This is a genomic window from Anabaena sp. CCY 9613 (assembly GCF_963920895.1).
GTDB lineage: Bacteria > Cyanobacteriota > Cyanobacteriia > Cyanobacteriales > Nostocaceae > Cyanocohniella.
This window is the reverse complement of sequence record NZ_CAWUDE010000017.1, coordinates 1-57671: the sequence shown is the minus strand read 5'-3', so window position 1 is coordinate 57671 and position 57671 is coordinate 1. Positions and strand designations below refer to the sequence as shown.

51 protein-coding genes are annotated in these 57671 nt (G+C 41.8%); 29 read left to right on the top strand and 22 right to left on the bottom strand.

The features are described 5' to 3' along the window. Positions 1-211 precede the first annotated feature (211 nt). From ACM0OT_RS18715 to ACM0OT_RS18705, 3 genes are all read left to right on the top strand, one after another. Positions 212-2059 carry an SUMF1/EgtB/PvdO family nonheme iron enzyme gene (locus ACM0OT_RS18715; protein WP_414565915.1) on the top strand — a complete coding sequence of 616 codons (1848 nt, stop codon included), beginning with the start codon at positions 212-214 and terminating at the stop codon, positions 2057-2059. Between the two features lie 264 nt (positions 2060-2323). After that, positions 2324-2941 (top strand): class I SAM-dependent methyltransferase, encoded by a 618-nt coding sequence (locus ACM0OT_RS18710; protein ID WP_414565914.1) that lies wholly within the window; start codon positions 2324-2326, stop codon positions 2939-2941. Between the two features lie 646 nt (positions 2942-3587). Then, a complete protein-coding gene (locus tag ACM0OT_RS18705) occupies positions 3588-4193 on the top strand; it encodes a GerMN domain-containing protein (protein WP_414565913.1) in 606 nt (201 codons plus the stop codon). Positions 4194-4260: 67 nt separating this feature from the next. Here the strand turns inward: ACM0OT_RS18705 and ACM0OT_RS18700 are convergent, their stop codons facing one another. From ACM0OT_RS18700 to efp, 3 genes are all read right to left on the bottom strand, one after another. Then, positions 4261-4608, bottom strand: coding sequence for an ArsR/SmtB family transcription factor (locus tag ACM0OT_RS18700; RefSeq protein WP_414541135.1), 348 nt, complete (start codon positions 4606-4608; stop codon positions 4261-4263). An 81-nt stretch (positions 4609-4689) separates the two neighbouring features. Further along, entirely contained in the window at positions 4690-5244 is a 555-nt protein-coding gene (accB, locus tag ACM0OT_RS18695) for an acetyl-CoA carboxylase biotin carboxyl carrier protein (protein WP_414565912.1), read from the bottom strand. 106 nt (positions 5245-5350) lie between these two features. Beyond that, a complete protein-coding gene (gene efp / locus ACM0OT_RS18690) occupies positions 5351-5908 on the bottom strand; it encodes an elongation factor P (RefSeq protein WP_414541137.1) in 558 nt (185 codons plus the stop codon). Between the two features lie 241 nt (positions 5909-6149). Between efp and ACM0OT_RS18685 the strand changes: the two genes are divergently transcribed. Together ACM0OT_RS18685 and thiL are read left to right on the top strand one after the other, a co-directional pair. Then, positions 6150-7256, top strand: coding sequence for a peptidylprolyl isomerase (locus tag ACM0OT_RS18685; protein WP_414565911.1), 1107 nt, complete (start codon positions 6150-6152; stop codon positions 7254-7256). Between the two features lie 73 nt (positions 7257-7329). Continuing rightward, positions 7330-8340: a thiamine-phosphate kinase gene (gene thiL / locus ACM0OT_RS18680; protein WP_414565910.1), complete on the top strand. Its 1011-nt coding sequence runs from the start codon at positions 7330-7332 to the stop codon at positions 8338-8340. Positions 8341-8507: 167 nt separating this feature from the next. On the opposite strand, the gene ACM0OT_RS18675 is transcribed toward thiL, so the two are convergent. Next, positions 8508-9521, bottom strand: coding sequence for a type I glyceraldehyde-3-phosphate dehydrogenase (locus ACM0OT_RS18675; protein ID WP_414565909.1), 1014 nt, complete (start codon positions 9519-9521; stop codon positions 8508-8510). A gap of 117 nt (positions 9522-9638) precedes the next feature. Then, positions 9639-10265, bottom strand: coding sequence for a nicotinate (nicotinamide) nucleotide adenylyltransferase (nadD, locus tag ACM0OT_RS18670; protein WP_414565908.1), 627 nt, complete (start codon positions 10263-10265; stop codon positions 9639-9641). A gap of 398 nt (positions 10266-10663) precedes the next feature. On the opposite strand from nadD, the gene murC reads away from it, so the two are divergent. The 4 genes from murC to ACM0OT_RS18650 all read left to right on the top strand — a co-directional run bounded on the left by murC (position 10664) and on the right by ACM0OT_RS18650 (position 14358). Further along, a complete protein-coding gene (gene murC, locus ACM0OT_RS18665; protein ID WP_414565907.1) occupies positions 10664-12151 on the top strand; it encodes a UDP-N-acetylmuramate--L-alanine ligase in 1488 nt (495 codons plus the stop codon). A 108-nt stretch (positions 12152-12259) separates the two neighbouring features. Next, positions 12260-13258 (top strand): UDP-N-acetylmuramate dehydrogenase, encoded by a 999-nt coding sequence (gene murB / locus ACM0OT_RS18660; protein WP_414565906.1) that lies wholly within the window; start codon positions 12260-12262, stop codon positions 13256-13258. Positions 13259-13432: 174 nt separating this feature from the next. Next, positions 13433-13780, top strand: coding sequence for a YbaB/EbfC family nucleoid-associated protein (locus ACM0OT_RS18655; RefSeq protein ID WP_414541144.1), 348 nt, complete (start codon positions 13433-13435; stop codon positions 13778-13780). A 92-nt stretch (positions 13781-13872) separates the two neighbouring features. Further along, a complete protein-coding gene (locus ACM0OT_RS18650) occupies positions 13873-14358 on the top strand; it encodes a low molecular weight protein-tyrosine-phosphatase (RefSeq protein WP_414565905.1) in 486 nt (161 codons plus the stop codon). Between the two features lie 117 nt (positions 14359-14475). Here ACM0OT_RS18650 and ACM0OT_RS18645 read toward each other — a convergent pair whose 3' ends face one another. Next, positions 14476-15159, bottom strand: a complete 684-nt coding sequence (locus tag ACM0OT_RS18645) for a response regulator transcription factor (protein ID WP_414565904.1) — start codon at positions 15157-15159, stop codon at positions 14476-14478. Between the two features lie 594 nt (positions 15160-15753). On the opposite strand from ACM0OT_RS18645, the gene ACM0OT_RS18640 reads away from it, so the two are divergent. After that, positions 15754-16956 (top strand): argininosuccinate synthase, encoded by a 1203-nt coding sequence (locus ACM0OT_RS18640; RefSeq protein ID WP_414565977.1) that lies wholly within the window; start codon positions 15754-15756, stop codon positions 16954-16956. A gap of 118 nt (positions 16957-17074) precedes the next feature. Here ACM0OT_RS18640 and ACM0OT_RS18635 read toward each other — a convergent pair whose 3' ends face one another. Beyond that, positions 17075-17704, bottom strand: a complete 630-nt coding sequence (locus tag ACM0OT_RS18635) for a DedA family protein (RefSeq protein ID WP_414541147.1) — start codon at positions 17702-17704, stop codon at positions 17075-17077. A gap of 451 nt (positions 17705-18155) precedes the next feature. Here ACM0OT_RS18635 and ACM0OT_RS18630 point away from each other — a divergent pair, with 451 nt between their 5' ends. Next, complete coding sequence (locus tag ACM0OT_RS18630) at positions 18156-18509, top strand: STAS domain-containing protein (RefSeq protein ID WP_414541148.1); 354 nt, start codon at positions 18156-18158, stop codon at positions 18507-18509. A gap of 303 nt (positions 18510-18812) precedes the next feature. Here ACM0OT_RS18630 and ACM0OT_RS18625 read toward each other — a convergent pair whose 3' ends face one another. After that, complete coding sequence (locus ACM0OT_RS18625; RefSeq protein WP_414565903.1) at positions 18813-19373, bottom strand: Npun_F5560 family protein; 561 nt, start codon at positions 19371-19373, stop codon at positions 18813-18815. A gap of 209 nt (positions 19374-19582) precedes the next feature. Beyond that, on the bottom strand, positions 19583-19930 hold the full coding sequence (gene rpsF, locus ACM0OT_RS18620) for a 30S ribosomal protein S6 (RefSeq protein ID WP_414565902.1): 348 nt from the start codon (positions 19928-19930) through the stop codon (positions 19583-19585). 394 nt (positions 19931-20324) lie between these two features. On the opposite strand from rpsF, the gene ACM0OT_RS18615 reads away from it, so the two are divergent. Next, positions 20325-21098 carry a fumarylacetoacetate hydrolase family protein gene (locus ACM0OT_RS18615; RefSeq protein ID WP_414565901.1) on the top strand — a complete coding sequence of 258 codons (774 nt, stop codon included), beginning with the start codon at positions 20325-20327 and terminating at the stop codon, positions 21096-21098. Here ACM0OT_RS18615 and ACM0OT_RS18610 read toward each other — a convergent pair. Then, entirely contained in the window at positions 21095-21571 is a 477-nt protein-coding gene (locus tag ACM0OT_RS18610; protein ID WP_414565900.1) for a Tic20 family protein, read from the bottom strand. The two genes, ACM0OT_RS18615 and ACM0OT_RS18610, sit on opposite strands and share 4 nt — an antisense overlap. Positions 21572-21651: 80 nt before the next feature. Beyond that, complete coding sequence (locus ACM0OT_RS18605) at positions 21652-21849, bottom strand: hypothetical protein (protein WP_414541153.1); 198 nt, start codon at positions 21847-21849, stop codon at positions 21652-21654. Positions 21850-22384: 535 nt separating this feature from the next. Between ACM0OT_RS18605 and glyA the strand changes: the two genes are divergently transcribed. The 3 genes from glyA (at position 22385) to ACM0OT_RS18590 (ending at position 26327) form a co-directional block, all read left to right on the top strand. Continuing rightward, the gene (gene glyA, locus ACM0OT_RS18600; RefSeq protein WP_414565899.1) at positions 22385-23668 is read left to right on the top strand and encodes a serine hydroxymethyltransferase; all 1284 of its coding nucleotides are present in this window, start codon (positions 22385-22387) and stop codon (positions 23666-23668) included. Positions 23669-23986: 318 nt separating this feature from the next. Further along, positions 23987-25036 (top strand): glycosyltransferase family 4 protein, encoded by a 1050-nt coding sequence (locus ACM0OT_RS18595; RefSeq protein ID WP_414565898.1) that lies wholly within the window; start codon positions 23987-23989, stop codon positions 25034-25036. A gap of 43 nt (positions 25037-25079) precedes the next feature. Continuing rightward, complete coding sequence (locus ACM0OT_RS18590; protein WP_414565976.1) at positions 25080-26327, top strand: competence/damage-inducible protein A; 1248 nt, start codon at positions 25080-25082, stop codon at positions 26325-26327. Between the two features lie 73 nt (positions 26328-26400). On the opposite strand, the gene ACM0OT_RS18585 is transcribed toward ACM0OT_RS18590, so the two are convergent. Continuing rightward, positions 26401-27447, bottom strand: coding sequence for a hypothetical protein (locus ACM0OT_RS18585; RefSeq protein WP_414565897.1), 1047 nt, complete (start codon positions 27445-27447; stop codon positions 26401-26403). Between the two features lie 623 nt (positions 27448-28070). Here ACM0OT_RS18585 and ACM0OT_RS18580 point away from each other — a divergent pair. The 5 genes from ACM0OT_RS18580 (at position 28071) to ACM0OT_RS18560 (ending at position 35688) form a co-directional block, all read left to right on the top strand. Next, positions 28071-29999, top strand: a complete 1929-nt coding sequence (locus ACM0OT_RS18580) for an alpha-amylase family glycosyl hydrolase (protein ID WP_414565896.1) — start codon at positions 28071-28073, stop codon at positions 29997-29999. Positions 30000-30686: 687 nt separating this feature from the next. After that, positions 30687-32216 carry a YifB family Mg chelatase-like AAA ATPase gene (locus ACM0OT_RS18575; protein ID WP_414565895.1) on the top strand — a complete coding sequence of 510 codons (1530 nt, stop codon included), beginning with the start codon at positions 30687-30689 and terminating at the stop codon, positions 32214-32216. Positions 32217-32447: 231 nt separating this feature from the next. Beyond that, complete coding sequence (locus tag ACM0OT_RS18570) at positions 32448-33470, top strand: YihY/virulence factor BrkB family protein (protein WP_414565894.1); 1023 nt, start codon at positions 32448-32450, stop codon at positions 33468-33470. A gap of 149 nt (positions 33471-33619) precedes the next feature. Next, positions 33620-34915 (top strand): adenylosuccinate lyase, encoded by a 1296-nt coding sequence (purB, locus tag ACM0OT_RS18565; RefSeq protein WP_414565975.1) that lies wholly within the window; start codon positions 33620-33622, stop codon positions 34913-34915. A 218-nt stretch (positions 34916-35133) separates the two neighbouring features. Then, on the top strand, positions 35134-35688 hold the full coding sequence (locus ACM0OT_RS18560) for a DUF4126 domain-containing protein (RefSeq protein ID WP_414565893.1): 555 nt from the start codon (positions 35134-35136) through the stop codon (positions 35686-35688). 7 nt (positions 35689-35695) lie between these two features. On the opposite strand, the gene ACM0OT_RS18555 is transcribed toward ACM0OT_RS18560, so the two are convergent. Beyond that, positions 35696-37012, bottom strand: a complete 1317-nt coding sequence (locus tag ACM0OT_RS18555; protein WP_414565892.1) for an acetyl ornithine aminotransferase family protein — start codon at positions 37010-37012, stop codon at positions 35696-35698. A gap of 285 nt (positions 37013-37297) precedes the next feature. On the opposite strand from ACM0OT_RS18555, the gene ACM0OT_RS18550 reads away from it, so the two are divergent. From ACM0OT_RS18550 to ACM0OT_RS18530, 5 genes are all read left to right on the top strand, one after another. Beyond that, positions 37298-38647: a hypothetical protein gene (locus tag ACM0OT_RS18550; protein WP_414565891.1), complete on the top strand. Its 1350-nt coding sequence runs from the start codon at positions 37298-37300 to the stop codon at positions 38645-38647. 557 nt (positions 38648-39204) lie between these two features. After that, the gene (locus tag ACM0OT_RS18545) at positions 39205-40287 is read left to right on the top strand and encodes a class I fructose-bisphosphate aldolase (RefSeq protein ID WP_414565890.1); all 1083 of its coding nucleotides are present in this window, start codon (positions 39205-39207) and stop codon (positions 40285-40287) included. 395 nt (positions 40288-40682) lie between these two features. Further along, entirely contained in the window at positions 40683-41849 is a 1167-nt protein-coding gene (locus ACM0OT_RS18540; RefSeq protein ID WP_414565889.1) for a pyridoxal phosphate-dependent aminotransferase, read from the top strand. A gap of 705 nt (positions 41850-42554) precedes the next feature. Further along, the gene (locus tag ACM0OT_RS18535; RefSeq protein WP_414565888.1) at positions 42555-44030 is read left to right on the top strand and encodes a SulP family inorganic anion transporter; all 1476 of its coding nucleotides are present in this window, start codon (positions 42555-42557) and stop codon (positions 44028-44030) included. A gap of 23 nt (positions 44031-44053) precedes the next feature. Beyond that, positions 44054-44914 carry a universal stress protein gene (locus ACM0OT_RS18530; RefSeq protein ID WP_414565887.1) on the top strand — a complete coding sequence of 287 codons (861 nt, stop codon included), beginning with the start codon at positions 44054-44056 and terminating at the stop codon, positions 44912-44914. Positions 44915-45006: 92 nt separating this feature from the next. On the opposite strand, the gene ACM0OT_RS18525 is transcribed toward ACM0OT_RS18530, so the two are convergent. Beyond that, a complete protein-coding gene (locus ACM0OT_RS18525) occupies positions 45007-46209 on the bottom strand; it encodes a glycosyltransferase (RefSeq protein ID WP_414565886.1) in 1203 nt (400 codons plus the stop codon). Between the two features lie 482 nt (positions 46210-46691). Next, complete coding sequence (gene trxA / locus ACM0OT_RS18520) at positions 46692-47018, bottom strand: thioredoxin (RefSeq protein WP_414565885.1); 327 nt, start codon at positions 47016-47018, stop codon at positions 46692-46694. A 115-nt stretch (positions 47019-47133) separates the two neighbouring features. Between trxA and ACM0OT_RS18515 the strand changes: the two genes are divergently transcribed. The 3 genes from ACM0OT_RS18515 to ACM0OT_RS18505 all read left to right on the top strand — a co-directional run bounded on the left by ACM0OT_RS18515 (position 47134) and on the right by ACM0OT_RS18505 (position 50165). Continuing rightward, the gene (locus tag ACM0OT_RS18515) at positions 47134-47850 is read left to right on the top strand and encodes a cyclase family protein (RefSeq protein ID WP_414565884.1); all 717 of its coding nucleotides are present in this window, start codon (positions 47134-47136) and stop codon (positions 47848-47850) included. 151 nt (positions 47851-48001) lie between these two features. After that, positions 48002-49498, top strand: coding sequence for an aldehyde dehydrogenase family protein (locus ACM0OT_RS18510; protein ID WP_414565883.1), 1497 nt, complete (start codon positions 48002-48004; stop codon positions 49496-49498). Between the two features lie 301 nt (positions 49499-49799). Beyond that, positions 49800-50165, top strand: a complete 366-nt coding sequence (locus ACM0OT_RS18505; RefSeq protein WP_414565882.1) for a VOC family protein — start codon at positions 49800-49802, stop codon at positions 50163-50165. A 257-nt stretch (positions 50166-50422) separates the two neighbouring features. Here the strand turns inward: ACM0OT_RS18505 and ACM0OT_RS18500 are convergent, their stop codons facing one another. From ACM0OT_RS18500 to carA, 5 genes are all read right to left on the bottom strand, one after another. Next, positions 50423-50725 (bottom strand): DUF1816 domain-containing protein, encoded by a 303-nt coding sequence (locus ACM0OT_RS18500; RefSeq protein WP_414565881.1) that lies wholly within the window; start codon positions 50723-50725, stop codon positions 50423-50425. Positions 50726-50824: 99 nt separating this feature from the next. Then, positions 50825-51802 carry a 23S rRNA (guanosine(2251)-2'-O)-methyltransferase RlmB gene (rlmB, locus tag ACM0OT_RS18495; RefSeq protein WP_414565880.1) on the bottom strand — a complete coding sequence of 326 codons (978 nt, stop codon included), beginning with the start codon at positions 51800-51802 and terminating at the stop codon, positions 50825-50827. Positions 51803-51896: 94 nt separating this feature from the next. Then, the gene (locus tag ACM0OT_RS18490; RefSeq protein ID WP_414565879.1) at positions 51897-52379 is read right to left on the bottom strand and encodes a Mini-ribonuclease 3; all 483 of its coding nucleotides are present in this window, start codon (positions 52377-52379) and stop codon (positions 51897-51899) included. Between the two features lie 306 nt (positions 52380-52685). Beyond that, on the bottom strand, positions 52686-53051 hold the full coding sequence (locus tag ACM0OT_RS18485; RefSeq protein ID WP_414543030.1) for an STAS domain-containing protein: 366 nt from the start codon (positions 53049-53051) through the stop codon (positions 52686-52688). A gap of 130 nt (positions 53052-53181) precedes the next feature. Next, positions 53182-54339, bottom strand: a complete 1158-nt coding sequence (gene carA, locus ACM0OT_RS18480; protein ID WP_414565878.1) for a glutamine-hydrolyzing carbamoyl-phosphate synthase small subunit — start codon at positions 54337-54339, stop codon at positions 53182-53184. A gap of 441 nt (positions 54340-54780) precedes the next feature. On the opposite strand from carA, the gene ACM0OT_RS18475 reads away from it, so the two are divergent. Beyond that, positions 54781-55821, top strand: a complete 1041-nt coding sequence (locus ACM0OT_RS18475; RefSeq protein WP_414565877.1) for a TIGR02281 family clan AA aspartic protease — start codon at positions 54781-54783, stop codon at positions 55819-55821. Here the strand turns inward: ACM0OT_RS18475 and trpD are convergent. Both trpD and ACM0OT_RS18465 read right to left on the bottom strand, forming a co-directional pair. Beyond that, on the bottom strand, positions 55751-56827 hold the full coding sequence (gene trpD, locus ACM0OT_RS18470; protein WP_414565876.1) for an anthranilate phosphoribosyltransferase: 1077 nt from the start codon (positions 56825-56827) through the stop codon (positions 55751-55753). The genes ACM0OT_RS18475 and trpD overlap by 71 nt on opposite strands. Before the next feature lie 210 nt (positions 56828-57037). Then, complete coding sequence (locus ACM0OT_RS18465; protein ID WP_414565875.1) at positions 57038-57610, bottom strand: class I SAM-dependent methyltransferase; 573 nt, start codon at positions 57608-57610, stop codon at positions 57038-57040. Positions 57611-57671 lie beyond the last annotated feature (61 nt).

Sequence of the window (57671 nt, the reverse complement as noted above, 5' to 3'; positions counted from 1 at the left end):
ATATAGATTCGTATATAATTCTTATATATACTTATATTTAAAAGTACCCAACAGCAAGACATCAATAAATCAAATGACTGCATTTATATTATCTATTATAAGTATATATGCAGGTGTATCTTTGTGCATATTTACTGGTCTAGATATATATTTTCAATTTGATAGATAGTATTGGGGCTGACTTTGGAAAAGATGCTATTTCCCCCTCATTATGCAAATCTGCCAAAATCCCAATTGCTCAAATCCATTCAACCCTGAAGGCAACAAATTTTGCATGAGTTGCGGACAAAGTAACTTTGGCAAATTTTTGAGAAATCGCTATCGCGTATTGAGCCTATTAGGAGAAGGTGGATTTAGCAGAACTTACGCCACAGAAGATGCGGATAGGCTTAACGCTCCTTGCGTTATCAAACAATTTTTTCCGCAAGTCCAAGGAACAGCACAACGCAACAAAGCAGCAGAATTCTTCAAAGAAGAAGCATTTCGACTGTATGAACTAGGAGAAAACCATACCCAAATTCCCCGATTATTAGCTTACTTTGAACAAGCTTCTAGCTTATATCTTGTCCAAGAATTTATTGAAGGACAAACATTATTAACAGAAGTTCAACAAAAACCCTTTAATGAACAGCAAATTAGTCAACTGTTAACTGATTTATTACCTGTTCTTGAATTTATTCATGCTTCTAATGTAATTCATCGAGATATTAAACCAGAAAATATCATCCGGCGACAAAGTGATGGTAAACCAGTATTAATTGACTTTGGTGGTGCTAAACAAGTAACACAAACTAGTTTAGCTAGACAAGCTACGGTCATTTATACCATTGGTTATGCTCCATCTGAACAAATGGCTGGCTTTCCTTGTCATGCTAGTGATTTATATGCCTTGGGCGTAACTTGCGTGCGGCTGTTAACTCAATGTTTGCCTTTACAAGATACTTATGGACAGATTAATGATCCTCTTTATGATGCCATGAATGCTCATTGGTTATGGCGAGAATATTTACAAAAAAAAGGAATTGTTATCAGTGAAGATTTAAGTAAAATATTAAATAAATTAGTCAAACATCTACCTAGTGAAAGATATCAATCAGCTACAGAAGTTATCAATGACTTAAAAGCTACAAAACAGTCTGTTATTGAACCAAAAATTGAGGTAAGTTCTCATCCCACATTAATCCGATTACCGCTATTAACCAAAAAAATTACACCTCCCTTACCTGCTTTAGAAACCTATGAATTTGAAGTAGTCACAGTAGATACAGCCGGAAGAGAAGTTAACCGCGATCGCCTCAAGTCCAAATTCTTTGCAGAAGCTCTCAATAAGTCAATTACATTAGAGATGGTATCGATTCCCGGTGATACTTTTATGATGGGTTCGCCAGAGTTTGAAGGAGATGCTGACGAACGTCCTCAACACAAAGTCACCCTCAATCCATTTTTTATGGGTAAATTTCCTATAACTCAAGCACAATGGAAAGCCGTAGCAGCTTTACCCAAAGTCAAACAAGCTTTAAATCCCTACCCTTCTAAATTCAAAGGTCTAAATCGACCAGTAGAAAATGTATCTTGGTATGAAGCTGTAGAATTTTGTGCCAGACTATCAGAAAAAACTGGACGCGAATATCGTTTACCCAGCGAAGCCGAATGGGAATATGCATGTCGTGCGGGAACTACGACATCGTTTCACTTTGGTGAAACGGTTACCTCTGATTTAGTCAACTGTAGTAGCGATACTAATAGTGGGGAAGCAAAAAGCAAATTCCGTAAAGAAACAACCGATGTCGGCAGTTTTCAGGTAGCCAACGCTTTCGGATTATATGATATGCATGGGTTAGTGTGGGAATGGTGTGCTGATGCTTGGCACAATAATTATCATGACGCACCCGCAGATGGAACCGCTTGGGAAGTCGAAGGTGATATTTATCGCCGGGTATTACGTGGCGGTTCTTGGAATTTTAGTGCAGAACTTTGTCGTAGTGCTAGCCGGAGTTGGAATGAATCAGATGGTGGACTGAGGATATGCGGTTTTCGGGTTGTCTTTTCCGCAATTTGATCAGGCTAATTTTTTAACGCCCTGGGGTACGGCTACGCTCCATACATGATTTAATTTGCCGTGTTTACTTGGCTATCCGCAAGTTCGTCATCACAATGACTCATGAAATGAGCGGTTCTGCCGAATAGTGAAAAAATTGGAGATATGTGTATAAAATCATAAATACCGCAGGTAACACAATAGACATATAATAAACACTGAAATAAGTCCATGAGTAAGATAAATATTTACAAGTTTGCCAATAAAGTTACATGGAAATAGCATATGGGATTTTATTCACAAAAAATATTGCCATATCTGCTTGATTGGTCTCTATCTGACCCAAATATTGCCAAATATAGAAAAGAAATTTTGGCACAAGTCAAAGGGGAAGTCTTAGAAATTGGTTTTGGTACAGGTTTAAATCTTTCTTACTACCCTCAAGGACTGGAAAAGCTGGTCACCATTGATTCTAATCCAGGAGCTAATAAATTAGCAGAAAAGCGGATTCAATCATCCTCTATTACAGTCGATAATCAAGTTTTAAATGGCGAAAACTTACCAATGTTAGATAATACATTTGATAGTGTAGTAAGTACATTTACTTTATGTAGCATTGCCAAAATTGAACAGGCTTTAAAAGAAGTATATCGAGTATTGAAACCAGGTGGACAGTTCTTTTTTTTAGAACATGGACTGAGTAATGAACCAAAAATTCAAGTTTGGCAAAACCGATTAACACCAATACAAAAAATCATTGGAGATGGTTGTCATTTTAATCGTAATATTAGACACTTCGTGGAGCAACAGTTTGATAATGTCCAACTAGAAGAATTTGTAGGTGAAAATTTACCAAAAATTGCGGGTTATTTATATAAAGGAGTAGCAATAAAGGCAAATTAGTACCGTTAACTTTAAGTCAAAACTACATTGTAAAATTTTAAACTGTTATACTTATTGTAAGTTCAAAAAGTTCCATAGGCAAAACGAAAAATTCATGATGCTGCCATAGTAGCGCTCAAACTTGCATTTGAAACATAAAAAGAGTGTAGTAGCTAAGTTGCTATCTGCCCCTTGCTAGAAATTGGTATTGAAAATTTGATTAATATATTAAAAGAGTAGATTACAACATAAAAATTTAGATACTTCACACCTAGCGGCATTGAATTTCACCAATAGTGAGGATGCCAAGTTATAAATATCTTACCCTAGGCCTTCTAGGAAACTCAGTATTTCAATAAACGATTATATTTACATTAAGATTCGGGTGACGGAGTAGAATTGTCAACCTAAAATTAAAGAAGAGATAAAGTGACGATGGGTGCATAATTACAAATTGTTTGAAATGGTCTAACCCAGAGGATGACGAATGTCGCAACCAAAATTGAAAATTGGTATGAAAACAGGCAAAAGATCAACTCAGTACAATTTTCACAAATCAAGGCATTTCTAGATTTTTAAGAAACTCCCCACGCATTTATATCGTCGTTAAGCAGGCTGCTCCTCTGAACAACACTATCTCAGTCCTCAGACAGAAAGGTTTTAAAGTATGAACGACCAACAAGGATCAAACCGTATTTCTTCAGGTGTAATTGCAGCAGTTTCCGCAGCAGTCGTGGCGGTGGGTGGTGGAGTAGCTTGGCTGACCACTCAACAACAGACGCCGACACCAACCAGCCCATCTCAAACCATTAGACAGCCTCAGCCATCAACGACCCAGCCGGGTAATGAACAAACAGCAAATATTTATTGGCTCAGACCAAGAGCGACAACTGTTGATTTAGTTCCCCAGCCAATTCAAATAGCTGCTACACAGCCCAACCAAGTGTTAGAAAGAGCTTTTCAAACTTTATTAGCAGGGCCAACCGAAGGAACAGATTCGACCACTATCCCCCAAGGAACCAAGTTATTGGGTTTGAAAACAGAAAATGATGAAGTTCACGTAAATTTATCTGAAGAATTTACCAGTGGTGGTGGTAGTACTTCAATGGTTGCACGTGTCGGGCAAGTCGTTTACACAGCTACCACCTTAAATGCCAATGCCAAAGTCTACATAGACATCAATGGTCAACAGTTGAATGTTTTAGGCGGTGAAGGGGTGGAATTACAACAGCCACTAACTCGTAAAAGTTTCGAGGAAAATTATCCACTTTAGTTCAGATAACAGTTATCAGCTATCAGTTATCAGTCTAGGCACTGTTTACTGATAACTGACAACTGACTTAGCTTTTGCCATTCAGCACGCGAAAACTGCGGGCTTGATTTTCTAGCCTTGTGGCAAGGCGATCGCACACCCGATTACATAATTCAAAAATCATTTCATCTTCCACCCGATAGTAAGCGCAAGTCCCTTCACTGCGGCGGCTAAGGATTCCTGCTTGCCACATTACTTTCAGGTGTTTGGACACATTAGCCTGAGAAGTCTGTGTTGCCTCTACCAATTCTTGCACGCATTTTTCTTCATCCCGTAGTAAGTGCAGCAGCCGGAGGCGCATCGGTTCACTTAAAAGGCTGAAGTATTCGGCTACTTGTTGCACCACTTCCGGTGGTACAGGCAACGCTTGTTTCATCAGGATTGACCCGCAAGAACAGACAATTTTACAAATGACTCATTGTGATATCAATGACTCACTTGATATATACATTAATACCTAATCGGGGTTAATTCGCATCAAAGGCTGACCATATTCCACTGGTTCGCCATTTTGGACAAGAATTTCCATTACTTGTCCAGATACTTCAGCCTCGATTTCATTCATCAGCTTCATAGCTTCAATGATACAGACTGTTTGACCACTACGGACGCGATCGCCCACTTCGACAAAAGCAGCCTCACCCGGTGCTGGAGCGCGATAAAACGTTCCTACCATGGGGGAATCCACTTCTACTAGTCTCTTGTCAATTGTAGAGGAGGAATTGGCTGAAATCTGCACGCTAGAACCAGTTGTGGCATTATCTACGCGACTCGTTCCCGCCTCCATATTTTGATTTGGTGTTGCTGGGTTTCCAGTTGGGGAAACCGATGTCAATCCCGAACCAACTACACCGCTTACAGCTGCTTGACTAACTGACAAAAATTGATTGCTAAAACTAACCGACTTACGTACCGTTAGTTCAAAGTCATCGCTTTTGAGCGTTACTTCGGCAATATCTGTTTGCGCGATCGTTGCCAGCAGTTGGCGGATTTCATTAAAGTCCAATGGCACAGTTTTTATTACCTCGACCTATCCGTAAATAAGAATCTTAAGTGTGGCAGGGATTTAATCCCTGATGCAGGGACTGTAATCGGAATTTGCCCTGATGAAATTAAATTTATTCCCTGCCTAAATATTTATCCTCACGGGTATCAATTTTGATACGTTCCCCCTGAGCAACAAACAATGGAACCATGACAGTAGCTCCGGTTTCTAGGGTGGCTGGTTTAGTACCACCTGTAGCCGTATCACCTTTGACGCCTGGATCTGTTTGCACAATTTCCAAAACCACCGAGTTGGGCAGTTCTACTTCTAGCACTTGCTCTCCCCAACGAATAACGTTGACTTCCATACCTTCTTTGAGGTACTTCACGCGATCGCCAATTTGCTCCACGCTCAATCTATTTTCTTCGTAGGTTTCCATATCCATAAAGACGAACTCTTCGCCCTCTTTATAGGTATGCTGCATCGTGATTTTTTCTAGAGTAGCTTGCGGTACTGTTTCCCCAGCCCGGAAAGTTTTTTCTAGAACCTTTCCAGTTTGAACACTTTTGAGAGTTGTCCGGACAAAAGCAGAGCCTTTACCTGGCTTAACATGGAGGAAATCTACCACTCGCCATACAGACCCATCTAACACAATTGAGACACCGGGTCGAAAGTCGTTACTAGAGATCATGAAACTTGCAAATTTGGGAAGACAATCGGCATTTATTGTACCCTTCCAGCGTTGTAATTAGTCATTAATCGTTGAGTAACTTAGTTAAAGGGGACTGGGTACTAGGGAATAATTTGGGCTTTTACTGTAATCATCTACCTCATCCCCCTCCATGTCCTTACTCAGCACTCCTAACTGTGGGAAGATGGTTGATGGGTTACGCCTAGTGAACAATTTGATGCTGCATTTGAGCCATCCCATCATGTTTAACATATTAAAATCTTGGCTGAAGAACAGCCTAATGGCAATATTGTTAGTAACAATATTTTTAGGCATAAATACAGCTGGCTGGACTCACTCCAGTAATGCCGCCCTGCCATCTGGAAATGCAATTACTGACGGCAAGGCTTTATTAAGGTATGCACTCCCGATAGACAATAAACCAGTCCGGAAACTGCAAGCCAGTTTAGAAGACATTTCCACCCAGTTGCGAGCCAATAGACGCTGGGGTGCTATTTCCAAAGACCTCAGTCAAGCATCCCGGGTTCTCGATAAACCTTCCCAAATCCTAGCAAGCGTTCCCGCAGAACGCCAACCCCAAGCCGAAGCTTGGATTACTGAATTAAAATCTGGTGTAGATTCACTCCAAGAATCTGTCAAAGCCAAAAATAAAGAACAAATCCTCGAAGGCAGAAACAAACTGCTGAATATTGTTACTCAGTTGGAAGAGTCAATGGTGACGGAATTTCCCTTTGAAGTGCCTGCTGAGTACAGTAATCTCCCTCAACTCAAAGGTCGGGCCACCGTGGCTATGAAAACCAACAAAGGTGAGCTAACCCTTGTGGTAGATGGTTATAGTGCCCCCGTCACAGCTGGCAATTTTGTGGATTTAGTACAGCGAGGTTTTTATAACGGCTTAGAATTTACCCGTTCAGAAGAATCTTACGTCCTACAAACCGGAGATCCACCAGGAAAAGAAGTAGGTTTTATTGACCCCAAAACTGGCAAATACCGTGCTATTCCCTTAGAAGTTTTGGTGGAAGGTGACAAAGAACCTACTTATGGCATTACTTTAGAACAGGCCGGTCGTTATCTTGATATGCCAGTTCTGCCTTTTTCTTCCTTTGGTGCATTAGCAATGGCTCGCCCCGAAACTGAAGTAAATGGTGGTTCCTCACAATTTTTCTTCTTTTTGTTTGAACCAGAACTCACCCCCGCCGGACGCAACCTGTTAGACGGACGCTATGCCGTTTTTGGTTATCTTATTGAAGGCAAGGAAATTTTGGACACACTCAAAGCAGGAGACAAAATTGAATCGGCAACTGTAGTTCAAGGCATCGAAAATTTAGTTGAACCACAAGCAGCGTAAAATTTAGTTCGTAGTCAGCACTTTAGTGCTTAATTAGGCGCTCAAGCGCCTACTACGAGCGGGGACAATGACAATGACTAAAGTTCAAGATATCGGCGAACAAGGTCTTTTAGCCAAATTACAAAGCTTTTGTCCCCCAGAAGTGATTGGGGATGACGCAGCAGTACTTTTAACCGCACCAGGACAATCTTTAGTAGTGACAACGGATGTGCTGGTTGATGGCGTGCATTTTAGCCATGACACCACATCCCCAGAAGATGCTGGTTGGCGGGCTGCGGCTGCTAATTTATCAGATTTAGCGGCAATGGGGGCTTCTCCTTTAGGCATCACTGTCGGGTTGGGGCTTCCTGGAGAAGTAAGCGTAAGTTGGGTAGAACGTTTATACCAGGGAATGACAGAATGCTTGCAACAATACAATACACCGATTGTGGGTGGTGATGTCGTGCGATCGCCTGTGACGACCTTATCCATCACTGCATTTGGTCAAGTTCATCCCCATCAAATTATCCGTCGTGCTGCTGCTCAAGTAGGGGATGCAATCCTGGTTACGGGCATTCATGGAGCCTCCCATGCTGGCTTACAACTACTTTTGCACCCCGAACTCAAACAAAACTTGACTGATGCAGAATATATAAGCTTAATCAAAGCCCATCAGCGTCCACAACCACGCTTAGATGTCCTACCCACACTCTGGCCAATTCTTGAATCTTACTCCCCATCCCCTCATCTTCCCATCGCCGGCATGGATAGTAGCGATGGTTTAGCAGATGCGATTTTGCAAATTTGCCGTGCCAGTGGTGTTGGTGCTATCCTCGAAAGTCAAAAAATCTCCTTACCATTGGCTTTTAGCCACTGGGTGACACCAGCACAAGGGCTAGAATATGCTCTTTACGGTGGCGAAGACTTTGAATTAGTTCTGTGCTTACCAGAAAAACCAGCAAATACTTTAGTCCAAAAACTAGGTAACGGTGCAGCTATAGTCGGCACGATTACAGCCAGTTCACAAGTACTTCTACAAGATAAACATAAAAAAATCCCCGACCAAGTTTTAAATCTCAATCGGGGATTTCAGCATTTTTGTTAATAGCCTACAGTCAAAGGTGAACAATTGAAGTTCTTCACTAATGACCAATAACTAATGATTTACCCTGCTTGTCCTGAGCGTAAACCGAAGGAAGCGCAGCCGTAAAGCCTACGGCATAGCTGAGTTTACCGCGGTAGCGTCTCGTAGAGAAGGGCTAATGAAAATAATTAAGCCCACTTCTCGGCTACTAGTTCTGCCAAGTCTAAAACTCGTTGGCTGTAACCCCACTCGTTGTCGTACCATGCCATAACTTTTACTAGGTCATTGCCCATAACCAAAGTCAAACTGGAATCCACAATTGAGGAAGCGTCGGTACCTTGATAATCAGACGAGACTAGTTGTAGTTCGCTGTAATCCAAAATTCCTTTGAGTGGGCCTTCAGACGCATCTTTGAGAGCTTGGTTCACTTCTTCAGTAATAGTACGCTTCTCAACCTGAACTACGAAATCTACCATTGAGACGTTCGGGGTAGGTACCCGTAAAGCAACACCATTCAGCTTGCCTTTAAGATCTGGAATTACCAGCGCTACTGCTTTTGCCGCACCGGTGGAGGTGGGAACAATGTTGATGGCTGCTGCCCTTGCCCGTCGCAAATCCCGGTGAGAAGCGTCTAATAACCGCTGGTCACCAGTATAGCTATGGGTGGTGGTCATTGTGCCTTTAATGATCCCGAATTTATCATTCAAGACTTTGGCGATGGGAGCCAAGCAGTTGGTAGTGCAGCTAGCGTTACTGATGATGTTGTGCTTGTTGTGGTCATAATCGTGATGGTTAACGCCCATTACAAACGTGCCATCCTCGTTTTTACCAGGGGCAGTGATTAAAACCTTTTTGGCACCTGCATTCACATGCTTAAGTGCCCCGTCCTTGCTAGTAAATACGCCTGTTGCTTCGATCACCAGATCAATTTCCCACTCTTTCCAGGGCAAGTTTTCTGGGTTGCGATCGGATACGCATTTAATGGTTTTACCGTTAACGATGATTGAATTATCATCGGCCGTAATGTCAGCATTCTGTAACTTCCCAAGCATTGAATCATACTTTAGGAGGTGAGCATTGGTTCTAGGATCTGATGTGTCATTAATAGCAATAAGGTCGAGATTGCTATTTTCTCTGCCCACCCAACAACGTGCAAAGTTACGCCCGATGCGCCCGAAACCGTTTATTGCGACTCTAATCACAGTGTCTTACCCTCTGTATTTATGCCTATAAATTGATATCTTTGACCCCAATCATATCGCAAAGGGGGGGGGTATTAATAACTGGAAAGTGTTAGATCAATAAAAAAAAAACATATTTTATTCAGGTTTATCTGAGTAGAGCTTGTGAATCATGATGTAGGATCTAACCCCTTCGGGGACTAAATAGTGAATTGACTGGCCTTCGCGGCAAAGGTTACGAATAAGACTTGACGAAAGTTCCACTAAGGGTATATTCAAGAGTTGCCAGTGAATGTTTTGTGACTGCTGCTTTAGTTGTTGCTCCACTTGCTTGCAGATTAACTCGCTTTGAGCTATAGTCTCACCACCTAGCAGTCGGGGTGCGATTAACCAATCACACATTAGTGCTAGTTCGTGTCCACGGTACCAACGGGGTAAGGTTTGGAAGGTATCTAAACCCACAATCCAGTACCAGTGAGTATTTGGGTAAAAAGTAGATAAATCAATCAAGGTGTTGATGGCGTAAGAACTTCCAGAGCGATTTGTCTCTACTAGGGAGACAGTAAACGCTGGGTTATCTCTGGTAGCCAATTGCAGCATTGCTACTCGATGCTCAAACAAAGTCGTTTGTTTGTGAGGAGGATTGAGTGATGGCACCCAAATTACTTTTTTTAGAGGTATTTGATACAAAGCTGTCTGAGCTATGAGCAAGTGTCCCCAATGAATTGGATCAAATGTGCCACCAAAGATTGCTATTTGCTGCATTCATCTCATGCCTGAACTTGATGCAATTAAAAACGCTTTTAATACCAATGTACTATTTTATTCAATTTGCGTTTGAGCTTGACGGAATTTAAAAGCTTGTTTCATTACCAATGTATTACAGTAGGCAATACCAGTAAGGAATTAAGAAATATGTATTTGAAACTACAAGAATTTCTGTCCCGATACAGCAGAAATTTTCCGAATAATCTTAACAAGAGTTCAGAAATAGCAAAAACCTCCAACAAAGGTAAAATCATTCTCAATCAGCAAAACAACAGAGGAAAATAATCCAAACATCGGGTATAAACAAGATGCAGGGACAGTTACGGTAAAAATCAAATTCCTGTTATGATACGCGTGTCATTTGTGATTATGGTGTGGTGTAAGAGGAGCAATCAATGAGTAATTTTGTAGATTTTGGCGGCAGACCATTTCATTTCATTGGAATTGGTGGCATAGGCATGTCTGCCCTGGCATACGTTCTAGCCAAGCGTCAACTGCCAGTGTCAGGTTCTGACCTTCGTCCAAATCATATTACGCGCAAGTTAGAATCTATCGGAACACATATTTTTGGGACACAAGAGGCCAGTAATCTGGGATTCTTTGTTTCTAGTGAATCAGCTAATAGAGTATTATTAAACTCACAAGAAATATTACCTACTGTTACCAAGTCAACACTGCCTCAAGTTATTTGTTCAACAGCAATTAACGCTAATAATTTGGAATACAAAGCAGCAGTGGAATTAGGCTGTCCAATTTTTCATCGTTCAGATGTCCTAGCTGCCTTGATTTGTGATTATCGTAGTATCGCGGTGGCAGGAACCCACGGTAAAACTACAACCAGTAGCATGATCGGCTATATGCTGTTGCAAGCGGGTTTAGACCCAACAATTCTTGTAGGTGGTGAAGTTAATGCTTGGGAAGGAAATGCTCGATTGGGACAAAGTGAATATCTGGTAGCTGAGGCAGATGAATCTGATGGTTCTCTGGTGAAACACGCCCCAGAAATAGGCATTATTACTAATATTGAACTTGATCATCCTGATCACTATGACACCTTAGAAGAAGTAATTGATATCTTTCAAACATTTGCATCTAGTTGTAAAACCGTCATAGGTAGTATTGATTGTGAGACAGTACGCGAGTTGCTACGCAACGCCTCCGGCGATCGCCTCAAACCGACAATCACCTACAGCCTCAACCCAGAGACAGAGGCAGACTATACCGTTAGTAATATTGAATATCGTCCTGATGGCACTACAGCTTTAGTTTTGGAGAAAGGTAAAGCTTTAGGAGTATTGAAATTAAGACTGCTGAGTCGGCATAATCTAAGTAATGCTCTGGCTGCGGTAGCTGTTGGTCGAGTTGTAGGCTTAGAATTTGGGGCGATTGCCAAGGGTATTGCCACCTTTGAAGGTGCAAGACGTCGCTTTGAGTTTCGGGGAGAAGTTGACGGCATTACCTTCATTGATGACTATGCTCATCACCCTAGCGAAATTCGCGCTACTTTGGCTGCTGCACGCCTACAAGCAAGGCCAGGGCAAAGAGTGGTTGCCATTTTCCAACCCCATCGCTATAGTCGCACACTGACCTTTTTAGAAGAATTTGCCGAGTCATTTACTTACGCTGATTTAGTTGTGCTGACAGATATTTACAGCGCCGGAGAACCCAATTTAGGGCAAATTAGCGGTGAGCAACTGGCAGCAGAAATTGCTAAACAGCACCCACAAGTGCTGTATCAACCTAATTTATCCCTAATGAGCGAGTTCTTGCTGCAAACGCTGCGTCCCGGAGATTTAGCATTATTTCTGGGTGCTGGGAATTTAAATCAGGTGATTCCTGAAATAATTACTACACTTTGCGAACCTGCGACAGCTACATCCTAGATGAAGAGAAAGGCATGAAGTCTAACTCTGGTAAGGATTTTATCGATTAACCCTGTTGCTGTATTTTTACGGCAAATAAATGTAAAAATTTCACAAATTGATCTAAAGATGAAAATATCCCAGGCAGCTGCAAATGTCTGCACAATTTTTGCTACAAATGCACAGAAGCAGAAAACAGAAGATTCTAATGACAGTAAAATAATTTACCTGAAAGGTACTGATTGTGCGATTAAGTCACAAGCATCCTTATCTGCATTTACTTCATATAGAGTTGGGGGAGCAGCGGAATGGTACGTTGCCCCCCATAATTTAGAAGCTCTTCAAGCCAGTTTAGAGTATGCAAAAGAACAAGAATTGTCAGTGACAACATTGGGAGCAGGCTCTAACATGTTGGTAAGCGATCGCGGTTTACCAGGCTTAGTCATTTCTACTCGTCATCTCCGCCATAGCTACTTTGATCCCCAGACAGGCCAATTAACCGTCGCTGCGGGGGAATCAATTCCTAGCTTGGCATGGGAAGCAGCCAAATTAGGTTGGCAAGGATTAGAGTGGGCTGTGGGCATTCCCGGAACTGTTGGGGGTGCTGTAGTCATGAATGCCGGGGCACATAATAGCTGTATCGCAGATATGTTAGTTAGCGCCCAAGTACTTTCGTCAGACGGTACTTTAGCAACTTTGACCCCCGACGAAATCGGTTACAGCTACCGGACTTCATCATTGCAAGGTAGCGATCGCATTGTTACCCAAGCCACCTTCCAATTGCAACCAGGTGTTGATCCAGCGTTGGTTTTGGCAGTAACCAAACAACACAAAAAACATCGTCTAACTACCCAACCTTACAATTTCCCCAGTTGCGGAAGCGTCTTCCGTAACCCTACACCTTATGCAGCTGGGTGGTTAATCGAACAAACAGGTTTGAAAGGCTACCAAATTGGCGGAGCGCAAGTGGCATTATTACATGCTAATTTTATCGTCAATCGTGGTGGAGCCAAGGCTAGTGATATTTTTTATCTCATCCGTCATATCCAACAACAAGTACAAGACCGATGGTCAATTTGCTTAGAGCCAGAAGTCAAAATGATCGGTGAGTTTCAAGCAGTTGCTTAAGGGACTAGGGGCTAGAGGCTAGAGACTAGGGGAAGAAGTTGGGCTTGTACCACCATCATCCCCATTATCGCCCCAAATCCAGGATTAATTATTGGTAAGAAAATAGGCAAATTGCCGACCGCATCTATAATTGAATTTGATTTTGTTATTTAACGTACACTTGGAAAATCGATTATGACAGGTAAAGGACAGGGATTTGGTTTTGGCTTAGGAAAAATGAAAGAACTAGCTGATGCTTTTAAAAAAGCGCAGCAGGTTCAAGAAGGAGCAAAGCGTCTCCAAGAAGAATTGGAGCAAATGGAAATTCAGGGTGAGTCTGGTGGTGGACTCGTTAAAGTTATAGTCAGTGGGAACCAAGAACCCAAGCGCGTAGAAATTGCCCCAGATGCTCTAGGGCAAGGTGCAGAACTACTTTCTGATCTGGTAACAGTAGCCATGAAAGATGCCTACAACAAGTCTACAGCCACAATGCGGGAACGGATGGAAGACTTGACCAGTGGACTAGAACTACCTGGATTTTAATCATTGGTCATTAGTCATTAGTCATTAGTCATCTACCATTAGACTGATGACTGTAGACTTTTGACCTTTGATGGGTACTAAGTAAAATATTTATGCCTTACAAGCTGTTGTTTGTCTGCCTGGGGAATATTTGTCGCTCGCCATCGGCAGAAAATATTATGAATCATCTCATCGCACAGGCTGACTTGGGCGATGGCATTTTCTGTGACTCTGCGGGTACATCGAGTTACCACATTGGTAGCGCCCCCGACCGACGCATGAGTTCTGCTGCTGCTGCCAAATTGGGAATTAAACTGCGTGGTCAAGCTCGCCAATTTCAAAAATTAGACTTTCATGACTTTGATATGATCTTGGCAATGGATCAAGAGAATTATGAAAATATCCTTGCTCTTGATCCAACTAGGCAGCATCACCATAAAGTTTATTTAATGTGTCAATTTTGTTCAAGGCACACCCTCAAGGAAGTTCCCGACCCTTATTACGGCGGAGTAGATGGCTTTAATCAGGTAATCGATTTGCTTGTGGATGCTTGTGAAGGTTTACTTCAACACATTACCAACAATCAATTGCAAGCATAAATGTGAGCAAATACCTTGAGAGACACAGAATTTCTGGCTTGTGCAGAATCTGTAAAACTCTATGGTACTTGTACTAAAAGAATCTCCCGCCACAGCGTCAGCCTGGCGGTGAGAGGATCAATCCACTAAGCCATGCTTCATGGCAAAACGTACTAGTTCTGCTCGGTTGCTGGTGGCAGTTTTTCTTAATAAGCTGCTCACATATTTTTCCACTGTTCTGGGACTTAGGTGTAGTTGATTGCCCATGTCGGCATTAGAAAAACCGTGAGTCAATAGTTCTAGGACTTCTTGTTCTCTGGCGGTCAACGATGACAGCAAATGTGATTGCTGAATATGAGTAGATAAAGATTGGTGAGTGTCCATTTCTTTTGTCGCAAAGGAACCTCCCAGATTCTCTTTATGGGAAAAGCGGTACTCCGATTGAATAATTTGCGATCGCGCCAGGAGATTCCGAATTGCTGCTGCTAGCTCTTCTAGTTCAAAAGGCTTAGGCAAGTACAAATCGCACCCTGATTGGTAACCCAGAATTCTTTCTTGAGTCTTTGTGCGTGCTGTTAATAAAATTACGGGTAATAACCGAAATACTGGCTGTTGACGTACTCGACGTACTAGTTCATAGCCATTCATCTGTGGCATGACAATATCAGTGACTATCAAATCAGGATGGTAATCATCTACCATTGCCAAAGCCTCTTGACCGTCATTAGCTGTGATCACTGAGTAGCCAGACAGTTCAAGATAGTCACTAATAGACAGACGAGTGCCCAGGTCGTCATCCACAACAAGGATTGTCAAGGGCATGGACAGTACACCCCTAGCATTTTTTTACTCAGAATTTGACTTCTACAAGCTACAACAGTGAACACAGGCAGAAATAGTGTTCTTATGTTTCATACTATGACAGGATTAACAGCTTATGACTGCCTGAAGGTTGATTTATAAAGAAAATCTTAAATCCTTAGAAAGAGTTAACGAATTGTAACGCAATTAGACTCATAATGCTTAAAATTTACAGCTAGTTTTATCTTTCTTAATAAAGAAACCATATTGTATGACTATTTATGACTCAGATGTAAATAATTTTTACTTTAAAATTATTTTTTAGTACTAAAATCGACTCACCCAAAACTAGCCTGGCTGGTCTTAAGTGTAAATCAAATACAAAAAAACAAACATAATAAAAACTGGTTGATATTTGCCACAAGTATTAATACTCAACAAGAAGCAATCTTTCAGGAAAATGTCCAGAGGATAACGCTGACATAATACCAAATTGCCAAAGATAGTGTTGTGTAAAAGAAATCCAGCTTGGCAGTGAGATTGTCAAGGCTGTTAGCCAGCATGACTTATAATAATGACTCATTCTTTGTTTTCCTAACTGGAGAAATCAAACTCATGGGTCGCGCCAAAAAGGTTGTCCTGGCATATTCTGGTGGAGTGGATACCTCCGTTTGCATTCCTTACCTGAAAAAAGAGTGGGGTGTAGAAGAAGTAATTACTCTGGCAGCAGACTTAGGTCAGGGAGATGAATTAGAGCCAATCCGAGAAAAAGCTCTGAAATCGGGTGCAAGTGAATCTCTTGTGGCGGATGTGAAAGATAGTTTTGTTAAAGATTACGCTTTTCCCGCAATTCAAGCCAATGCCCTCTACGAAAATCGCTATCCCTTAGGGACTGCCCTTGCTCGTCCGTTGATTGCCAAGATACTAGTAGAAGCTGCCCATAAATATGGTGCTGATGCGATCGCTCATGGTTGCACTGGTAAAGGTAATGATCAAGTGCGCTTTGACGTAGCTTGTGCGGCCCTTGATCCCAATTTGAAGATCCTCGCACCAGCCAGGGAATGGGGCATGAGTCGTGAGGAAACCATCGCTTACGGTGAGCAGTTTGGTATCCCCACACCAGTAAAAAAATCTTCTCCCTATAGTATTGATAAAAATTTACTCGGTCGCAGCATAGAAGCTGGGGTATTGGAAGATCCAGCTGCTGAACCACCAGAAGAAATTTATGAAATGACCAAGGCGATCGCGGATACTCCCAATGAGCCAGAATACATGGAAATTGGGTTTCAGGGGGGTATTCCTACCAGCCTCAACGGCACACCTAAAAACCCAGTTGAGTTAATTGAACAACTCAATCAAGCCGCAGGCAATCATGGCATTGGGCGGATTGATATGATTGAAAACCGCCTAGTAGGTATCAAATCACGAGAAATATATGAATCACCCGCTATGTTAGTGCTAATTCAGGCACACCGTGATTTAGAAAGTCTGACTTTGACAGCGGATGTTAGTCACTACAAGCGGGGTATAGAAGAAACTTATACCCAAATAGTTTATAACGGTCTTTGGTACAGTCCACTCAAAAACGCACTAGATGCTTTTATTCACAAAACTCAAGAACGAGTTTTAGGAACAGTACGAGTCAAACTTTTTAAAGGTAACGCCAGCATAGTTGGGCGTTGGAGTGATAATTCTCTCTACACCCCCGATTTAGCGACCTACGGTTCGGAAGACCAATTTGATCACAAATCTGCTGAAGGCTTTATTTATATTTGGGGATTGCCCACGCGCATTTGGGCACAGCAAAGTAGGAAGTAGGAAGTGGGGAGTAGGGAGTAGGGAGTAGGGAGTAGGGAGTAGGGAGTAGGGAGTAACGAAGAAATTTCCCTCCTGCACCCTGCGCCCTGCCCCCCTGCCTCTTTCCCCTAGCCTCTTCTCACTCACTAGTTGCTCGTTTCACTTGGCGGGACTCTAACCATATGGGTATACCAATCAAGGCCACCAGAATTAGTAAAGCCGCGATCGCAAATTGACTCACCCAAGCAACCAATTGTTCTAGAGAAATAACTCTGCCAGCAAAAAAAGCTAACGTCACCATCACACTAGCCCATGCGCTTGCTCCTGCTAAGTTGTATACAAAGAATTTTCTAAAAGGCATTTCAGCTATACCTGCTAGTGGCGCTGCAAAAATTCGCAGTAATGCGAAAAAACGCCCAAAGAATACAGCTTTAGTGGCGTTATCACTAAATTGTTCTTTAATGTTGAGCAATCGCTCTTCGGAAACCCGAAAGAGTTTACCTATTTGCAGCAGAAACGGCCAGCCACCAATTTTACCAATCCAATAGCCACAAGCACCCCCTATGACAGCACCTGCAACGGCATCACCAAGTACTAACCAGTAACTTAGTTCATCACTGCCAGCGAGAAACCCACCCACCAGGGTTACTGTTTCACCAGGAAGGGGAATGCCCAAATTTTCTAGCAAAATTCCCAAAAAAATTGCCCAGTAACCATATTGGTGGGCAAATTCTTGGATGTTTTCTAGTGAAATCAATTCAAGAGACATCCCGCACCGCCGCCTTTACAATTTTTTACCTTTCATATATCTTGGCTCGTTTATGGCTGGGGTGTCAATCAAGCCATAATATAGACTTAATTTATATTTTAGTTTTTTATGTTATTTATTAGATATTGAATATTGACGCTTTAGTCTTGACGAGTTATTAACACAGATACATACTCTAAACAAAATTATTAGGGAAAACTTATAAAAATCTGATGAAAATATAAAAATTTTGTAAAAGATACGGTTGATACCGAAATTATTAGGCGATTATGCCTATATTTAGGGAAGTTAAAATAAATTATACGGCACAAGTACTGAACTAAATCGTTTTTGCAGCCGATATGTGAATTCCTAGCATTTGGGAAGCAAACAATATTTTGCTGTTAAAGATAAGCTAGTATTTATGCCAAATTTCTGTTCTGTTACGTGTTTCAACTACCTAGTTAAATTCATGACTATCTCACAAGAATTGCAAGTAGTTTTATTTAAGCCCCACGGCAGCATTGACTTGCAGGGTGGAATGACTTTGAGCGAACAGATGAGGGAAGTCACACCCCAGTCTGATCAACTCTGGGTTATTGACTTATCAGAAGTTGATTTTATGGATAGTTCTGGATTAGTACCTTTGATTAATGGACTAACATCGGCACGTGAAAATGGTTGTCGCCTAGTGTTATGCAACGTCCAAGCTCCAGTAAGATTAATTTTGGAACTGACTCAGCTAGATTCAGTTTTTGAAATTTTTGATACTTACGAGGATATTTTCACTGCCAGTAACGATAAAGATCTGGCTATAGCGAGCTAGTTTATTACCTGTGATAGATGCGGTAATTTCATCGCTTTTGTATTTCTTAATCTTCTCCTAATTCCTTTATCATAGCCAGCGATCGCAGTCTCATGTTAGCCGATTTAACTGACACTTACATTGCAATACTGGTGTCAATTAATGTTTAGTGGCAACGGGTGCAGAGGGAAATAAGCAAACCAGTTTCAGACAAATTTTGTCTAATTTACTACCCTGACTGCACCAATCATCTGACTGCATCTGACTGCTAAATATATAAAAGCTAACCACTTCCTTAGATGTAAGTGGTTTATTATTGGCAATTTATGCATTTTGTACAGTAGAAATATTGTTTGGACTAGAATCCGGACGGGGAAAATTTGGCAAATCAATGCCACTGTGACTCGCTGTGCGGGTCTTAATTGCCAAACGGTAACTCACGCTTTGCAATTCTGCCTGAAGTTTACGGTTTTCCCTTTGTAACATTGCTACTTTTTCTCTGACTGGAGCCATACGCTCCTCAAACTTACGACGGTAAATTTGGGGTAACTCTTGTACTACTTGCTCTAACATTCGACTGCGATCAGTTAGTTCTTGTACTGACTGCCGTAGTTGGTAAATTTCGGTATCACGAGTAGTAATTTGTTCTTGGTAGAATGTTACTTGCTGCTCAACAGCTTGCAATTGTTCTTGCAATGCCTGTAATTGAGTAGTATCATACTCAGGCTCGGATTTCTGGGGCATAAAATTAGCATTGCCCTTTACCAAGCGGAAAAGTTCTTGAGATAGCTGCTGCACTAATTGATCACGCAGCTGCAACTCTTGGCGCAACTGCGATACCTCTGTAGAGAGAGCTTGGATGTTGGGTGTGTCAGTTTGGCTCACAGTGGCTTACAGCTCCCATTGACGAATGCTTGTCTAAATTTTAGGTATAACTGCGATGGTACTGCCTTAAGGAAGTACTTGTTAATTTAGCATTCCCAACCACATGCCGAAAAACTTACTTGGTAAAAATTTTTTTATATTTACCTTAATCAGTACTGAGTACTGAGTCAAAAAACTCAACACTCAGCATTGGTTAATGAGATTACAACTTAGGCGGTTACAGCAACTGTTTCTGTTTCTGTTTCTGCTGTTTCTGCTTCTGTTTCTGGTAGATCCTGCTTAATAGTCAAGTAGCGAATCACTTCTTCGCTCAAACGCATAGCACGTTCCATAGGAGCGATCGCAGATCCAGGCCCAGTGTAGTTCATTTGCACGTAGATGCCGTCCCGGTGTTTTTTAATTTCATAAGCCAGACGACGTTTTCCCCGATTTTGAATTTCGATGTTTTCAGCACCTTGTTCTTGGAGCAAATTCTGGTATTTAGCGATCGCTTGCTCTACCTGTTCATCTCCCAGATCAGGACGTAGGATGTATATTGTTTCGTAAACTATGGACATGCTTTTAGGTCTCCTTATGGACGAAAGGGCTGCTGATGTGATTTTATACAGGAATCTCATGGAGGATACCAGCAATGATCAACATCAAAGCAACAAGGAACTATAATCTTACCAGTTTTCAATTTGAATCATTAGCCAAATCCGCCAAATAAATAAAAACCTAACCCTCCTGCAATGCTAAACTCACCGCGCTGGCTCACTTTTGAATTTCGATGATTAGTACTAGATTTTAGTGAACACCAGCAAATTGATGAAGCTATCAACTTAGCTAATGGGTATGCTTCCCAAATTGAGACTATAGCTAATCGGTCTGGGGCTAAAGCCTCTACCACTGACTGAATATGCTACCCGCTTACAGCTTTCAATCGCAGACAAAAGGATATTAATCAAGGTTATGGCGCAGCGCTATGTGCGAGTTCAAAATCAAGAAGGAAAAATTTACTATGGATTGCTACAACTATCCCTCAACGTGCAGGTGCTAGATGCTCCACCCTGGTTAAAAGGGGAACCCATAGACTTAATTCTCGAACCAAAAAACTACCAAATTCTTACTCCCTGCTCTCCTTCCAAAATTGTGGCGGTAGGGAAGAATTACACAGATCATGCTGAAGAAATGGGAACTAAAGTCCCTAGTGAGCCACTACTCTTTCTCAAGCCGCCCACATCTATTATTGCTTCGGAAACAGAAATTAAGTATCCGCTCCAGTCGCAACGGGTAGACTACGAAGGTGAATTAGCATTAGTCATTGGCGATCGCACTTGTAAATGCACAGTAGAAGAAGCCCAAACCAAAATTTGGGGCTACACCATAGCTAACGATGTGACAGCGCGAGATCTCCAACAAAAAGACGGTCAATGGACACGCGCCAAAGGTTTTGATACGTTTTGTCCTTTAGGCCCTTGGATTGTCCGAGAATTGAATCCTGGAGCCAGATTACAGACATTTTTGAATGATGATCCTACGCCAGTGCAGTCTGCTTGTATTGATCAGATGGTGTTTCCCCCTGACGTGTTAGTTTCCTACATTAGTCAGGTGATGACACTGTTGCCGGGTGATGTAGTGTTAACAGGTACACCAGTGGGTGTAGGGCCGATGCACATAGGCGATCGCGTCCGTATAGAAATTGAAGGCATTGGTCGCTTGGAAAACACCGTGACCACTTACTAGCGCACCTGCATATAAACAGCATCAGAAATCGCCGGAATTTCTGCATAACGCCCAAACAGAGATTGGGCCACAGAATAGATAATTGCTGCTATTAAGCCGATAAAAATGGTGTTGGTGATAGTTTCAATGGCAAAGCCAGCACCAGGAACCGGAGATATAATTTGCAGCAGTATGGAACACAAAAATATAACTATACTGAATAGAATTGCCTGCATCGTATTGAAACGAATGAAGTGACTAATTTTTTCGTTTCTCACCACTAATAAGAACAAGGCAAAAAAGACGATCAAGCTAGCAAAAGGTACTGCTTGATAAATTGCCAGTATGGGAGTTAAAGGGATTAATATGACTTGCAGGAAAGGAAACTGTCTCAGCAGATAGCTACCAAAGACTAGACCCTCAATTAAAGGCAGTAAGTAAGGTAAACAAGCAAAAATCCGGTCAGAAACATTTGTAGACCCACGCCAAGTCATTGTGCGTTCTCCTTTGACTAAATTTTAAAAGTGACTGAGCCTAGGATAACGCAGTTGCATAGTCTTGCTGAGATATCTGATTATTCTACATAAGCAATTCGGAAACCCATCATACATTCATACTGCTCTACTTGCTGTGCATTCAGTTGGCGAATAGCTTGACCGCATCGCAATTGACCGCCACGCCAACGGGGTTGACCGCTCCCATCAGCCAGTAGACAAGATTGGCAAACTTGAGCGGGAGCGAGGATTTGCTCGTCCATTAAAATGACTAACATTGAATCCCTCCTGTACATTTTCATTACTTACCCCGCATTGTTCCCCCAGCTTAGGCACACTTTTAATAGATACGCAAATTATGGACGCAGCCAGATCAGACTGAAACTGTGTATGGAAACTATGGTGATGGTAATGCCCCAACGTATAGTTTTACGCTGCTGTTGGCAAACATGGGGTAATAACAAAAAATACCAAGTGAACTTTAATTTATTGTACGTTTTCCGTCTGAGATAGAGATAATTTTGTAACAAGACATACAAAACTTAGACAAAATACAGATATACATAAGTATCCTGAACAATATTAAATCCGCATTCTTTCGCCTCTCTGTAAAGTTAGCCATAGCGGTGTAAAATTTGAAATTCAGGAAAAAGCTTAAAGGTGATTAACACATTCATGGGTCTGGCATCTAATAATAAATAAGTCAGCACTAATAACAGTCAGCAGTCAAACACCATTGATTGTAAACGTTAACTTAGATGCTGCGCCCAGCCAATATCAACAGTTTTGACAATTTCCATAAGGATAGTTGAAGTGACTAGAACTAATTCAGAATTTCTCGCTGACTCAGATCCAGCGATCGCCGGGTTAATTAACCAAGAACTACAGCGTCAACGCGACCACTTAGAGTTGATTGCGAGCGAAAACTTTACCTCGGCTGCTGTACTAGCGGCTCAAGGTTCGGTACTCACAAATAAATATGCCGAAGGTTTACCAGGTAAACGCTACTATGGCGGTTGTGAATTTATCGACGAAGTTGAGCAATTAGCCATTGATCGAGCTAAACAATTATTTGGTGCAGCTCACGCCAATGTCCAACCCCATTCTGGCGCTCAGGCAAATTTTGCGGTTTTCCTGACATTGCTAGAACCCGGCGACAAAATCATGGGTATGGATTTATCTCATGGGGGACATCTTACTCACGGTTCACCAGTGAATGTTTCGGGTAAGTGGTTCCAAGTGTGCCACTATGGCGTGAACCAACAAACAGAACAACTAGACTACGACCAAATCAGAGAGCTGGCGCTAAGGGAGCGTCCTAAGCTCTTAATTTGTGGTTATTCAGCTTATCCCCGGATCATTGATTTTGCTAAGTTTCGCAGTATTGCTGATGAAATCGGCGCTTACTTACTAGCAGATATTGCCCATATCGCTGGTTTGGTTGCTAGTGGTTTGCACCCCAACCCCATTGCTGAATGTGATGTAGTTACAACTACTACCCACAAAACATTACGTGGCCCTCGCGGTGGTTTGATTTTAACCCGCGATGCCGAACTAGGTAAAAAGCTAGATAAATCCGTTTTTCCTGGCACTCAAGGCGGCCCTCTAGAACATGTAATTGCTGCTAAGGCAGTAGCTTTTGGTGAAGCACTCAAGCCAGAATTTAAAACTTATTCGGCGCAAGTAATTGACAATGCCCGTGCCTTGGCCCAGCAACTACAAAACCGTAGCTTAAAGCTAGTATCCAATGGTACAGACAATCATTTGATGTTAGTAGATTTACAGAATATAGGACTCACAGGCAAACAAGCCGATCAGCTCGTGAGTGGCGTGAACATTACCGCCAACAAAAATACAGTCCCCTTTGACCCCCAATCACCATTTGTCACCAGCGGATTAAGATTAGGTTCCCCAGCCATGACCACAAGAGGCTTGGGAGAAGTAGAATTTACCGAAATTGGTAACATTATCGCCGATCGCCTACTTGACCCCGATTCTGAGACAGTCGCCCAAGATTGTCGCCAACGGGTAGCCGCATTGTGCGATCGCTTCCCCTTGTATCCACATTTACAAATTCCAGTTCCAGCTTTGGCGTAAAGAAGAAGCAGGGAGCAGGGGGGCAGCACTTCGGCTTACCTCGACTTCGCTCGGTACAAGTCGCTCAGTGGACGGGAGCAGGGGGAAAGACTTCTAGCTATGACCAACATTTTCCCTATTGCCTTGTCCCCTTGCACCGCACTGAGCTTGTCGTAAAGCCCTGAAGGGGATAGCTGCGCTTACCGCGCAGCGTCTCGAAGAGAAGTGTCCCCTTGTCCCCAATTCTCTTGCTGATCAAAGCCCAAAATGTAGTAAATATTTAGATGGCAACATCCCACGGCAAATTGTTGTCTGACCACTACGTTACTAAAAATACCGATGCCTCCCCAGATTTATCATCTGATTGCTTTTCTGATAGCCGCAGTAGTCGTTCTCTGGACTACGCCTGATGTAAAAAACATTGGTATAAAAAGTGGACGTGTAGATCAACCAGGCGATCGCAAAGTCCATCAACGCCCAATGGTACGTCTGGGAGGAGTTTCTATCTTTACTGGTACCATTGCTTCTCTACTGATTGTCTGGTGGTTGGGCGGATTTGGTCATTTACCACCTGAAAAAGAATGGCAAATTTGGGGTGTTACTTTAGGCGGCCTGGGCTTTTTTTTGATTGGTTTAGCCGATGACTTGTTAAGTCTTTCTCCACTCACACGCTTGCTAATGCAAATTATTGTGGCTGCTGGCGCTTGGAAAGTTGGTGTGAGTATAGATTTTATTAGCATTCCCACAGTTGGTATAGTTAACCTCACTTGGCTAAGTTTACCGGTTACGGTTATTTGGCTGGTGGGCATGGTCAATGCTATTAACTGGATTGATGGTTTAGATGGTTTAGCCGCTGGAGTGTCAGGAATTGCGGCTGTAATTATGTTGCTAGTATCTCTATTTATGCGACAACCAGCAGCAGCTTTAATCGCCGCCGCTTTAGCTGGCGCATCTTTGGGATTTCTTCGCTATAACTTCAACCCCGCGCAAATCTTTATGGGAGATGGCGGGGCTTATTTTATGGGATTTACTCTAGCGGCTGTAGGTGTCATTGGTTTAGTGAAAATTCCGGCCTTCACTGCGGTGATTTTGCCTTATCTGATTTTGGCTGTACCAATTGTTGATATGTCAGCTGTGATTTTGGCACGACTTTGCAGTGGTAAATTACCTTGGGTTGCAGATGGTCACAGCCATTTACATCACCGACTCTTAAAGGCTGGTTTATCCCATCGCTGGACTGTTTTGTTTATTTACTCTCTTACCCTGTGGGTAGGAAGTTTGGCATTAGCTGTTGCTGGTATTCCTAGTGGTGTTGTTTACGCTAGTGCAACCACCTCGCTACTCAGTTATGTTTCTTGGCGAGTTTGGAAATTATCTCAACACAAGTAAAGGCTGATTACTTTTGTCTTATTACTGGATGACCAAAGATTTAATGAGTGCAGAAATTATTTGTGTTGGTACTGAACTGCTGTTAGGAGATATCCTCAACAGTAATTCTCAATTTTTAGCGCAACAATTAGCGCAACTGGGGATTCCCCACTACTATCAAACGGTAGTTGGGGATAATCCAGAAAGACTCAAGCAAGTTATGGAAATTGCTATATCAAGAGCGCAAATTCTCATTTTTACAGGTGGTCTTGGCCCTACACCTGATGACCTGACTTGTGAAACTATTGCCGATTTTTTTGGCGTTCCCTTGGTAGAACATCCAGAAATTATCGAAGACATAACTCAGAAATTTGCCCAACGTGGTCGGGTAATGACTCCTACCAACCGCAAACAAGCATTAATTCCTCAAGGTGCAGACATTTTACCCAACCCTACAGGTACAGCACCCGGTATTATCTGGCAACCCCGCCCGGAAATCACAATTTTTACTTTTCCTGGTGTCCCCTCGGAAATGCACCGGATGTGGTCAGAAACAGCGGTACCTTTTCTCAAAAATCAAGGTTGGGGACAAGAAATTATTTATAGCCGGAGTTTAAAGTTTTGGGGGATCGGTGAATCGGCTTTGGCAGAAAAAGTTGCCCCCTATTTTAACTTACCAAATCCCACGGTAGCTCCTTATGCGGGTAAGGGTGAAGTCAGACTGCGAATTTCTGCCAAGGCTGCTTCCGAAGCCGCCGCTGAGGCTTTGATTGCACCTGTGGAGAAACAAATTAAAGATATTGCTGGATTAGATTACTACGGGACTAATGATGACACTTTGGCTTCTGTGGTAGGTCAGTTATTGCGTCTATCGGGTGCAACACTATCGGTGGCAGAATCTTGCACTGGTGGGGGATTAGGGCAAATATTGACTGATAAATCTGGCAGTTCTGATTACTTTTGGGGTGGGGTAATTTCTTATGACAATTCGGTAAAGGTGGGATTACTAGGAGTGAATCCAGAGGATTTAGAGAAATTTGGGGCAGTAAGTGCTATTGTTGCCGAACAAATGGCTGTGGGAGTAAAAACTCGCCTCTCAACTACTTGGGCCTTGAGTATTACAGGTGTTGCTGGCCCAACCGGAGGAACAGACACCAAGCCAGTGGGTTTAGTTTACATTGGTTTAGCAGGGCCAGAGCAGGAAGTGAAAAGTTTTGAATATCGCTTTGGCACTATGCGGGGACGTGCGTTAATTCGTTATATCAGTGCTAATACAGCTTTAGACTTGCTGCGACGGACATTAATCAGATAATCCGGTTCAGGTTTTCCCCATAACATTTTTGCCTTCAACAAAAATCCTACTCCCCACTCCCTACTCCCCACGCTTAACTAAACTCTATAGTCTCCACAAAATCTAAAATATTCTCCTGAATGTCTTTAGCTTCTTCTGCGATGGAAGTCGGCATTTCACCGTTAAAGAAGTTGTGCTGGCTGCTAACTATATACACATAGTTAGTATTCATAAACGCGAGTAGCCCCCGGTATGCGTCCAACTTAGTGGCAGTGCCATTATTTTCTTGCTGGGAAATTGTGGAACCCTGAGGCATATGAACTAAGACGAAGTAAGATCCTTCTATTTTGTCTGCTAAGTATTCAGTATATTTCACCTCAGCTTTGGGCACATTGCTGAAAATTGCTTGCGGAAGGTACTTGTTGACTAGAAGTGATTGGAGATATTCTTCTTGCCCAATAGATTCCAACTCCTCTAACTGGTCTGAAGGGATGGAATAATAATCAATTCTGAGAAAAGTGCCGAAGTCATCAGAAAAGGCAGCTAGCCCTTCTTGACTGTTTACCTTACCACCTTGTTGTGGATCAACAGGAATAGGAACTGAAAAATTACCTGAGGGCGATTCATATACGTCGTCGCCATAATCTTTGACTACTGTGTCGTCGTCATCAAAGTATTCCTCATTTTCTGCTTCTTCTAAAGCAGCGATTACTTCTTGGATGATTTCTTGGGTTTCTTCATCCTCAAGTTCCAAAGCTTCCTGTAACTTTTTTAGATAAGGCTGTTTTTGTTTAGGGATAACCAGTTCTTCTTCGTCTATCACCACGATTACCCCAGCGGCAAAAGCATCTAAAACTAGGTCATCGGAAAGGCTTTCGTTAGCAAGATTAAATAAAGACCCAAGTCCTTCATCTTCGGCAATGCCTATGAGTTTATCGACTATTTCCACAATTTCATCTGCTGAGTATTCTTCAAAAACTTCAAATTCCCAAAGGATACTCACTAAATTTTCTACATCCACCTCATCTACAGAAGCATGAGCGATCGCAGTGATTGTGGCAATGGCTGCTACGGCTTCTTCTGGACTCAATGTTTCTTTGGAGACTTGTGATGAGTTAAAAATTTTGTCATATTTAGTCATAATTACTACCCTGTTTATTTGCTAGTGCTGACAGATTAAAAGTAACAATGGTCAGTTTAGCAATGTAGCGAACCTTTTATAGAAGAAGGTTTACTAACATTTGGTTAACTTGATGTTTCTCAGTGTGTCGCCAGTGTCCATTCAATATTACTGAAATTCGCTGGTAGTAAAACCCCCGCTTTAGTGGATGTGAATGATTAGACATGCAGAGAGTAAACAGTAATATTTTTGGAGAAATTTAGATTTATTTAGTATCTGGGTGTCCTTATTAGTAGACTTTGGCTTTGATTGACTTTGATTTCTGGATTAAATCCTAGTAGCATCTCGATACTGTCAGGCGTAGTGCCAAATATTTTGTGCTGTTAATTAACCCTAGAAGTCCTGAACTTTGCTTTCAATATTAATATTTACTTTACAATTCAATTCCCATAGTAGTAATCATCTTTTGCCTTGATTTATTGGCAAGTTAATTCATTAATGGGTAGATTTATCAACTAGCTGGAGATAGATTTTTATATCTTGAGTAGGATGACATAATACTGCTGTGTATAATGGCACATCGTCTTATAGATGCTGTGGTCTTATCCGTGCAAACTTTAATTCCATGAAATTAAGCAACTTTTATGGTGCAAAATCCTCCATCCCAGTTCTCGCCAGAGCAATACAAAGTAGATTCTCCCAGCGCACAAGTAGAAGCTCTCATCCAAGCACCGGCATCAGAAACGGAAATTGATTTAGAATTTCTTTACACGAGAGATATTGAATTTCGTCAAGAAACAATTTATTTTCTGGTAGTTGATCGCTTTTTTGATGGTGATCCAGATAACAGTGAAGGGATTAACTCAGATTTATACGATCCGAACCAACAAGAATGGGGTAAATATTGGGGTGGCGATTTGCAAGGTGTGATTGATAAATTGGACTATCTCAAAAATATGGGGGTGACTGCTGTTTGGCTGACTCCCTTATTTGAACAAGTAGAAGATTTATTAATTAGTAATGCAGCCATGCACGGCTATTGGACAAAAGACTTTAAACGAATTAATCCTCGCTACATTGCCCAGGGTGAGAATCCTTCGTTAAACGAAACCCAGGAAACCAAAAATACTACTTTTGATCGGTTAATTGAGGAACTGCACAAGCGCAAAATGAAGTTGGTGCTGGATATTGTCTGCAACCACAGTAGCCCTGATACTAACGGTAGTAAGGGTGAACTGTATGACGATGGCGTGAAAATTGCTGACTTCAATGATGATGTCAATCACTGGTATCACCATTATGGTGAAGTGCAAAATTGGGAAGATGATTGGCAGGTGCAAAACTGCGAACTAGCTGGTTTAGCTACCTTCAACGAAAATAATAGTGAATATAGACAGTACATCAAGTCAGCAATTAAACAATGGTTAGACCGGGGTGTAGATGCACTCAGGGTGGATACTGTCAAGCATATGCCTATTTGGTTTTGGCAAGAATTCACAGGCGATATTACCAATCACAAGCCAGATGTATTTATTTTCGGCGAATGGATTTACAGCCATCCTGGTGACGATCGCTCGATAGAATTTGCCAATGAATCAGGCATGACCATACTAGACTTTGGCCTATGCATGGCAATTAGAGCTGCACTAGCCCAAGGTTCAGAAAACGGATTCCACACAATTCAATACATTTTTGACCAAGACCATCGCTACAACGGAGCTACAGAGTTAGTTACCTTTATTGACAACCACGATATGTGTCGCTTTCAAACGCTGAACCCAGATCCAGCGATGTTAAAAGTGGCGATCGCCTTAATCATGACAGTTCGTGGTATTCCCTGTATTTATTACGGTACAGAACAGTATTTACATAACGATACTGATGGCGGTAATGATCCTTACAACCGCCCCATGATGGAAAGTTGGGATACTGATACGGAAATTTATCGTTATATCAGATTGTTATCTGGATTACGACGGTTAAATCCAGCAGTATCAATGGGTAGCCATTGGCAAAAATATATTACACCAGACATTTATTGCTATGTCCGTCGCTATCGTGATTCTATCTGTTTTGTCGCCCTCAGTCGGGGAGGCGCAGTCACCTTACCAGAAGTAGAAACAGAACTACCTGATGGCGAACATACTTGCGTTATCACTCGCAACAAGTATGAAGTAAAAGACGGCAAAATTTATAACTTGCTACTGGAAGAACGGGGAGTAATTGTTTTCAGCCACGTTGGCGAAAGAATCAAAGGAGAAACCATCGTGCGGGTACAACTCAATGGAGTTAATACCCAACCAGGTGAAACCATTGTGATTACTGGAGATTGTCCAGAATTAGGCAACTGGGATATTAGCAAAGCTTATCCTTTAGAGTACATCAACACCAACACCTGGTCGGCAGAGATTCCCTTTAACGAAAGCGCTGGTAACTTGATTAGTTATAAATATGCCATGTGGCGAGAAGGGCGATCGCCTCTGCGCGAAAATCTCGTTAACCGTCGTTGGGTAATTGCCAAAGAAGGTACTGTGAAATGGCGTGATACCTGGGCTTCAGGGCGAGAGTCTTAACAGGAAAGCATAATTACAGTTACGGGCCAGTACAAAAAATTGTGCTGGCTTCCCAAAGCTAGGTACAAGATATCAGTTAAGAAAAAATTTTGAAGCAACCAGATACCTTTTAATGATTTTTTGCAAGTAATTTACACTTTCACACTTTTCGCCACAATGCTTTGCAGTATCTTAAAACAAATAACAGCAGTAATACAGATGTAACAATTAAAACTGAGTGTAAAACTAATAGATATCTAAAGTAAGAGGTTTTGAACATGGCTAAACAACCAAAACAACCAAAAATGCCCAAAATGCCAAAGGCTCCAAAACCTCTAAAGATGGTTAACGGGTATTTCAAGAAAGATGGGACTTTTGTAGCTCCTCACCTTAAGGGAGGGTATAAAGCTTTTTAGTTAAGCAAGATGTTACTAAATTTATAAACTGTAATATATTGATACACCCCTAAGCGTTAGGGGTTATTTTTTTGCAAATACTTATTGAATTACTCTGAACCATAATTTACCTGCATCTCTAGAGACTATTATTTTAGCGGTAGCAGAGTCGCACAGAGGAAGAGTTAAAGAGGTTTAATTGGGCATTTCATCTTTAAATTTAGCAATTGTGAGAATTGTCTGTGTGGTTGTACCCATGCCGATTGATTTATTCATCTGCTAGAGATTTTAAAGGTTTATTTTTATAGAAGAAATGCTTGCTAGAGTCTGGAGTGCATCTATTGTAGGCATCGATGCCGTCAAAGTTGGCGTGGAAGTCGATGTTTCCGGGGGTTTACCAGGAATTGTGGTGTTGGGGCTACCAGATTCGGCGGTTCAAGAATCTAAAGAAAGAGTCAAAGCCACGCTGAAAAACGCTGGTTTTGCTTTTCCCATGCGGAAAATTGTGATTAACTTAACGCCAGCAGATTTACGCAAGGAAGGGCCTTGTTTTGATTTGCCCATTAGTGTAGGTATTTTGGCGGCTTCTGAACAAGTTCGGGCTGATTTGTTGGGCGATTACCTATTCTTAGGTGAAGTTTCTTTGGATGGTAGTTTAAGGCCTGTGGCTGGTGTTTTACCCATTGCTGCAACTGCTAAAAAAATGGGAATTAGCGGTTTAGTGGTTCCTGCTGATAATGCTCAAGAAGCTTCGGTGGTAGAAGGATTGGCTGTGTACGGCTGCAAGCATTTATCTGATGTGGTTAATTTATTAAATAATCCAGGGCGTTATCAGCCTGTACAGGTAGATCAACCCCAAGAATTGCCCACAATAGCTTATCCTGGCGCAGATTTAAAAGATGTCAAAGGACAGGCTCATGCTCGTCGGGCTTTGGAAATTGCGGCGGCTGGGGGACACAATTTAATTTTTGTCGGGCCTCCAGGAAGTGGGAAAACTATGCTAGCTCGACGTTTACCGGGTATTTTACCACCTTTGGAATTTGCCGAATCTCTAGAAGTCACGCGCATTCACTCGGTGGCTGGTTTATTAAAAAATCGGGGTTCTTTAGTACGCGATCGCCCGTTTCGTAGTCCCCACCATTCAGCGTCTGGCCCTTCTCTTGTGGGTGGTGGTAGCTTTCCTCGTCCTGGGGAAATCTCCTTATCTCACCAAGGAATTTTGTTTCTCGATGAATTAACGGAATTTAAGCGGGATGTTTTAGAATTTTTGCGCCAACCTTTAGAAGATGGCTATGTAACCATTTCCCGCACCCGCCAATCTGTGACGTTTCCCGCCCAGTTTACTTTGGTAGCCAGTACCAATCCCTGTCCTTGCGGTTACTATGGCGATACTATTCAACAATGTACTTGTTCACCCAGACAACGAGAACAATATTGGGCCAAGCTTTCAGGTCCTTTAATGGATCGGATTGATTTACAAGTTGCAGTTAATCGCCTAAAACCAGAAGAAATTACCCAACAACCCACAGGAGAAGCTTCAACTTCGGTTTTGGAACGAGTCAAACAAGCACGCGATCGCGCCACTACCCGGTTTGAAAATGAACCAAATCTGCGGTGTAATGCCCAAATGCAAAGTCATCATCTCCAGACATGGTGCAAGTTAGATGATACTAGCCGCAGTTTATTAGAAGCAGCAATTAGAAAATTAGGGTTATCAGCAAGGGCGAGCGATCGTATTCTCAAAGTAGGGCGGACTATTGCAGATTTGGCAGGGGAAGATGAATTAAAAGCCAATCACATAGCTGAAGCGATTCAATACCGCACAATCGATAGGATGCAATAATAAGTCAGTTATGGGCTTGAGGATGTCTCCACAGGCGATCGCCCGTTCCTCAAATTATTAATGAAACCCTTGTATCGACGTTTCATAACATTTCTACCTTCTTTCCCGGAGCTATAAATTCTGCCTTAAGAATATGGCACAAATGCCCTTAGGTAGATGTAATGTCATCAAAAATTAGTATCAAATATAGCAGGAGGATACAAACTTCCTAACTATAAGGAGACTAATTGAATGAATTTCAAAGCAATGTGGCGGCTACTGAAAGAAACATTTAAAGAATGGAGTGAAGATAAAGTTCCCAGGTTAGCAGCAGCATTGGCTTATTACACAATATTTTCCATAGCACCTTTGCTGATTATTGTCATTGCCGTCGCTGGAGCAGTATTTGGTGAAGATGCCGCTAGAGGTGAAATTGTCAATCAGATTCAAGGATTAGTTGGTAGAGATGGAGCAGAATTTATAGAAACAGCTATCCAAAATGCTAATCAACCAGAAACAGGAGGAACTGTAGCCTCAATTATTAGTATTGTAATTTTATTTGTCGGTGCTACTGGTTTATTTTCGGAATTACAAGATTCTCTCAATACAATTTGGGAGGTCAAACCAAAACCTGGACAAGGAATTATGAATATAATCCGCACCCGCTTTTTATCATTTACCATGATTTTGGGTGTGGGTTTTTTACTATTAGTTTCTCTAGTTGTCAGCGCAGGTTTATCAGCAGTATTAACTTATGTAAGTGGTTTATTACCAGGTGCAGATATTATTTGGCAGATATTGAATTTTGTACTTTCTTTTGCCATTACTACAGTTTTATTTGGATTAATTTTCAAAGTTCTCCCCGATGTAAAAATTACTTGGGATGATGTTTTAATTGGTGCTATTATCACGTCCTTTTTGTTTGCTATTGGTAGATTTGTCTTAGGACAGTATTTAGGTAATACAACTTTTGGTTCTGCCTATGGCGCTGCTGGTTCATTGGTAGTCATCCTCGCTTGGGTTAACTATGCTGCTCAAATTCTTTTCTTTGGTGCTGAATTTACCCAAGTTTATGCTAGGAGACATGGCAATGGAATGACTCCAACAGCAAATGCCATACCTATAGATGAAGACGTTGCGGCTAATCACAGTAGTAATACATCTGTAGGACAAACTAATAATAGAAAAAAACGTCCTCCCAATTTAATCAATCGCATTATGCGTTATTTCCAGCCCAAACGCATCAAACGCAGAAGAAGAATCAACTTTTATTAGAAGAGAGCAAGAGAATAGTTTGGAGGAAAGACTTTCGACTGGCTAATTAATAACACAATATCTTCCCTACTCTCCACTCCCTCATTTTCTCACTGCACTAATGAACTGATTTGACTGTAAAATATGACAGTTGTATTCTGCCGCGAACGTTGATTGAGCGTTATACTCTGCCCGAAATGGGCAACCTGTGGACTGAATCTTATAAATTGGAAACCTGGCTTCAGGTAGAGATTGCAGTTTGTGAAGCCCAAGCTGAACTGGGTTATATTCCATCTCCAGCAGTTGAGGAAATTAAAGCTAAGGCTAAATTTGACCCCAAGCGGGTGCTAGAAATTGAGGCCGAAGTTCGTCACGATGTCATTGCCTTTTTAACTAATGTCAATGAGTATGTAGGTGATGCTGGACGTTATATTCACCTGGGGTTAACCAGTTCCGATGTACTGGATACGGCTTTAGGACTGCAATTAGTTGCCAGTTTAGATGTATTATCACAACGTCTGGAAGATTTAATTCAGGCTATTCGCCATAAGGCACGGGAACATCGTTATACGGTAATGATTGGCCGATCGCATGGGATTCATGCTGAACCAATCACTTTTGGTTTTAAACTGGCTGGGTGGTTGGCTGAGGTGTTGCGTCATCAAGAACGCCTGAAAATTCTCCGGGAAACCATTGCTGTGGGTAAAATTTCCGGTGCGGTGGGAACCTATGCCAATATTGAACCACGAGTAGAAGCGATCGCCTGCGAAAAACTCGGACTCAAACCGGATGCGGCCTCAACACAAGTTATTTCCCGCGATCGCCATGCTGACTATGTGCAACAATTAGCTTTGATTGCTGCATCTATTGAACGCTTTGCTGTGGAAATTCGCAACTTACAAAAAACTGACGTTTTAGAAGTTGAGGAATTTTTCGCTAAAGGTCAAAAAGGCTCATCAGCAATGCCACACAAGCGAAACCCCATCCGTTCAGAACGGCTGACAGGAATGGCGCGACTGGTGAGAAGTCATGCTGGTGCAGCTTTAGAAAATGTGGCTTTGTGGCATGAACGGGATATTTCTCACAGTTCTGTAGAACGGGTAGTTTTGCCAGATGCTTGCATTTTGACGCATTTCATGCTGCACGAAATAACCGAACTAGTGAAAAACTTGTTGGTTTACCCTGAGAACATGGAACGAAATCTTAACTGCTACGGTGGTGTAGTCTTTAGCCAAAAAGTGCTACTCGCATTGATAGATAAGGGCTTAAACCGTGAAGAAGCTTATGCGATCGTCCAAGAAAGCGCTCATGCTGCTTGGAATAAGCCAGAAGGAAATTTCCACGAATTAATTACAAAAGACTCACGTGTTACTCAAAAATTGTCGCCAGCAGAAATTGCCACCTGCTTCGACCCACAACAACATCTCCGGCATTTAGATCAAGTTTACCAAAGACTGGGTATTTAGCCGTAAAAGAGGCAGAAGTGCAGGGGTATGGGTGAAAACATTTGTGCTATTGCATTATCTGGTTTACCCACCCTTTTTGACATTTTTGTCTTTTTTGATTTTTGGGAAATATTTAGTATGGCGTCGGTGAATAATCATATTACTTGCTAGTATTTTCGCAAGTAGTGGGTAGTATAAATAACAAATATAGTTATTTACTAGTGCCTTAATAATCTTAAATGATTGGAATCCTCGCTACACTTTCTGCCTCTGCGGCAGCTGGTATGAGAATAGGCATACCTCTATTAATCATTAGCCTATTACGGGGCATTAATTTATGGTCGGAGATCCCAATTTTATCTCGCGTTTCTCCACCAATTTTATTAGGTTGCCTAATTAGTTGGTCGTTAGTAGAATTATTAGCCTCAAAAAGACTATGGGGTCAAAGATTTCTCCAACTAATTCAATTATTACTTTCTCCCCTAGTGGGGGCAATTATGGGATTAGCCGTAGCTGCGGCCACAGAAACTCCCAATTGGCTGATTGTCCTCATTGGTGGTTCATTAGCTTTAGTACTCCAGCTAGTTCAAGTTGGCTGGTTCTATCGCTTGCGAGGCTTACCATTGTGGGCAGTTTTTCTTCAAGATATCTTATGCATTGCTCTAGTACTATTTGCTTTTGATGCTCCTTGGCAAGGAGGATTAATTGCTTTACTTCTCCTCTGGTTTGCAGTGCGTAGTGCTAAACAATGGTATGACTGGTATCGTCAAGGTCGGGCTTATTCTAGAAACTGATAATTGATCAGATTGATGCCACAACATCTGAAATAATATCTATGGCAATCTGAATTTGGTCGCTATTAATAACCAGAGGGGGACAAAAACGAATTGCTGCTTTACCACAGCCCAGTAATAATAGACCCCGTAAGAACGCTTCTTGAATAATGCGATCGCGTAGTTGAGCATCAAGATTACCTTCTTCGTCCCATAAATCCACCGCCACCATTAAACCTTTACCGCGCGGTGGCGAAATTCTGGGAAATTTTTCATGCAATTGGGTAAGACGAGCTTGTAATAATTCACCCATTTGGGTAGCATTACTCATCAAGTCACTTTCTAGTAGTTTGAGTGTGGCAATACCAGCAGCACAAGCTACAGGATTTCCCCCAAAGGTGGTGGCGTGGGAACCAGGGGGCCAAGTCATTAACTCCGGACGAGCCAAAATAGCCCCTAAAGGCATTCCACTGGCGATACCTTTGGCGGTAGTAATGATATCAGGCATTACCTGCCAATGTTCAATAGCAAACAAGCGGCCAGTACGCCCCATGCCAGCTTGGACTTCATCAACTACCATGAGAATGCCATAGCGATGGCATATTTCCCGAATCCTTGCTAAAAAACCATCTTCCGGAACGATATAGCCGCCTTCGCCTTGAATTGGTTCCACGACAATTGCGGCTACTTCTTGGGGCGGTAGCATGGTGTTAAATAATTTTGTTTCTAAGTAATCTAGACTGGCGTGAGTACCGTAGGGAATATGAGTCACCCCAGGAACTAAAGGGCCAAAATGCGCCCGTTGGACTGTTTTAGAACCAGTCAGAGACATAGCCCCATAGGTGCGACCGTGGAATGCTCCTAAAAAGGCCACAATAAGCGATCGCTTGGTGTAATATCGAGCTAGTTTTATCGCACCTTCATTCGACTCCGCCCCAGAATTAGTGAAAAAGACTTTAGCTGGAAATGTACTTGTCCCACCTGGAAAAGGAGCGCGAACCGCTAATTGTTCAGCTAGTTCCACCATCGGCTCATAATAAAAATCAGTCCCTGACATATGCAATAGCTGGGCTGACTGTTCTTGAATAGCTTTGACTACTTGTGGGTGGGCGTGTCCGGTGGCGGTGACAGCAATACCCGCAGTCATATCAAGGAAGACATTACCATCTACATCTTCTACCATACAGCCGGCACCACGGGCTACAACCAATGGGTAATCGCGGGTGTAAGAAGGAGAAGTGACAGCGCGATCGCGTTCTATAATTGCTTTAGCCTTAGCGCCAGGTAAGGAAGTTACCAAGCACGGTTCACTAGGTAAGGGTCGGTTAACAGGTATACTTAACATTTTTTTTAGATTTTTCTGATAATTATTAACGATTAAACTGCCAAGTGTGATAGCTGACAGTAACATTTGATGCCATTTGTGTCCTAATTACGTATTGACAAAAAATAAAAAACTCTTCCCTTACTCCCTACTCCCCACTCCCTATAAAAAACAGGTTGCCCTTCCGAAATAAAAGAGGTATGATGCCCCAATTGTATACACAGCTAACGCATTGTCAAGTTAGCATCCGGTAAATACTGAGCAAGTGCAACTATTATTTATTAATAGAAATTGATTTTTTAGCTTATGCATACTTTATTCAGCCAAAAACTCCGCTTCACATTGGGTGTAGCTGCTTTGTTATTTGTTAGTTTAGCTAGTAGCCATATATATACGCGCTCAAAACATCAACAGCACAGCCCACAAAATCAGGCTGAACAACATTTATCATTCACCCAACCTGAAAATTCAGCCCTTCCTCAAACGCAACTTGCCCTAATTTCTCCTCAATTTACGCGCACATTCTCTACTATTTGGCAAAATTCTTTTATTGCCAAACAAATATTTGACCAGAGTATCAATACACCCACATCAGAGAACTTGGTAGCATCAATACCTGTAACTTATCCTGTGATTGATGAATGGAAAAAATATAAGTTTAGCATTCAGGGTAATCAACTGTTGAGCCAGTCTAAACTGCCAACTACTAAACTCAGTTTTAATCAAGGCGATTTATTAACTGTTCTTACCAATACCAGAAAATATTTCCAAGACCACACTTCAGATAACCCAGATATTCTGCGTAAAGGGCTGTTAGGTACTCAAGGAGTCTCTATCGAAGATGTGATCAGAACCTTAGACTTTATGATTACTGTTCTGCGGGAAGATATTTCTAACAATCGACCGACGCGATTACAAAATGCTGATTTTATTAATACTAACTTCCGAGTGATTAAATGGTCTGCCCATAATCCCAACAATCAAAAGCAGAAGCAAGTAAGACTGACCAAATATGCTGTTTTTACTCATTCAGGTTCTCGTACCAAAACATCAACTTTTAACACACCAATTTATAGTTTAAAAGAAGATAATATTAATGATGAATTTTACACAAGATACACAAAACAAGATGTATTATCGGGCATTTATGAACCAGGAGGGAAAGAGTATGGTAGAGTTAAACCCCTGGCATATCTCACCCGCGATGCTTTAGAAGAAGCACTGATGCAGGGAACCATACTAATTAATTTTACAGATGGTTCGCAGGCATTTTTTAATGTAGATCGAAATAATGGCATATCTTATGTCCGGGGATTAAAAGCAACAGCACAAAAGCGTTACTGGTATTTTAGACAAGTGGATGCTATTAAAGGCTATGGACATAATATAGAGTCCAAAATATCTGTGAAACCAGGCGTAACTTTTGCTGGAGATATCCTCAATATTGGGTTAGGTAGAGTAGTGGTAATTGAACACAATACGGGTGGGCGCAAAAATTTGCAAATGGGAGTAGTTGCAGATACAGGTGGAGCCTTTTTACCTAATCTTTATCAACTTGATTTTTTGGCAGGAACCTTTCGTAATCGACAAGAATTTAATCGGCATATTAGGCAATTACCTGAATATACTACTGCTTATTTTCTAGTGAAGAAGTGAAAAGAATACAAAGATGAAAATGAGGGCATTTTAATTTTTTCAAAATTTATACATCTGACGAAAAGACTCTTTAGATATTTCTGATATTAGTGTCCTTAGCGCAGGGTAAGAGCATCTCAATCAGGCTTGATATAAAGAATTAGAAGCATCTAACGTATTTTTAATGAAACAACAACTGAGAACCTGAATCATATAATTTTTATCCATAGCGGTTCATTTCATTTTTGGACGGAGACTAAGTTCAACCCTAATGAGTAACATTGTCCGTGTAGCAGCTTTATGGAAGTGTAAAATCAACCACGATCTCACTTTTACCCATCCTAAGTTGGCATGGTTTACTTCTATACTTTGAGAGACTGGACTCCATGTGAGTGGTTTATTGAGTTTGAATTTGTCACCATATTTCCTATGTCGCCCTCTACCAGAATCTGCTGGTGGTGCGCCCCATAAACACAGGTGGGAACAGAATATCTGCACAAGTAAAATCTCAGCAAGTTACCATTATTTCAGTGCTATTTTAAAACCAGGGTAATTGGCTGAAGTTAAAAGGATATGCTATGACTACAACACTCTTAGAAACTAATTCTATCGAGTCATTGTTGGGACAAGAGGCAGAACACCTGCTGGCCTACAAGGCTAAAGTTTCTCAAGATTTACTACATCTACCAGGCGCAGATTTTATAGATCGAGTTTGGATAAATAGCGATCGCAATCCTCAAGTATTGCGTAATCTCCAGCAACTTTACTCTACCGGTCGTCTAGCGAACACGGGCTATTTGTCCATATTACCAGTAGACCAAGGTATTGAACACTCAGCTGGTGCATCGTTTGCGCCCAATCCTATTTATTTTGATCCCGAAAATATCGTTAGACTGGCAATAGCTGGCGGTTGTAATGGTGTCGCTACAACTTTAGGTGTACTGGGCAGCGTTTCCCGTAAATATGCCCACAAAATTCCCTTTATTGCTAAAATTAACCACAACGAACTGTTAACTTTTCCCAATCAATACGACCAACTCTTGTTTGCTGATGTCGAACAAGCTTGGAATTTAGGTGCAGTAGCAGTAGGTGCAACAATTTACTTTGGTTCCGAGCAATCTGCAAGGCAAATTCAAGAAGTAAGCCAAGCTTTCAAATACGCTCACGAACTGGGTTTGGTAACTATTCTTTGGTGCTATCTGCGTAACAGTGCTTTTAAACAAGACCAAGATTATCACGTTGCGGCTGACCTCACCGGACAAGCAAATCATTTGGGTGTAAGCATTGAAGCTGACATTATTAAACAAAAATTACCCGAATGCAATAATGGTTACGGTGCTATAGCCAAAGCGACTGGTAAGAGTTACGGAAAAACTCATGAACGGGTGTACACAGACTTAACAAGTGATCATCCAATTGATTTGACTCGTTATCAAGTACTGAATTGCTATTGTGGACGCGCTGGGTTAATTAATTCTGGTGGTGCATCTGGTAAAAATGACTTTGCTGAAGCTGTTCGCACTGCTGTGATTAACAAACGCGCTGGTGGTACAGGGTTAATTTCGGGACGCAAGACCTTCCAACGTCCTTTTGACGAAGGTGTGAAATTGTTTCACACTATTCAGGATGTTTATTTGTCACCAGATGTCACCATAGCTTAGAAGGCTGGGGGCTGGGGGACAACAATTGTCTAATGACTCATGACTAATACCCAGTACCCAGTACTTTATGTATATGTGTAACCAACCTAGAGAAAGACTTTAGCGCAAGGGAATATTTCCTAATATTCAAGCATTGAGGAAAAGGTGAAAAGTTGCAATATGGATATATAGACACCGCATCATCCCAAAATACATCCAATTCGGTTATTGGTCTAACAATAGTCCCAAAGATCAAAAACTAGACCCATTAGACTAAAACCTATGTGGAGACGTGGCAGTGCCATGTCTCTACAATATATCTAGGGAATTACGCTAAGGAATTATAAAAAGGCAAATCCGGTTAAGGATTGTAAGATATCCTTAGATAAGTGAGAGATTTGCCAAATAAATTAAGAATGAAGCTGGCAGCACGAGTAAGTAAAGTCACGCCTTCTTTAACCTTAGCGATCGCAGCTAAAGCTAAGGCCATGAAGGCAGATGGTATAGACGTTTGTAGTTTTAGCGCTGGAGAACCAGATTTTGATACTCCAGCCCACATCAAAGCCGCAGCCGCGAAAGCTTTGGATGAAGGCAAAACCAAATATGGCCCAGCAGCTGGAGAACCAAAGTTAAGGGAAGCGATCGCCCGCAAGCTGAAAACTGATAACGGTCTTAATTACAAGTCAGAGAATGTCATTGTTACTAACGGTGGTAAGCATTCTCTGTATAATTTGATGGTAGCGCTGATTGATCCCGGTGATGAGGTGATTATCCCCGCACCCTATTGGTTAAGTTATCCCGAAATGGTGACTTTGGTCGGGGGCGTACCAGTGATTATGACCACAGATGCGGCGACGGATTATAAAATTACCCCCGAACAGCTACGTCAAGCAATTACGCCCAGAACAAAGTTATTTATCCTCAACTCTCCATCTAATCCTACGGGAATGGTGTACACGCCAGAAGAAATTAAAGCGCTGGCGCAAGTAGTAGTTGATGCAGATATCTTTGTTGTTTCTGATGAGATTTACGAAAAGATTCTCTACGACGGTGCTGAACATATCAGCATTGGTTCTGTAGGTAAGGAAATTTTTGACCGGACCTTAATTAGTAATGGGTTTGCGAAAGCTTACTCAATGACGGGGTGGCGACTGGGTTATTTAGCAGGGCCAGTGGAAATTATTAAAGCTGCCAGTACCATTCAAGGGCATAGTACATCGAATGTGTGTACCTTTGCTCAATATGGTGCGATCGCCGCTTTGGAAAGTTCCCAAGATTGTGTAGAAGAAATGCGCCAAGCTTTCGCTAAACGGCGACAAGTAATGTTAGATAGACTCAATGCTATTCCTGGATTGAGTTGTACCAAACCTAATGGGGCTTTTTATCTATTTCCTGATATCAGTAAAACAGGTCTGAAATCCCTTGAATTTTGTAACGCCCTGTTAGAAAAGTATCAAGTGGCAGTCATTCCCGGCATTGCCTTTGGTGCTGATCAAAACATTCGCCTTTCTTATGCTACCGACATGGCAACCATTGAAAAAGGCATGGATCGATTGGAGAAATTCGTACAATCACGGATTTAGCTATTTATCAATCCCAAATTATCTTAGGGTCTGGATGATATTCAGACCCTGATTTTTTATATCTGTAAAAATTAGAACAATTTCCCTCAAAATATAGGCTCAAGAAAAATAAAATTTACTTGATAGCTACTTTAATAGTATCAGTATTTTGTCGGTTGCAGTTGTGAAGATTTATATGGTATTGTTAAGCTTATCCAGCAATTTTTTAATTTTACAGTAATTACTTTAATACAAGTAATTATCAAAATATAGTGCAATGTTTAGGGTCAAAAAAACTTCACTCAATCTTTGTCAATGCAATATTCCACCTTAGCATCAGTTGATTGGGATGAGTTTTTCCATTATATTAATGTTAGCAGCATCAGGTTTTAGGTGTAGTTTGAAGCAAATAGACAATCTGCAATAAATTGGCGAAAAATAGCAACATTATTGTTAGTAACCAGTTGTTATTTCATTGATTCTATTTGTTTATCTAACTGATGAATGATGGCAGGAAATAGACTTTATAAAAGCCCAGAAAACCTAGTTAAATGATATACATTTAACGACTGCAATTAAGTGTAATTTTGATAGTTGGAGTCATCAGAATTAAGTTGAGAAAAAGCGTCAGCTATCTTTGTTATTTGCACACAGCAAAAGCAGGATGAAAGAAGTTTTTCTGTGTAGTTTCTTGTCTCCTCAATTAAACCTGAAGCGGAGGATAATTTGAACACAAAAGTTTTGCAAAGAGAATGGTTCTCTAATGTCAAAGCAGACATATTGGCAGGGACTTTAGTGGCGCTAGCGCTAATTCCAGAAGCGATCGCCTTTTCGCTGATTGCAGGTGTTGACCCAAAAGTGGGACTGTATGCCTCGTTTTTGATTGCCATAATTACATCCTTTTTAGGCGGTAGACCAGGCTTAATCTCCGCAGCTACAGCACCAATGGCGCTGTTAATGATTAATTTAGTTAGAGATCACGGCATAGAATATCTGTTTGCGGCGACAATTTTCACTGGGATTTTGCAAATTATTTGTGGTTGGCTGAAGTTAGGTCGCCAGATGAAATACGTGCCTCGGGCTGTGATGATTGGCTTTGTTAATGCCTTGGGAATTTCTATTTTTAGGGCGCAGTTACCACAGGTGATTGGCGAAACAATTCCTTGGCAAGTTTACCCATTGGTGGCGTTAACTTTGGCGATTATCTATATATTGCCCAGGTTTACTAAAGCTGTGCCGTCCCCCTTGGTGGCAATTATTATCGTGACAATAATTTCCATTTTTGCTGGGATCACAGTTCCGACTGTGGGTGATACAGGTGAAATTCCCTCAACTTTACCCTTTTTCCAGTTGCCTCAAGTCCCTTTCAATCTGGAAACATTGGGAATTATTTTTCCCTATGTACTCAGTATGACTTTTGTCAGCTTAGTAAACACATGGTTGGTGGTATCATTAGTTGACGAGTTTACGGATACTCCTAGTAATAAAAATAGAGAAGCAGTAGGTCAAGGTATTGCCAATATCGCCACAGGGTTCCTCGGCGGTATGGCGGGTTGTGCTATGGCTGGTCAATCGGTGATTAACATTAAGTCCGGCGGACGCACTCGACTATCAACTTTTTGTGCAGGACTGGTCTTAATTTTGCTAATTTTGGTAGCAGGCGACTGGGTAAGGCAAATCCCGATGGCAGCCCTGGTAGGGGTGATGGTGATGGTGTCCATTGGTACTTTTAACTGGAATTCTCTGCGGACAATCAATTTAGTACCAAGAACTGAAACAGCAGTGATGGTAACAACGGTTTTTGTCACCTTACTCACTCGTAACTTAGGAATGGGAGTACTTGTAGGTATTGTTCTCAGTGCTGTTTTCTTTTCGCGTGATATTGCCAGAGTCGTATTTGTAGACTCAGTAATTAGTGCCGATCAAACCTACCGGACATATAATATTGCCGGACAGTTGTTCTTTTTATCGGTAGACGAATTTCTCGAAGCATTCAATTTTCAAGAAAGCTTGCAGCGAGTCAAGATTGATTTAAGTCATGCTCATATTTGGGATCAATCGGCTGTGAATGCTATTGACAAGGTAGTGATTAAGTTTCGCCGTAACGGTGCAGAGGTAGATGTGGTAGGGATGAACGAAGCTAGTGCCACGTTACTGAATAAATTGGCGGTTTACGATAAGTCAGTCACCGCAGACAATTAAATTATCCCAGGGATTCCATTCCAATGAAAAGAATTTTACTCTGCACAGATGGTTCGACCTTTTCTCAGAATAGTTATCAATATGCCGCTTGGTTAGCTTCCCGGTTACAAGCATCCATTGAAGTGCTGCATGTTAGTGATGTGCGTTCCCAAAAAGTTGTTTCTAAAGACTATAGTTCCAGTTTGGGTTTTGATGCTTCTCGGACACTCTTAAATCGCTTAGTGGAGTTAGAACACGAAAAAGCCAAAATCAACAATCAAAGAGCTAAATTAATCCTGGAAACTGCCAGACAGTTTTTTGCTGAACAAGGAATCAGCGAAGTAAAACTCACTAATCACATTGGCTTTTTGGTGGATAGTTTCCAAGAATTTGAAGCCCAGGCTGATTTAATTATGATGGGTAAACGAGGTGAAAATGCTGAATTTGCCTCAGGACATTTGGGTGCAAATGTGGAACGGGTGTTGCGTTCTACTAAAAAGCCTTGCTTTGTGACATCACGCAAATATCAGCCAATTAACCGAATTTTGTTAGCTGACGATGGCAGTAAGAGTTGTCAAAGGGCAATAGAGTTTTTAGTCAACACCCCTGCTTTTAAAGGACTGGAGTTGCATGTGCTAAGTGTAGCTAAAAAACTAAATGATGAAGCTGCCCAAGCCTCCTTAAAAGCTACCCAACATCAATTAGTTCCCGGTGGTTTTACGCCAGTATGCCAGTTGCTACAAGGGGAACCAGAACAGGTAATTACCAACTACATGGAAACTCAAAAAATCAACTTACTAATAATGGGGGCTTATGGACATAGCCGGATTCGGCGTTTAGTTATTGGCAGTACAACATTACACATACTGCGAAATACACATGTTCCTGTTTTAGTCTTTAGGTAATCACCTTGACGCGATCGCCTTGCACATTAGTTACTTTTGCTGTCACCCTGTCGAACAATACATGTCATCTAAAACAGGAAAATGACTGCTATTTAAAGAGCATCAAATTTGAGTAATCCCATGTCACTTAATCCTTGGCGTAGTCTGTGCGCTTCTTCAGGATTTTGCTGTTCATGAAGTAAAATGGCATTTTTAAAGGCTGTTAAACTTGCTGGAACATTACCCACCTTCAGCTGTACTACTCCTAAATTTTGATAAGCTTGGGCATAGTTGGGATTTAACTTAATGGCTCTTTGGTAAGAGGCGATCGCATCGGTAAACAAACCCAATGTTTTGAATATCATTCCCAAGTTATAATGTCCAGTGGCAAAATTCGGGTCTATCTTCAAAGCTGTTTCGTAGGCTATTTTTGCCCCATTAATATCGCCATTAGCCTTCAGTAAGTTACCCAAATTGTTGTATGCTCCTAACTTCAGTATGGGGTAAATTGGTAGCTTGATAGCAGCTTGATAATGCCAAATAGCTTGTTGGGTATCTTGTAAATGGTTGTGGGCAATGCCTAGATGATAGTGTAGTTCATACAGCATCTCGTAGTTTTCCGGACTACCTTTAATGCCTCTTTGCAATAACTTCATCCCTTGGTTAATTTTGCCAGTTTCCACATACAATGCCCCCAACTTACTGCAAACATAGGGATCATCGGGATGGGTAGCCAGAAAAGCTTCCATTGTTGTTTGGGCTTTGGCATATTTATTATTTTGGGCGATCGCAATTTTTTGATATCCTTTATGTAAGATGGCCACCCCTTGTAAATAACCTATCTGCCAATTAGGTTCCTTGCTTAAAATATTGGCTACGCTGTCATCTACTAAAGCATGGTAAGGACGTTCAAAGCGAATCTCTGGATGGTTGCGAAACAGTCTAGACACCAGAGAATAGGGAGATTGTTCTGCACCTACTTCTTGGCGAACAAGGTTAAGTAAGAGATATTCTTCACTCTCGATGACTGACTTAATTTGCGGCACAATACTGGGTGTCAAAGTTTCATCAGCATCTAGTACCAAAATCCAATCACCAGTTACATGCTTTAAGGCAGCATTACGGGCAGCACTGAAGTCATTGCTCCATTGAAAGTGATATAATTTTGCACCGAATTGTTGGGCAATATAAACAGTGCGATCGCTTGAGCCAGTATCTAGGATTACCATTTCATCAACCACGTTTTGCACACTGCTGAGGCATTTAGGTAGTGTGGTTTCCTCATTTTTAACAATCATGCATAGACTAAGTTTCATATTGCCGAAAGACTATGATTTCAGATTGATGGTACATAGTAAACAAATTTAATTAGGCGACAATATCCGCATCAGTTTATCGCTGTTACTTTGTTGCCAATTTTTTCAGTCAAAAATATGACATGTATTACAACAATTTTCACTGGGCAATTTCAATAAGTTATTAAACCTACTTTTTTGTATAACTTAAAAAACCTAAAAAATTAATTTCCTGTGGCTAATTATTCATTTTCTGTCATCCACAACAGGAAAATCAGAAAATTATTTAATATATTTAGTCCAAAAATCTGGCTTTTCATGCAGCACCTAATTATTCATATTTGCTTTGTGTATAGATATTAAATTTAGTTTTTTAGTAAATACATCTTAGTTCGTAGTGAGTGCTTTAGCGCTCAAAATTAAGTTTTAAGAGCTAGAGCGACTTACTACATACTTGTATTTATTGATGTATCTCTACTTATTGACAACTACTCTTAAATCAGTTAGAGCAGCTTTTTAACGGCATCACTAAACTGTTCATAAGGAGAAACTCCCACAATAGTTTCTACTAACTCACCATTCTGGAAAATTAAAACGGCTGGAATACTACGAAGACCAAATTTTTTAAAAATTGGTTTATTTTCATCAATATCTACCTTTACCACCTGGGCGCGATCTTTGTATTCTTCAGCCAGTTGATCCATTAACGGACTGACAAGACGACAGGGGCCACACCAAGTAGCAGTAAAATCAACTACAACAACTTTTTCTTCACTTAAAAGGGTATCAAACTCACTTTCTTGAACGTAAGCAACTAAGTCAGTAGACATTTTTAAATTCTCCAGTATCAAACTAAAATTTCCGTCAATGACTAACTGTAAAAACTATACTTCCTTGTGTGTGTCGAAAAACCAGCAAACAATTTTAATTGAATGTAAATGAACTATGGTGAACAATTTTCATACCATCACTTATTCGCAGGTTATACACCTGAGTCATGTAATTGATACGGATATTCCTCAATGGCCAGATGACCCTGGTGTAGAATTTGCCACCGTTGCTAATATCTCACAGAATGGCTATTACCTGAGGCGTTTCAGCCTGGGAGAACATAGTGCTACCCATATGAATGCTCCTAAAAGCTTTCATGGTCATGGTGTAGGAATTGACCAATATCCGGCTGAGTCGCTGGTATTATCTGGGATAGTGATAGATATCTGCGAACAGACCACAATTAATCCTGATTACGCTCTTACTATTGCTGATGTGCTAAATTGGGAGCAAAAATTTGGTGAAATTACTGCTAGTAGTGTAGTGCTACTTCATACTGGCTGGCAAAATAAATGGTTAGATCAAAATGCTTTTTTCAACCAGGATGCTCAAGGAATTATGCACTTTCCCGGATTTGGTAGCGAGACAACTCAGTTTTTACTAAATGAACGGCAAATTGCAGGTGTAGGCATTGATACTCACGGTGTAGACCCTGGGCAGGAAAATAGTTTTACTACTAATAGTTTGGTTTTGGCACAACCGCGCATCGTGTTAGAAAATCTCACTAATTTAGAACAGCTACCACCTAAGGGTACTACTTTGGTGATAGGGATTTTGCGGTTGCGGGATGGTTCGGGTTGTCCTGTGGGGGTGTTGGCGTTGGTACCGTAAATGTGTTGTGTGACGAACCCGCCCGCGCGCAGCGATGCCCGCAAGGGCTGTAGTACGCCAGAATGATTTTGAGATATTATGTGGCGTTTCTCAATTGTGTTTATTACCCTGTAGGGACGTGATGTGTTGCATCTTACAAAGAAATTGAATTATGAAAACTCCTTTAACTTGTCTGAATTACATTAATGGACAATGGGTAAATGCATCTGGGGGAAGTAGTTTAGCAAGTCGTAATCCAGCTGTCACTGATGAAGTTGTAGCTACGTTTCCACGTTCGCAAGCTGTTGATGTAGACACAGCAGTAGTGGCTGCGCGTCAAGCTTATCGTAGTTGGCGACAAGTTCCCGCCCCCGCTAGGGCAGAATATGTATTTCGCATTGGGGAAATATTACTCCAGCATAAAGAAGAACTGGCCCAGTTAATTAGTCGAGAAATGGGTAAACCCCTGACAGAAGCTAGAGGAGATGTGCAAGAAGGGGTTGACTGCGCTTTTTATAGCGCGGGTGAAGGAAGGCGACTATTTGGGCAAACGACACCTTCGGAAATGCCTAATAAATTTGCCATGACTGTGAGAATGCCTATAGGTGTTTGTGCTTTAATTACTCCCTGGAATTTCCCGGTGGCTATTCCTTGTTGGAAGGCTATGCCGGCTTTAGTGTGTGGAAATACAGTTATCCTCAAACCTGCTGAAGATACCCCGGCTTGTGCGACAAAATTAATTGAAATTTTTGCCGCCGCAGGTTTACCCGATGGGGTAATTAACTTAGTGCATGGGGTGGGAGAAGAAGCAGGGAAAGCTTTAGTTGAACATCCCGGTATTGATTTGGTGTCGTTTACCGGTTCTTCCGAGACAGGTGCCTTTGTTGGTGCTACTTGCGGACGAACTCACAAACGAGTTTGTTTAGAAATGGGTGGTAAAAATGCTCAAGTGGTAATGGAAGATGCCGATTTGGAACTGGCTTTAGATGGGGCTGTTTGGGGGGCATTTGGCACCACTGGTCAACGGTGTACGGCCACCAGTCGCTTGATTTTACATCGTGATATTAAAGAAAAATTTACCACCATGCTTTATGAGCGTACCAGCAAGTTACGTTTGGGGGCTGGCGATGACCCTAGTACTGAGGTGGGACCGATAATTAATGCTAAACAATTGCAACGGGTGAGTCAATATATGGATATTGCCCGTGAGGAAGGTGCAAAAATATTAATTGGTGGGGAAATAGCTAACGAAGAATCACTGCAAAAAGGTTACTTTTTTCAACCAACTATTTTGGATAACGTTACTCCTAAGATGCGTGTCGCCCGTGAAGAGATATTTGGGCCAGTGGTGGCATTAATGGAAGTTACCTCATTTGACCAGGCGATCGCAATTCTCAATGACACTAATTATGGTCTTTCTTCTTCAGTCTACACCCGTGATATCAATCGAGCTTTTACAGCTATGCGTGATATCGAAGCTGGTATCACTTATATTAACGGCCCCACTATTGGTGCTGAAGTACACTTGCCCTTCGGCGGTGTCAAACAAACAGGTAACGGTCACCGAGAAGCTGGTACTACTGCCTTAGATGTTTTCACAGAATGGAAAAGTGTCTATGTTGACTTTTCTGGCAGTTTACAACGCGCCCAAATAGATAATCGCAGTTAAAAAGGGAGTAGGGAGATAAATTGACACTCTCACCGCTAATTGCTTTCCTTCGGAACGCTCCGCGAACGCAATGTAGCGGGAGATTCTTGCTTCTCAGAAACACGCTTTTTGGCACAAGTACCAACGAGTCTTACTGATTCTCCACAAGCTTGAATTTCTGTGTGTCCCACAGTATTTGATAGAGAAATACAGATCTTTCATTGGTTTTTATAGTCCTATAAGTAAACTTTAGGACAACAGGAGACTTGCAAAATCTGTATTTTTGCCAGAATCACACCCAAATAAAAATGTGAGGTGTAAGATGACAATTACCCTAGATCATACTATTGTGCCTGCACACGATAAAGAAGCATCAGCACGTTTTTTTGCCAAAATTTTTGGATTAAAATTTGAGAATACTGGTAGCCATTTTGCGGCTGTGCATGTTAACGACAACCTAATTTTTGACTTTGCAGACAGAGAAAATTTTGAATCGCATCATTATGCCTTTCATGTTAGTGATGAAGAATTTGATACTATCTTTGCACGAATAAAAGAGGCAGGTCTAGAATACAGCAGCGACCCCATGCATCAAAACAAAGGTCAAATTAACCATAGAATGGGTGGTCGTGGTTTCTACTTTTATGACATTGATGGCCATAATTTAGAATTATTGACTAGAGGCTAGCGTTATTACGTTTGTAGTGAGGGCTTTAGCCCCTCATTTTGGGTTCATACACTGTCACCAAAACTTTTATGTTCCAGTATTGTTAGGCGGTCAAAATTAACTTTTGGCAAACAGCCAAAAAACTAATTACTAACCGCCGATAAACGTTGATGCACGGAACTGATGCTAAAAGTAGATGTAAGAAAACCGGAGAATCTCAGATTTTAACCATAGTTCCTCAGCTGACCCTGGGAACTATGGGAGCCTAAAAATTGGGATTATATCTGACCGCCAAAGGCTGGCTTTACTTTGAGGTCAATCCTTTCCCCCAAGTCTTCAGCTATCGTTAGATTACCCGGTTTACAGCGCTTCACATTTACAACTATTCCTTGCGCCCCTTCGACTTCCAAATCTTCTACGTAGCCTTTAATTGCTACTTTGGCATCAGCAGAACTGAAAAACGGCCCGAAGTAGTAAGTACAACGTGGATTTTGCGTCACGATTTCTACCCACCAAGCTAAACCTAGTTGGTGAAATGTGTTAATCAATGATTCCTTCAAGTTATCCCAAATCGTTTTCATAGTTGTCGCCGATTTATCAATGTGGTACTGAATGTTAAAGGAAAGGATATGGTGATATTTTTTCTTTTACATTTCTTTATACTCTTTTCCTCTTAATTTTTAAAGAGGTTTGTGTAATTTATCTAGGTAAAACGTGTTTAACGACCGTTGGCGATAAATTTCATAAAGTGCCATACCTGAGGCTACTGAGGCATTGAGGCTGGGGGTTTTACCCAATAGGGGTATGGAGACTAAAACATCGCAAGAGCGCTGTGTTAACATGCTTAGACCCTCACCTTCAGAGCCGACCACTAGAACGATAGGCCCACTAAAATTGACTGTATGCAGGGGTTCACTCCCGCTAGCAGCCGTACCATAAATCCAAAAACCAGCTGCTTTCAATTCTTCTAGGGCACGGCTGAGATTAATCACCCTTGCTACAGGAAAGCTTTCTAAAGCACCTGCTGCCACTTTTACCACAGTAGAAGTAATACCAGATGCTCTGCGTTGGGGAATCACCAATCCTTGAGCGCCTATTGCTTCAGCAGTGCGAATAATTGCGCCTAAGTTGTGGGGATCTGTGATCCCATCAGCTACGACAATTACGGGATCACTCACAGACTTCGCCTGTTCAATCAGATCCGGTAATTCGATATAGGTGTAGGGGGCAATTTGTGCGGCTATACCTTGATGATTGGCTCCATCAGTAATTTGGTCTAAACGCCTGGGTTCTACTTCATCAATAACTGTGCCATTTTCCTTAGCTTGCAGGATTAAATGGTGAAAGCGATGGTCATAACGCAGACGAGTAGTAATCCAAAGGCGGTTCAGTCCTCGTTGACTTTCCAACGCACTTAAAACAGGATGACGACCATAGATGAGATCGCTATCTTCTGTTTGTTTAGGAGATGGGGCGGAATGGGAAAAATTATGATGTGGACGTGAGTTACTAGATATCGGGTTGCTGTCTCTGTCCCTGTCCCCATGTCGAGGACTACGAATAGATTTAGTAGTAATTACACGCTTGCCCTTGAGTTTCACAGGTTGCCCACGATTGGGTTCACTAGGAGTCTGGATTTTCCTGGGTTTACTAGTCATTATGAGTTGTGGATATATTTTATGGGTGAAAATTTTGCTGCTTTGAATTTACCGAAACTAAAGCCCTGATATTCCTATCATGAGATTGAATTGCTTATGAGTTCTCTAGATGGAGTTTTTGCAATAATTCGGTTAAGCGTGGGTAATCAGTAAGATACAGGTAGCCAATTAAAGTCTCTAAACTCGTAGCCTGTTGGTAAATTTCGGGATCAACCCGCTTAGGACGCCCTGAGGCGGCGTTACGGCCCCGCCGGACAATTTCTAATTCGGCAGTCCTCAGATGAGGAGTGAGCGATCGCAAATATAGCGCTTGTGTTTCGGCTCTTACCTGTGCCACTACCAAACTATGGTAAATTTTGGTTTGCTGCATTGGCAACAGATAGAACATCCTAACATACAATTCATAAATTGCGTCGCCTAAATAAGCTAAAGCTGATGGAGAAAGCTGTTGTATTTGTGACGGAGAAATCTTTAAAGCCAATGGCCCTGCGGCTGCCAACAGTAATTGATTCCAAGATGAATCCGACGTATGACTTTCATCTTGCCCATCGAATAGCTCTTCCTCCTTTGACGTCACAAATTCATTATTCCTTAATGGGCTATGGTTGGCAGGCATCTAATGAAAAATTTATTTTTCCTTGGGCAAGCCACGCTAGTATACCTAGCATAATCAAAATAGTTCAATATTGCTTACTAATTGTAACTTGTTTAATTGGTGGTTGATAGTTACAGAGTTATTGCTTATATTTGATATTTCTTGTTAATTACGGTTTGTGAACCTCTCTCACAAGGAGAGAGGTTTTTTGTCAGCGTAACTAAAAATTAAGCTACCCAGATAACAAATTGGACAGCTGAGTGTAACTGTGTAATCAAGCGATCAAGACTACTTGATATTTTCTAGAGCCGCATCAACTGAGGTTTGTAGGGATAGAAACTTCTCTAAGCGAACAAGCTTGACCGTTTGAGTTACTCGAGCATTAGTGACTATTTGCAAGGTGCCGCCGGCAGTTTGCGCTTGTTTGGCTAGCTGCACCAGAGCGCCCAAGCCGGAGCTATCAACAAAGTCAATTTGTGAGAGATCCAGGATAATGTGCTTTGGACCTTCATCAATTTTATTGCCAAGTACCTTGCGAAAGGTCGGCTCAGAAAATGCGTCTAACAAACCTGTGAGGCGGAATAGCTGACAGTTATCCCGGGCTTCACGAGTGCCTCTCAGGCTCACGGTTAGATTCAGTGGCTCAGCAATAATTCCCTCCTCATGGTTAAAGTGAACGCTCCAGTATAGATGGTTTTAGCACAATTTGTCTACAATCTACGGGGATGGGGAGATGAGAAGAATGAAAAAGTCTTTTTGTTGTTTTCTTCTTATCCCCTACTCCCTACTCCCTACTCCCTAACCTTGCCGTTCGCATTGCTTGGACGAATTGCTCAAATAGGTAGTCAGCATCATGAGGACCAGGGCTGGCTTCTGGGTGATACTGAACAGAGAAGATGGGCAACGATTTATGACGTACCCCAGCAATAGTGCGATCGTTGAGGTTAAGGTGGCTAATGTCTACAATTTTGTTGGGCAAGGAATCTGGGTCAATAGCAAAACTATGGTTTTGACTAGTGATTTCTATCCTTTGTTGTAGTCCGGCGGGCTGATTTAAACCACGATGACCAAATTTTAATTTATAGGTTTCTGCTCCCAGGGCGTGACCTAAAATTTGATGCCCCATACAAATACCAAACATGGGTTTTTGACTTGCTAACAATGCTTTGGTAGTTTCAATACCTTCAGTAACTGCGGCGGGATCACCGGGCCCGTTAGAAAGAAAAATGCCGTCTGGGTTGTATTTGAGTATCTCTTCTGGTGGAGTATGGGCCGGTACAACGACCACGCGGCAACCATAACTGGCTAAACGACGCAAGATATTGCGTTTTACACCAAAGTCAAGGGCGACAACTGTGAAAGATTCTCCCTGATTTCCCATAGCTTCTGAGTTAAATTCCCAGGCGGGAATTGTCGGATCTGACCATTCATAAGCCTGAGAAGTGGTAACTCCCCGCACCAAATTGGCACCAGCCATGCTGGGAGCGGCTTGTACCTGCTCTAATAGTTCTGCTTCATCGAGAATTTCTGTGGAAATGCCACCATTCATGGCTCCAAATATGCGAATTTTGCGCGTGAGGGCGCGGGTATCGATGCCGTAGATACCTGGAATTTGGTGCTGGTTGAGGTAATCGGGTAAGGATTGTGTTGATCGCCAGTTACTTGGTCGGTGACAAATATTGCGGGCGATCGCTCCTTGCACTTGTGGTCGATCTGATTCTTCGTCTTCGGCATTGATCCCAGTATTTCCCAACTCAGGATAGGTAAAAATGATAATTTGACCACGGTAACTAGGGTCAGTCAGAACTTCTTGATATCCAGTCATGCCAGTGTTGAATACCACTTCTCCGATGGTGGTTCCTGTGGCACCAAAAGACCAACCGCGATAAGTGGTTCCATCTGCCAAGACAAGTAAAGCAGGTGTTGTATCAGACAGGGGCATAAGTAATTCAAATAAAGGTTTAGGTACTGGGTACTGGGTACTGGGAATAGGTTAAGTTTCTTTGGCTCTACTCCTGGCCTTTTGCCATCACAATCAGTAGTCAAAGGTTAACAGTGAGCAGTCTTTAATCCCCAGTTTAGTGAATACTGCGAGTGTTAATTACTCCCAAAGAACGAAGTATCTGACGCGGAAATATCTGCCGACTGGTTAACAACGCAGTGATTGGTTTATTGCCATCGCCAATTTTATCATTTATGAGCAGTTTCCAAGTGGTTGCCCACTTCCATCCCCGAACTAAGTCACGAGTTTTTCTATGATGAATCTTGTGGAGAAATTAATTAAAAATTAAAAATTAAAAATACAGCACATACAATGTTAGAAGGGGAGCCAGTGGCCAAAGTAGCTTTCCAGTCCCTTAGGCAAGTTGAATTGAAGTTAATTATGCTTCAGTCTTTTTTATCTCGTGCAACCCTGATTTTTTTGTCCAGCACTCTTGCAGTTTTGGGTGCTGCTTGTAATGAAGAAAAACAAACGGCGGGGAATATTAGCAGTCAAAATTCTGTAGTAACTGACAACCTGTTGGTGTCGCCGACCATTGAACCAGTAACATCGCCAGCCATTCCAGCAGCCAGAACGCCTGTAGAATCAGAAATAAGTTCTTTTGAAATGGGTTTAGATAAAGCTGTAGGGGCTTGGAGAATCAGTCAATCTGCTCAATCATCAGATGATTGGAATTTGGTGGCAGGTCAATTGCAAGAGGCGATCGCCTTCATGGAAAAAGTGCCGCAACAAAGTCCAGAGTTTGCTACTGCCCAAACCAAAATTTCCGAATACCGAGGCCAGATGCAAAATGCCCGGCAAAAAGCTACACCGCGCCCTGTATCCACACCCAAGATAGATAATCAAAGTATAGTAGTTGCCGTTCCTCAACCTAAAAACAAGCCTCAGCCTTCCCTGACACCGCCTGCGGCCATAAAACAGCGAGAAGTAAAACCGGTTTTGCCAACATCTGCATTAATTGCCCCAGAAAAAAAAGTATTTATTGCTCCCATTAAACGACGAATTGGGGGCACGCCCATTGTGGAAGTTACTTTCAACAATCAGCAACAATTTGAGATGATTGTCGATACAGGAGCTAGTGGCACTGTCATCACCCAAAAAATGGCTAATGCCTTGGGAGTATCGCCAGTAGGGATAGCCAAGGCCAATACTGCCAGTGCTAGAGCGGTGGAATTTCCCATTGGCTATGTTGATTCGATGGCAGTTGCTGGGGTGATGGTTAACAGAGTAGCAGTGGCGATCGCTGGTACGGAATTAGAAACTGGTTTGTTAGGTCACGACTTCTTCGGCAACTACGATGTCACCATCAGGCGTGATGTAGTAGAATTTCATCCACAATCACACTCAGAAATTAATTCTGTAGAAACTCAACCAGCTGTTCCAGTTTTTCCCAGGGAGAACCACTCTGAAGAATTTCCTTAGCCACACGGAAACCTTGGGCATGGTCTAATAAAGGAATGGCACCTGCTACTTGTAGTGCTAAAGAAGCATTTATTGCTACTGCGTCTTGTTGTGCTTGAGTTCCCTTACCTTGCAGCACTGCTTGCAGAATCACGGCGTTTTCTTGGACATCTCCACCTTTAAGTGCACCAATGGTAGCTGGTGTTGCACCTACTTCTTGGGGATTCACAGTAGTTAACTGCACTTCACCACCAGATAATACCGCCAAGTCAGTTAAATCTCCCAAACCAACTTCATCAAGTCTTTCTCGCCCATGTAAAACTATGGCTTTTTGTTTGCCTAAGTTGTTTAATGCTTGGGCCACAGTGGTTAAAAGTTGGGGTGTAAATAAACCAACAACTTGTCCAGTGGGATATAACGGGTTGACTAATGGCCCTAGTAAATTAAATACTGTTCGCACTTTCAAGGTGCGTCGCAAAGGAGCCACAGCTTTCATCGCTGGATGCCAACCAGGGGCAAACAAGAAGGTAACACCGACTTCGTGTAATGCAGCTTGTACCTTTTCACTAGACGCACCAAGATTTACTCCCAAGGCTTCTAAGACATCGGCACTACCTGTGAGACTTGACGCCGAGCGATTACCATGCTTGGCAACAGGTATACCGTAGGCTGCGGCCACAAAGGTAACGGCTGTAGAAATGTTAAAAGTTGATGACCCATCGCCGCCAGTACCACAGGTATCGATCACCACGGGAAGTGAGGTTTTGGTGGGTGCTTGCTCAGTCCCTAGTTTTGATTGGGATTGTAATACTTCCGCCATCCCAGTCAATTCGTCAGCGGAAATACCTTTCAAGTTCAGCGCTGTTAAAATTGCGCCTGACAATTCTGGTGGAACCGCTTCAGTCAACCACCCTTGCATCAATTCAGCAGCTTGAGAGCGGGACAATGATTGACCATCCATTAATTGTTGCAGCAGGAGATGCCAGCTAACGGAGGATTCGGGAGCAGGAATTGAGGATGTTGTCATGGTCTTACTTATTTGAGGATTTAGCTCAGTTGAGGCTATGGGAGCTATCCTACCGAAGAATGGGAGTAGGGAGTAGGGAGTGGGGAGTGGGAATCAAGATTTAGTACATGTTCATAGATACAGCGCTTTGCAAGTAAATGAAGTACTTATATATTGTAAATCTTGTAGGGTGGGCATCTTGCCCGCCATTGTATACTAGATGAAAACTGCCTATTTTTGCCCGATATAAAATACATAACCGTAATATTCTGAGTATTTACGATAAAGGTCAATTTCTTTTTGTTCGACATTGACTACCTCAAGAACTTCTAAATCGTCTTGGTAATTTTGTTTAAAACTCTGTAGTTTTTCTTCTAATGGCTGATAATAATGATTCCACCAGGCTGATTCAGGTAGTAGAAAATAGTCAATTATTTTGTAGCCGCTATTTTGAATAATTTGACAATTACCTGGAATATCTTGCATGGCAGGATAACCTACATGCCAAAATTCTTGTAATTCTTTTGGTGCATTGGGTTTGAGCCATGTAATTTCGGAAGCAGCGAAGTATCCTCCTTGTTTAAGTAGGGGTTGCCACTGCTTTAGCCCATTTTCAAACCCGATAATATAAATTGAACCTTCCGTCCAAATAACATCAAAAGTTGCATCAGGAAAATCTAGGCAAAACATATCAGTTTCTATAACTTCAATTTGTGCTGATAACCCTTGCTGAATAATTTTTTGTTTGAGTTCATTTATATACAAAAGATGATTATCTACAGCAATAATTGTGCCATTAGTCAAGCTGGCTCAGGGTAAGCTCATCTAATTTGGTATAGAGTGAGCTTGACAAATTAGCCAAGAC

What these genes read in the sequence shown, in the direction of transcription:
- ACM0OT_RS18515 (WP_414565884.1), top strand. Translation starts at nt 47,134, where the DNA reads ATGGTGAACAATTTTCATACCATCACTTATTCGCAGGTTATACACCTG.
- ACM0OT_RS18580 (WP_414565896.1), top strand. Translation starts at nt 28,071, where the DNA reads ATGGTGCAAAATCCTCCATCCCAGTTCTCGCCAGAGCAATACAAAGTA.
- ACM0OT_RS18530 (WP_414565887.1), top strand. Translation starts at nt 44,054, where the DNA reads ATGAAAAGAATTTTACTCTGCACAGATGGTTCGACCTTTTCTCAGAAT.
- ACM0OT_RS18475 (WP_414565877.1), top strand. Translation starts at nt 54,781, where the DNA reads ATGCTTCAGTCTTTTTTATCTCGTGCAACCCTGATTTTTTTGTCCAGC.
- ACM0OT_RS18560 (WP_414565893.1), top strand. Translation starts at nt 35,134, where the DNA reads ATGATTGGAATCCTCGCTACACTTTCTGCCTCTGCGGCAGCTGGTATG.
- murC (WP_414565907.1), top strand. Translation starts at nt 10,664, where the DNA reads ATGAGTAATTTTGTAGATTTTGGCGGCAGACCATTTCATTTCATTGGA.
- ACM0OT_RS18635 (WP_414541147.1), bottom strand. Translation starts at nt 17,704, where the DNA reads ATGTCTCTTGAATTGATTTCACTAGAAAACATCCAAGAATTTGCCCAC.
- ACM0OT_RS18710 (WP_414565914.1), top strand. Translation starts at nt 2,324, where the DNA reads ATGGGATTTTATTCACAAAAAATATTGCCATATCTGCTTGATTGGTCT.
- ACM0OT_RS18525 (WP_414565886.1), bottom strand. Translation starts at nt 46,209, where the DNA reads ATGAAACTTAGTCTATGCATGATTGTTAAAAATGAGGAAACCACACTA.
- trpD (WP_414565876.1), bottom strand. Translation starts at nt 56,827, where the DNA reads ATGACAACATCCTCAATTCCTGCTCCCGAATCCTCCGTTAGCTGGCAT.
- ACM0OT_RS18540 (WP_414565889.1), top strand. Translation starts at nt 40,683, where the DNA reads ATGAAGCTGGCAGCACGAGTAAGTAAAGTCACGCCTTCTTTAACCTTA.
- rlmB (WP_414565880.1), bottom strand. Translation starts at nt 51,802, where the DNA reads ATGACTAGTAAACCCAGGAAAATCCAGACTCCTAGTGAACCCAATCGT.
- ACM0OT_RS18585 (WP_414565897.1), bottom strand. Translation starts at nt 27,447, where the DNA reads ATGACTAAATATGACAAAATTTTTAACTCATCACAAGTCTCCAAAGAA.
- ACM0OT_RS18550 (WP_414565891.1), top strand. Translation starts at nt 37,298, where the DNA reads ATGCATACTTTATTCAGCCAAAAACTCCGCTTCACATTGGGTGTAGCT.
- ACM0OT_RS18505 (WP_414565882.1), top strand. Translation starts at nt 49,800, where the DNA reads ATGACAATTACCCTAGATCATACTATTGTGCCTGCACACGATAAAGAA.
- ACM0OT_RS18590 (WP_414565976.1), top strand. Translation starts at nt 25,080, where the DNA reads ATGAGTGCAGAAATTATTTGTGTTGGTACTGAACTGCTGTTAGGAGAT.
- ACM0OT_RS18510 (WP_414565883.1), top strand. Translation starts at nt 48,002, where the DNA reads ATGAAAACTCCTTTAACTTGTCTGAATTACATTAATGGACAATGGGTA.
- ACM0OT_RS18570 (WP_414565894.1), top strand. Translation starts at nt 32,448, where the DNA reads ATGAATTTCAAAGCAATGTGGCGGCTACTGAAAGAAACATTTAAAGAA.
- ACM0OT_RS18595 (WP_414565898.1), top strand. Translation starts at nt 23,987, where the DNA reads ATGCCTCCCCAGATTTATCATCTGATTGCTTTTCTGATAGCCGCAGTA.
- trxA (WP_414565885.1), bottom strand. Translation starts at nt 47,018, where the DNA reads ATGTCTACTGACTTAGTTGCTTACGTTCAAGAAAGTGAGTTTGATACC.
- murB (WP_414565906.1), top strand. Translation starts at nt 12,260, where the DNA reads ATGAAAATATCCCAGGCAGCTGCAAATGTCTGCACAATTTTTGCTACA.
- ACM0OT_RS18640 (WP_414565977.1), top strand. Translation starts at nt 15,754, where the DNA reads ATGGGTCGCGCCAAAAAGGTTGTCCTGGCATATTCTGGTGGAGTGGAT.
- ACM0OT_RS18575 (WP_414565895.1), top strand. Translation starts at nt 30,687, where the DNA reads ATGCTTGCTAGAGTCTGGAGTGCATCTATTGTAGGCATCGATGCCGTC.
- ACM0OT_RS18655 (WP_414541144.1), top strand. Translation starts at nt 13,433, where the DNA reads ATGACAGGTAAAGGACAGGGATTTGGTTTTGGCTTAGGAAAAATGAAA.
- ACM0OT_RS18645 (WP_414565904.1), bottom strand. Translation starts at nt 15,159, where the DNA reads ATGCCCTTGACAATCCTTGTTGTGGATGACGACCTGGGCACTCGTCTG.
- ACM0OT_RS18685 (WP_414565911.1), top strand. Translation starts at nt 6,150, where the DNA reads ATGTTTAACATATTAAAATCTTGGCTGAAGAACAGCCTAATGGCAATA.
- ACM0OT_RS18605 (WP_414541153.1), bottom strand. Translation starts at nt 21,849, where the DNA reads ATGTTAGTCATTTTAATGGACGAGCAAATCCTCGCTCCCGCTCAAGTT.
- carA (WP_414565878.1), bottom strand. Translation starts at nt 54,339, where the DNA reads ATGCCCCTGTCTGATACAACACCTGCTTTACTTGTCTTGGCAGATGGA.
- ACM0OT_RS18630 (WP_414541148.1), top strand. Translation starts at nt 18,156, where the DNA reads ATGACTATCTCACAAGAATTGCAAGTAGTTTTATTTAAGCCCCACGGC.
- ACM0OT_RS18500 (WP_414565881.1), bottom strand. Translation starts at nt 50,725, where the DNA reads ATGAAAACGATTTGGGATAACTTGAAGGAATCATTGATTAACACATTT.
- rpsF (WP_414565902.1), bottom strand. Translation starts at nt 19,930, where the DNA reads ATGTCCATAGTTTACGAAACAATATACATCCTACGTCCTGATCTGGGA.
- ACM0OT_RS18715 (WP_414565915.1), top strand. Translation starts at nt 212, where the DNA reads ATGCAAATCTGCCAAAATCCCAATTGCTCAAATCCATTCAACCCTGAA.
- thiL (WP_414565910.1), top strand. Translation starts at nt 7,330, where the DNA reads ATGACTAAAGTTCAAGATATCGGCGAACAAGGTCTTTTAGCCAAATTA.
- ACM0OT_RS18615 (WP_414565901.1), top strand. Translation starts at nt 20,325, where the DNA reads ATGGCGCAGCGCTATGTGCGAGTTCAAAATCAAGAAGGAAAAATTTAC.
- ACM0OT_RS18700 (WP_414541135.1), bottom strand. Translation starts at nt 4,608, where the DNA reads ATGAAACAAGCGTTGCCTGTACCACCGGAAGTGGTGCAACAAGTAGCC.
- ACM0OT_RS18545 (WP_414565890.1), top strand. Translation starts at nt 39,205, where the DNA reads ATGACTACAACACTCTTAGAAACTAATTCTATCGAGTCATTGTTGGGA.
- ACM0OT_RS18705 (WP_414565913.1), top strand. Translation starts at nt 3,588, where the DNA reads ATGAACGACCAACAAGGATCAAACCGTATTTCTTCAGGTGTAATTGCA.
- ACM0OT_RS18650 (WP_414565905.1), top strand. Translation starts at nt 13,873, where the DNA reads ATGCCTTACAAGCTGTTGTTTGTCTGCCTGGGGAATATTTGTCGCTCG.
- nadD (WP_414565908.1), bottom strand. Translation starts at nt 10,265, where the DNA reads ATGCAGCAAATAGCAATCTTTGGTGGCACATTTGATCCAATTCATTGG.
- ACM0OT_RS18555 (WP_414565892.1), bottom strand. Translation starts at nt 37,012, where the DNA reads ATGTTAAGTATACCTGTTAACCGACCCTTACCTAGTGAACCGTGCTTG.
- ACM0OT_RS18610 (WP_414565900.1), bottom strand. Translation starts at nt 21,571, where the DNA reads ATGACTTGGCGTGGGTCTACAAATGTTTCTGACCGGATTTTTGCTTGT.
- efp (WP_414541137.1), bottom strand. Translation starts at nt 5,908, where the DNA reads ATGATCTCTAGTAACGACTTTCGACCCGGTGTCTCAATTGTGTTAGAT.